Genomic DNA, 46,191 nt, shown 5'->3' on the forward strand with positions numbered 1-46,191 from the left:
TGACTGGACTAAAGATTTAGGGAAGTATGAATCAAATGCAAGAGCATTAGAAATTCTAAATGAAATATTTATAAAAATCGAAGAAAACAATGGTGCTTCTGTGACATTCGCTATGCCTGAAAAGTAAGTATCAACTTGTTCAATTATAGAGCGCTATAATGGAATAAAAGTTGTACCAGAAACAGGTCATTTAGTGGAATAAGACAGTGCGTTTATAGTATAGGTTGGAGGATAGCGTGGATATTTTATTTTGGCTTTTAGGCGGTTATATTTTATTACTCATTCATATTTGGTTTCATGAACTGGGTCACTATACTGTAGGACGCTTTTTAGTAAGAATACCAAAAGAAAATATACAAATAAGATTATTTCAATATCCAGCACATGTTGCGTTAAGAGATCAAGATAAAAACTGGATAAAGCCTAATGATGAGGAAGGGAATTTTGTACGTACATATCTTACCTATGATCCAGGCGGTAAAAGATCATTTTTGTTCGTTATGGGCGGATTCATTTTACAATCATTTGTTTTCCTTTGCATTGCTTTTGCCATTAACTATTCTTTTGATAATGTCACGCTCGCTAATTTTATCATTGGAGGCTCTTTTGTTTTTAATATCGTTTATATTTTCGGAGATTTAATGGTATTTTTGTGGAAACGAATCCCTGTTGGAGATATAAGTTCGGCCTTTCAATTTGCTCCGATTAAGTCCGTACTTTTTATTATTAGCCTACTGTTAAGTTACGGTGCATCATATGTTTATATTGGTTTTTATTAATACTGGAACTGGAACTACAATAATTCTATATAATATCAGTTCATTCAATCTACCGCAAACGTGCGACGTGGCGCGTTTGTTGAGGAATAGAATTGACATGTTACTTTTTAAAAGGTAACAAAAAAGTAACGAAAAAAGCGTTTATTGATGAAAGTAAACGAATGTACATTCCTTTTTGTTGTGGGGAAATATATACTCACACAATATGATAAAGACATTGTGAATGCAGGCGAATATGGTTGAGATAAGGGCGGCATGATGTAAGAGATTTGTGTCGTTTGAAACCTATCTATATTTGGTACGCCGCAAGGACAGTATTCCTACGGAGACTGAGCTAGAGATTTAGTTCTGCTGAGGAAATGGAAAACAGGGCAGTGATTTTTGGAGCGTCTAAAACATCACGAGAAAGATCACGAAATCATGAAAAAATATCATAAATACGCCCTTGGGCGCACCGCAAGGCGAGTTATGCGAAGCTTTGCATAAGGCGGACTTTTATTGACGCTGCTTTCAAACATTGTACTGAACGATCTAGTCCAATGGGTCGCCGATCAATGGGAGTTCTTCCCATTATCTAAACCATATCAATCCAAAGTGGGCGAAAGAAACGCTAAGAGAGCAGGGGAAAAGCTGGAGATCACATCAAAGGCTTACCTATTGCTGACCACTAAGGATGAAAAGATCGAGGTTAAGAAAAAATCTTTACGGATGCTTGTTCGGCTTGAACTCGACACGGCACGGAATCATTTGCTAACTACATTTTTGTATTTGGAGCTTTCAGAGTGCGAAGAGCATATACTGGCAGACGAAGTCACTCAACTTGATCCCAACGAGAGGCGAAAGTTATGGAATTAATGGCTTCTTATGAACAAAGAGGGACGGAGAAAGGAAAGCAAGAAGGAAAACAAGATGCCATTTTAACTTTTTTGGACGCAAGGTTTGGATCAACGACGGATTCAGTACAAGAACAGGTGTGTTCGATCGAGGATGTAGAATTGTTAGATGAATTATCACGCAAAGTATTTTCAGCAAAATCTTATGAAGATGCGCAAGAGATTATTGCTGAAATGGTGAAAATGGAAAACGAATGATTTGCTAAAGTATACTACACCAATACTTATGTGTGTTGGTGTAGCTTACTTAATCATATACCAAGAATACACTGATGGGATGTGCGCATGGTCAAGGTCCAACAAAAAGATTTCCGGTTTGTACACTAAGACGTCCTGTTTATAATATATGGTAATTGTTTGCAAGACTAGTACTTCTTTTGTAAGCATGAATACGCAGGTACTTTTTAAACAGTCGAGATTATGAATAATCATGAATGAAATTATATATTTTGCGTTGACGAGAGAAAATCCGATGTGTATGATGATAACTGTTGAATTTTGGAGTTCATCATAGACATGGAGGGTTCGATACTTAAACATGACATGGTCAGGTCAAAATGAGGATTCGTTAATTGTGAATTATGTTTGTTAAATGAAGGTTAATCCCCAAAAACGGCTTTCTTTTAATAAAATGGTTTAAAAACCACAACATCCCGTTTCAAAATCATTTGAATCACTACTGTATGTAGTGTTGAAAAAGAGAACATTATCTTTTTGGGTGAGAACCAATGAATATATCTATAAAAGACGGTGAAATTATGGATTTTCAAAAAACAGCGCTGCTCTTAATTGATCTACAAAAAGAAAGTAAATTTGGTATCGAAGGCGTTGAAGACGTCATCAAAAAATCCCAAAAATTAATTAATGTCTGTCGAGAGCAAGATATCCCAGTAATTTACTCACGCCACATGAATCGTTCCGATCGCTTTGGTATTTCCAAAGGGGAACCACTGGATGATAAAGGAAAGCCTGTATATTATTCGACAGATTCGCACAACTTTCAAATTTTTGATGAAATCGCTCCAAAGAAAGAGGAGATTGTCATTGATAAATTCCGTTGGAGTGCGTTTCATGAAACGAGTTTAGATTTGATCTTGAGAAGTTTGGATGTTAAACATCTCATTATTGCTGGGTTTGTCACTGATGGATGTGTGATGACATCTGCGTTTGACGGATTTTTCAAGGATTATCAAATTAACCTCGTGAAAGATATATGTGCCGCAACAAACGAAGGCGCACACATGGCGTCGATCTTAATCATGGCCAATTGGATTTACGGTATCAACATATTCGAATCTGAGGATTTGATCAAAAACATTCATAACGAAGATCATCAAGCATGGAAATCACTAGAACCGGACTCCATGCAATTTACACCTGAAACGATGCGCGAAATGTTTTATAAACTCGGAGGTGTTCACGAATGAAAAGCTTTTTTTTATACGCGTTGATCAGTATCGTTCCTGCCTCGATATTAGCAGCATGCGGAGATGAGACCCCTGAAGCAGACGAACAGGCCGAGGAAATTAACCAAGAAAATGGAAAAGACATGGAAGATGAGACGATTACTTTCGGACTAACGACCTGGACGAGTACAGAAGCGCCGACAGAAATCGTTCGGCTTATTCTTGAAGAAGCCGGTTATGACGTTGAATATGAACGAGTAGATCAACCATATATTTTTCAAGGTTTGTCCCAACAAGATATAGACTTCTTTATGGATGCATGGCTCCCATATACGGAAGAAGACCTTTGGGCAGAACATGAGGACAATTTGCAAAAGGTAGCGACCAGCTACGAAGGTGCACCTCTTGGGTTTGCTGTTCCGTCCTATGTAGAAGAAGATTCGATTGAAGATTTAGAGGGAAATGCTGAGAAATTTAATGAAGAAATAATTGGCATCGATCCGGGAGCCGGACTCGTTTCTGCTGCAGAAGATGCCGTGGAAGGGTATGAGATAGGGGGCGAATACGATCTAATGACTTCCAGTGAAGAAGCAATGGTCAGTGAACTTGATTCCAAAATTGAAGCTGAAGAGCCGGTGATTGTGACCGGGTGGCGGCCACATTCGATGTTTGTGAATTATGATGTGAAGCTGTTGGATGACCCGGACGAATATTTTAAAACCGACAATGTTTACGTCATTTCTTATAACGAAATTGAGGAAGAGCACCCTAGAGCTTATGAGATTTTATCGCAATGGGAAATGGACATTGACGACTTAGAAGAAATAATGCACGCGTATGAAGAAGAGGGTAAGCCATTCGAGGAATCTGCCTCGGAATGGATCGATGAAAATCGTGATCAGGTGGAGGCAATGTTAAATCAATAAATAAACACGCTTTACAGCTATTACAGGGAATACCTGAATCGAGTGCTGAAAGACACACGTGTGGTTCTTAGGGGGGAAGGGGATAGTAATATCCCTGATCTACCCGACAAAAAATGTGCCAAAATGGAAATACAGATGTATGAAAGGCTTGTTTTTACAGTAAAGGAATGATTTGTTTTGTCTCCATAAGATTGAGGGCCCAGTGGTTTTTATTCAATTGATCATGAGTGCTGAAAAAGCTGCCCGTTTTTTGCCCGTTTTATTTTGAATTTCATTGAAATGATCTGCAAAAGAAATTGAAAAAACCCTTATATATCAAGGGTTTTGTGTGGTGAATGATTTTATCTGAAAGTCAAAATTAATCCGCATGGAGATGGAAGGGTCGATCGGCTAGGAACGTGAAAATAAGCCTCTCGCTTTCGGGCGGGAGGCTTTTTGATTGTGGGGAGGGGTGTTCACTGCCTACTATCGGCAAATGAAGCCCTAACGTAACATGGCGAAGGCCGTTAGGTTGTCAATACCGTTAAATGACGACCTAATGTGATATAGAGGAAGTCGTTAGGTCGTCAACCCCGGCAAATGACGACCTAACTTGATAAGGCGGAAGTCGTTAGGTCGTCAACAGCGCTAAATGAAGCCCTAACGTGCTATGGCAAAAAGCGTTAGGTCGCCATCGGTGTTGTATATCTTCGCGGGTAAAACTTTTAAACGAAACTGGCGCCGAAATGATTTATTTCGGCGCCAATCAAAGAGAACGTGTCAGGCTTTTTGGTTTCCTTCTGCGGGAATTGCGTTATTTTCTAGAATCCTTGCCATGTGAAGCAGGTTATATCCCATCGTTTTCACCTGTCCCGCGGTAAATTCGTTCTTAATGCCTTCTTCTTCGATAAAGGAAGGGCCGGGCCCGGCCTCGCCTGTCCAATACGTTACTGGTGACGGAGGCATCGTAAAGCCCATATAATTCAAACCAAAAATAAGTGAAGCTGCAGCATTTTTTGCACCGTCTTCATTACCTGTGACGACAACGCCGCCTACTTTATTATAAAAAATAGACTGTCCGCTTTCATTTGTGAGCTCTCCACTGCCAAATATTCGTTCCATAAGCTTTTTCGCTATACTGCTCTGTTCGCCCATCCAAAGCGGCGTACCGACTACAACGATATTCGCATCGCTGATTTTAGCGAGGATCTCCGGCCATTGATCCCCGCCCCCTTCATCATACGTAACCCCGTAGGGCACATGGTAGTCAGCCATACGCACAGTCTCGCATTCTATCCTGTGCGATGTGAGGATACTTGACACTTCGTCCATTAAAGCCTGGGTATTTGAAACGTCCTCGCCTGTTTTTAAAGAACAATTCAAGAATAACGCCTTAAAATTGTTCATATCGGTTATCTTTCCTCCCTCTTTTTATTCTTGGTTGTTTAATAACCGTGATTAAGAAAAAATAAACCTATATAAGGCAAGGGTTTTTCAATAAGACTTTCATTCTACAGCTCCGGTATCTTCGATGGTGAAATCAACATTGACATCAACATCCACGTCAGGATACGTCTCATCTTTCCACCTTTTAATATCCAGTCCTCTGATATTTTGGCCTACTCGCTCACTAATGCCAATAGGGTCGATCTCGTTCTCCTGGAAAAATTGAATGGTTTCACCCATCTGACTTTCGAGTTTCCGGGCAGCGATATCCTCCAGTTGCTGAATGTTCTCCGGTGTGGATACATCGACATTAGTAACTTCTCTGAGCCCACCCTCCATTTTCACTTCCACACTCACATGAATCTCATCGTCCGTTTGCGTAACAGTCCAATTTGGTTTGGATGAAATCCGCTGAATGACCACGTTTTGATCATCATCGAGGTCGATATTAAAGGTCCCTTCATCGGTATCCGTAACGAGATATTGAAATATGCGTGTATCCTCGATATCCAGGTGATCGATGTACGTGTCCCCCTGGAATAAGGATATGCCCGTAATCACTACGCGCCCTTCCTGTTGGTCTATTCTCGTAACATAAGGGTCAGCCCCGTCTGCGTAATACTGGTACATAAAATCATGTAGCGATGAAGGGGGGAGATATTGTTCCTGGTTGTGTTCAATCAAGTCAAGCAGATACCTATAGACGGACTGTTGAAACGGATAGTCCCCGTCCAGAATATCCTGTGTGGACGCCTGAGTGGTCGCTATCTCCATGTCTTGTTCGATCATCGGATTTCGCTGCACAGTGTCCAAAAGGTCGAAAATCCCTTCCTGAGTAGCCAAATCTTCGTTAAATAAGAGCACGCGGACCCGGCTAACCTCCATGGAGCGGGAAGCTTCCGCTTGCAACTGATTTTGGAAATCTTTCAGATTTTCTCTGGAAACCGTAAATGTCTCGTTATCGGAGAGCATTTCTTGTGCCGGTCGAAAGACGGTCGTCACGGCCGTTGCCTGGATTTCTCCATCTTCATCATCGTACCCTATGGCTTGCAGATATTGGTTTTCCTCAATATATTCAGGTTGAGGAAAACACCCTGAAACGAGGAGGAGAGAAAGAGCGATGATACACACACCTCTGTTCATGAGCGATCCCTCCTTTTGACGATGATCATCCGTAAGATATATAAAATGGGCAAGTAGACAAAAAATGTATAAAAGCCCAAACCGGATGCAAAGGACAAAACGTCTTCGATCGCTCGATACGTAGTGAAGAAAAACGCACTGCCAAAAATCAGCAGCGAAAGCCCGCGTACGGTATGTTTTTGCGAAATGTTTATCGACTGTTTGGCTACACGGCTGGCGGCCCATAACCATAAAGCCATATTCGGCAACACGACGAAACTCCACGCCGCCATCCCGAAATACTCCATGTTCCATAATGTCAACGTCGGCCATAGAATCGTGGCCAAATGGTGTTCATGAAAATAGAGAATAGGAAGGATGAAACTCACCAGATACGTGATCATACTGAATGTCACCCCGTATTGGGCCCATTTATGCGATCGCGGTGCGTCTTTGAGAAAGGGATAAGCCATCAAAAGAATCTCAAAACCTAAATATTGAAACGTCATCTCTTTTGTCGCTAACCATAGATCCATCGGGGCATGGTCCCCGATGGGAAATAAGCTTCCCAGTTGCATCTGCCCATAAGGAAGGTGGGGAAAAGCCAGGAACGTTACAGTTATAAAGACCGCCAACACGCTGGCACCGAGAATTTTTCGCAGGCCGCCCATCGTAAAGACATAAACCAGAGCACCAAGGACCAGGAAAAACACCCAGGGAGAGATTTCAGGAAATAACCAGACACGGAGTATTTGCGTATAGACGACAAGCGTTACCAGCGCGAATAAACTGTAGTAGAAGAGGAAATAGAGACTGACAAAGGCCCCTATCCACTTCCCGAATACCTTCTGGTGAATATCAACGATGGTATGATGGGTCGGGAGCAGCTTGTAGATGAGCCAGATGACGACATGAATCAGCAACGCCGAGAGTATGACAGCGATCCAGCCATCATGTCCGGCGAAAGAGATCAAGGATAATTGAAAGGAAAAAATGCCGACGCCAATTTGCGTGGTCGTCACGATAAAAAAAGCAAAAAACGGCGACACTTGTCTTGTTACCGGGGGTTGCAATCGCATAGCCATACTCCCTATTCCTCGATATCTTTGGAGGTCTTTTTCCTGGGTTTGGGATCAAAACGCTTCCTTTGTAATGGCCGAAGCACCTTTGGGCGCAGTTGTTGCTGGCGCGTCGGGAGTTTGATGAGCGTATCTCTAAGATCCCTGATACGCAACGGATAGATGGGGGCCAGGTAGGGATGGCCTAAAGATGTCAGCTTGAATAAATGATTGAGAAAAAATAATGAACAGACAGCGACGCCAAATAAACCGAGCCACTGCGCAAAAACCAGGAAAGGAAAACGAATCAATCGAATGGTATTTCCCATCTGGTATATGGGCGCCGTGAAGGAGGCAAGAGCTGTAATGCCGATGATAATTAAAAGCACACTGCTGGCTAAAGACGCTTCAACGACGGCCGTTCCGATGACAATCCCGCCGACGATTCCAATGGTTTGTCCGATACGATTTGGCAGTCTGGCCCCGGCTTCCCGCAACAGCTCGACAGTGACCTCGAGGAGTAGCACTTCGACAATGGGGGGATAGGGAACTTCGATTCTTGTTGCCACGAGCGTGTCCAACAATTCATCAGGGACCAATTCGTGATGATAGGAGGTTACAGCGACATAAAAAGCTGTGGCATGGACAGAGAATAAGAGGGCAACGATGCGAATCAATCGCAAGGCTAGGCCAATGGGCCACATCATGTAATGATCATCCGGAGACGAAAAATACTCCAGAAAGTTGGCCGGGGCCAGATACGTTTGTGGAGATCCATCCATGGTGAAGGCAACTTTTCCTTCTGCCAATCCCGACGCTACCCGATCCGGCCTTGACGTTTCCAACAATTGCGGAAAAAAAGAATGCGGGTAGTCAGTAATCAAAAGGGCCATTTGCGAGGTGTCGACGACTTCATCGTAGTCCGCATCGCGGATACGCTGGGTTAGGGTTTGCAGGAGTTGCGGATCCGTGATGCCGTCGATCGAAAGAATCGCCAACCGATTTCTGCTTAGGCGACCGACTTTGAATTCATCGATGACCAACTCAGGAATCGCCAACCGTTTGCGAATGAGATTCAGATTGACATCGATCGATTCGATAAACGCTTCCTGGGGTCCGACGACGGTGAATTCAGTTTCAGGAACTTCAAGGGAACGTTTTTCATGCAAAGCTGCAGGAAGGCTGAGCACGCGATCATCATCTTTTATTTGGATGATGATATGACCGCTCATGATGTCTTGTTCGATATCCGGGACATGATGAATGATTTGGGCGTCCTCAATAGGGATCACCTGCTGGAGGTCAGCAATGGTCATTTGGTCATTTTTCTTGAGGTAAGGCAGAATTTCATCATGGACATGATGATCTTCCACCAATGAATTGATGTAATGGACCGAAAAGGGACTCTGGTCAGATGCTTGAAAGGACAAAAAATCCGCCGATTTTTGGCAAACAGCAAGGAGTTCCTGCAGGGATTTTTGTTTCCTGTGGCTGATTTTCTTCCTTTCAAAATGCTTAAACATATGCCGTTCACCTACCTAAAAGATCTAGGTGTTAAGTTGTGCCAAAAACTGAGATTTTATTCCGCATCATTGGTCATCCTTTTTTCCGGGTTTTAACTTCGCTAATTTCCGTATTCCGTGATAAAATTTTATAAGGAAAGCTTGGGAAGGCTCATCGTGAGCCTAAGGATGGTGGTGTCAGTTATATGGCCAGTAAGCAATTGTATATTTATCATACGAATGATTTGCACAGTCAGCTGCAACAATGGCCGAAAATCGTGGACTATTTGGAGAAGCAAGAGCGACATCACCAATCGCGTGGCGAAGAGGCGTTGTTCTTTGATCTCGGCGACCACGCGGATCGCGTCCACTCGATCACGGAAGCGACATCAGGGAGAGGGAACATTGATCTGTTGAACGCGTCTCCCATTCAATACGCGACGATAGGCAATAATGAAGGGGTTACTTTTCCGAAAGAAACTTTGGAGCAACTATATACCTCGGCAAACTTTGATGTTTTTTTGAGCAATTTGTATAACGAAGGAGGCAAACGCCCTTCCTGGGCAAAAAAAGCCGGCACGATGCCGGTATCTTCCGATGGTCCTGTGATCGGCATGATGGGTTTAACCACCCCTTTTTTCCCGTTTTACAACGAGCTTGGGTGGAATATTCAAGACCCTTTCGACATTCTGGATGAAGAATTACCGCTCTTACGTCAATCGGCCGATATCGTTATCCTTCTTTCGCATCTCGGTCTTTTTCGTGATGAACAAATCGCTTCGGCTTATGATGTGGATGTTATCCTCGGGGCGCATACCCATCATCGTCTCGATCCGGCGCCGTGGATGAATGGGACGCTGATTACGCAAACGGGCAAACTGGGAACTCACGTCGGTGAAGTGGCATTGACCTATGATACAGAAAGTAGAAAAGTATTGAACGGTCACGGGGGGCTCGTCTCCATGGAAGGCGCCGTACCAGAGTCTGCGCGAGTAGGAAACAAACTGGCAAATCTGCAGCAGGAAGCAAATCGGGCGTTAACCGAAGTCGTTGCCTCCCGGGAGGAACCCCTCGCCATCTCTTGGACAGAGCCGTCATCGTTTTCGACATTCCTCGTTCAGCAGTTAAGACAGTGGTGTCAGACAGATATAGCCATGATCCATTCCGGCTTATTGTTGGCATCATTGCGGGAAGGGAAAATTACCAAAGGTGATTTACATGAGCTTTGTCCGCACCCGGTCAATCCCTGTGTCGTGCAATTAAAGGGGCATCAATTGAAACAGGCCATCCATCAGTCTTTTACGGAAAAAATGATCCATCTGCCGTTAAAAGGCTACGGATTTCGCGGCTATAAACTAGGGCGGCTCGTTTTCGCCGGACTGGATGTCGATGTTGAACAGGGGGAGACAGGAACGTTTCGCGTGAACAACATTTATTTTCAGGGACAGGAGATTGATGAACACGGTGATTACGAGGTGGCGACGGCGGATATGTTAACATTTGGGAGTTTATATCCCGAGATTGCTTCCAGTCAGCATAAACGTTATATCATGCCGGAATTCATTCGTGACATCATCGCTTGGGGCCTAAAAAAGGAGTCTGGCAAAAATTAAATAAACGTTTGTTTAATCCGCCCTTACAAAATGACCTTCATTTCATACACTAGTACCCAGAAAGGATGGATGTATGAATGTTGGAAATGTCACCGGTGGATATAGACGGCGTGCCGTTTCAGGCGGTCACGATGAAACTGCCGAAGACCAATTTTATGGCGGTTACCAATGATGTAGGGTATATTATGTGCGGCGCTTTAGACGTTCAGCTCTTAAACGAAAAGTTAGCCGATCGTGAAATCGTCGCCGGACGCGCGGTTGGTGTACGAACAGTGGAACAACTGCTTGGCGCTCCGTTGGAGTTAGTGACGCTTGCGGCTGAAGCGCGCGGGATTCAGCCGGGGATGACCGGCCGCGAGGCTTTGCTGAAGATGTAAGCCAAGACTAATAAAGAAAACTTGGCTTATCGCCAAGCCTTTAAGGCGATAAGCCTTAGTTGCACTTATGCAGGATAAGAAAGTGGTTTATACTTTCTTACCTGCTAAAAATGCTTCTGTGTTCGCACAGAAGCTTTGTCTTAAGGAGGAGATGGCGATGAGCAGCAGTGAACAGCAATATCTTGATCTTCTGTCTGATATTCTGGATACCGGTGATGAAAAGTCCGATCGGACAGGCACAGGAACATTATCAACGTTTGGGAACCAGATGAAATTTAACTTAAAAGAAGGCTTTCCGTTATTAACGACCAAGCATGTCCCTTTCAGATTAATAAAAAGCGAATTGTTATGGTTTATGAAAGGCGACACCAACATTCGCTACTTACTCACGCACAATAATAATATTTGGAATGAATGGGCTTTTCAGCGCTTTGTACACAGTGAGGATTACGATGGTCCGGACATGACGGATTTTGGGCGGCGCGCACTGGAAGACGACGCCTTTCGTGAGCGCTATGAACAAGAGATGGCCAAGTTCAAACAACGGATCCTTAACGACGAAGCTTTCGCCGCCCAGTACGGGGAACTGGGAAGCATTTACGGTCAGCAGTGGCGGGCGTGGAAAACGTCCAGGGGAGAGGCGATCGATCAACTGGGACAAGTGATTGAAATGATTAAACATAACCCTGATTCACGGCGTTTACTCGTTTCTGCCTGGAACCCGGAAGACGTTCCCGCAATGGCGCTTCCACCCTGCCACACATTGTTTCAATTTTATGTTGCGAACGGAAAGCTTTCTTGTCAGCTTTACCAGCGCAGCGCGGATATGTTCCTCGGGGTACCCTTTAATATCGCAAGCTACGCGTTGCTCACACAGTTAATCGCGCGGGAATGCGACCTTGATGTCGGAACACTCGTGCACACGTTGGGAGACGCCCATATTTACCAAAATCACATCGAGCAGGCGCGCACTCAGCTTACACGCGAACCGCTGACTTTGCCTGCGATTTCCATTCATCATCCGGGACGATCGATTTTTGATGTGGAAGTAGACGATATCACACTTGAGGGATATCACCCTCATCCGGCGATTCGTGCCCCGATTGCTGTATAGGAGGGAGCCTATTGTTATCAATGATGGTCGCGTACGACCGCAACCGCGGAATTGGGAAAAATAACGCCATGCCCTGGCACTTGCCGGCGGATCTTGCCTTTTTGAAAAAAAATACGGTCGGCAAGACGATCGTGATGGGGCGATCGACATTTGAAGCGATTGGAAAGCCATTGCCAGAGCGGCGCAACATCGTTTTGACCAGGCAGGAAAGCTTTAAGGTTGAAGGGGCGGAGGTTGTCCATTCGATCGAGGAAGTCATGAATGCAAAGCGTTTAGATGAAGAATGGGTGGTGCTCGGCGGAAGTGATGTTTATGAACAAGTTTTCCCATATGCTGAGCGGCTTTATATCACCTATATCGCTGAAACATTTGACGCCGATCGCTTTTTCCCTACGTTTGATTTGGAAGAATGGGAGCTCGTGTGGAAAGAAAAAGGCATTCGAAATGAAAAAAATCCATTTGATTACTGGTTTCAGATTTACGAGCGTCGCTAAAAAATAAGCTTAACCTGTCCTCCCTTGCATATGTATATAGCAAGGGAGGGGTAAGAATGGCTTTGAAACGAGTACACAACAGGAGAAAACAGCGCAGGGGTGGCGGGCCACTCCCTTTTCGCTATGTTCTGCTCATTTCCAGTGTTATATTTATTTTTTTAACCATACAGGGATTGTATTTCGTTGATCAACATGTGCGTCCTGCCTTGATGACGATTGCCACGATCGAGACGCAGCGAATTTCCAATCAAGCTATTCATCAAGCTGTATCCGGAGACTTGACCGAACAGGATCATTTGGATGACCTTGTGTTGATGGAAAGAACCGAGGATGGGGATATTTCTTCGTTGGCCTTTGATGCCGCGGTGTATAATCAAGTGCTGGAGGAAGCGATTGATCGTATCCATTCGTTTCTGGATGAAGTGGAAGCAGGCATGACCAATGGAGATGTCCCCGCGGAATTGGAAGAAGAGTTGGAGGACGCGGATGCTGATGGTACTGAAGATGGGGCGATTTACAACATCCCCCTCGGAATGGCTACGAACAACGCCCTTTTGGCTCAGCTGGGACCCCAAGTACCGGTGAGTTTTTCTGCGGTCGGAGACCCTCATGTCGACATGGAAGAACGAGTGGAAAATGTAGGGATCAATAATACATGGTTACGGATTAGTCTTTCTATTGAAATGGATATTCGGGTTGTGATTCCTTTTGGTACCGAAGAAGATACAATGACCACGACTGTTCCCGTGGGAATGGTATTCGTGCCCGGAGATGTACCGGACTATTATGGGGAAGGGGGCGGCATGCCGATTCCGGCCATTACGCCGAGTGGAGATGAAGAAGGCGTGGAGATGCAGGACCCGGATGCCGAAATCGAAGAGATGCCGGGAGATGAAGAAGATGCGACAAACTGATGTCGCGGATGCTCGAGAAATGTCCAAAGTCTCTTGATTATTATTATTTTATTTACGCATATTTTTGACATTTGGACATATTTTAATTATAATTTTATTAAAATTTATTGTTAGGGGGTCATTTGATGCAGGAAAGAGAAAAATGGGCGACGCGCTATGGATTCATGCTTGCGGCCGTCGCTTCAGCGGTCGGTTTGGGTAATATTTGGCGTTTTCCTTATATTACCGGTGAATTAGGTGGCGGCGCTTTTTTAGTGGTGTACATTGTTTGTATACTCATCATTGGTTTGCCGACAATGATTGCTGAATTTTCCATCGGTAAGCGTGGTCAGCTCGATGCGGTAGGATCATTCCAAAAAACGACTAGGTCAAAACCGTGGGTCATTGGTGGCTGGCTCGGCGTTATCACTTCATTCTTAATCGTATCTTTCTATGCGGTCATTACAGGTTGGGTCTTATATTACATGTTCAGTTACTTAGTCGGCACCGTTCAGGAAGTGGAACCCGGAGGAATTGGAGAGTTTTTCGAAGGGTTCATCGGCCATGATTTTCTCCCGGTTATTTGGCAAGTGGTCGTCATGGCCATTATTGTGGGCATCCTGTACTTCGGTGTACAAAAAGGCATTGAGCTTTCCAATAAAATCTTCATGCCGGCACTCGCGGTCATTCTGATCATTTTGGCAGGCTATAGTTTATCTCTGGGCGGCGCTGCCGAAGGGTTATCGTTTTTGTTTATTCCTGACTGGAGTGCATTTGCCAATCCTGATTTATATCTCGCGGCCGTCGGTCAGGCATTCTTTACGCTTTCCCTGGGTATGGGGATTATGGTCACGTATGGCGGTTACTTGTCAAACCAAACCGGGCATCGCTTGCCGGGAATGGCAACAGGTATTGTGATTATGGATACCCTTTTCGCAATTGTGGTAGGGATTGTTATTTTTGCTGCCATATTTGCGATTGGCGGAATAGAAGTAGACCAGGGGCCGACCTTGATCTTCGCTGTCTTGCCTGAAGTATTCAATCAAATGGCAGGCGCAGGGGGGACATTCTTTGCGGTCGTGTTCTTCTTCCTTGTCTTTATTGCAGGGTTGTCATCAGCTATTTCACTCGCTGAAGTTAGTATTTCTTTCGCGATTCGCCGATTTAATTTAAATCGGAAAAAAGCAGCCATCATCGTTGGAGCAGTCATCACTGCGGTTGGGGTGCCATCAGCTTTAAGCCAGGGCGGTCCCTTGGGTGATGTTCTCATTGCCGGGGAAACGATCCTTGACTTTGTCGACATCTTAACAGATAGTTACTTCTTGCCGATCGGTGGTTTGATTGTTGTGCTCTTTGTCGGTTGGGGCTGGAAAAGACAAGAAGCATTCGAAACAGCAGACTTTAAAAATCAAGGGCTTGGCAAGTTATGGTTGTTCCTGATTCGCTTTGTGGCCCCCATCATGATCATCATTATCTTACTCGCTAATTACCTTGGCATTGGCGTATAGTACAATTGAAGGCCCCGCGGGGCCTTTTTATTACTTCTGTCTATCTTTTTTCTCCCACGAATTAAGGGAAGGATACGGATCGAACGACCATTCCGAGTAGCCGTTATCCCGGTAAAGGCCGTAATGAAGATGCGGAGGGAACTTGCCTTCCGTTCCGGGTTTTCCGTAGCCGGAACTACCGACCTTGCCAATCTCCATCCCGGGCTCCACAATCGCCCCCTCTTCAATACCATCCGCGAAACTGCTCAGGTGCGCGTAATAGTGATAGACATTTTCTGGATCGCGAATGCCGACACGCCATCCTCCGTAAGTGTTCCATCCTTTTAACTCAACGACACCGTATTTGGTGGCTAGTACAGGCGTACTGTGACCGGCGAATATATCCGTGCCTTCATGAATTCTGCGTCCGCCCCATCCCCGTGTGTCTCCCCAGGTGCTATTGTAGCTGTAGTTGTATTCCAAAGGGACGGGAAAAGCCGAATCATCCAGGGCAATCGTTTGATATGCCTTGAAAAGTTTGGCGTGTCCGCTGATGATCCGGACCGCTTGATCACGTTGATAATGGTCCCACAGTCCGATGCGGATATTTTCATCATCATAGCCATAAGTAGAAATCTGCCTTGCCATCGTGTACAATACATCCCGATCATCCTGGCGATTTGCTTTTCCATCGTCATCCCCATCGAGCCCCACGCCTCCGAAAATGCTTATGCGCTCCGCGTCATTATCTTCAAGATCAGGGTTTAACGCACCTACCCAATCACGAGGCGAATAATAAATGTCAATGAGTCGGTCGTTTTCATCCCGATCATCGCGGGCAACATTTAATCCGCGTTCATGGGCATCGATGGCTGCAAGCCAATACCAGGGGACATGCGTGATGCCATCCATTTCTTTATAAAGTATCATGCGTTCGTTATCATCGTCGCTTTGCTGGTCATCATCAGCCGCATTCATGTCGGAGGTAAACGTCAGTGAAAGGCTGAGGACGAGTAAAAAGAGGGGGAAAGCTTTAACTTTCATGTCATGACTCCTCTCTGTGTCGGTGATAGCTTTTCTTAATATGTGGCAGAAACAGATAAATATGAGCATCAAACTTGTTTTTTATAAGCAATTTCACCAATTACAAAATTTGGACCGGGTTGCGACAACATGTTAAAGTAAATGTTAAAGGGGTGTGAACGCATGGTAACCAAAAATGAAGAACATATACGTAAACCTGACTGGCTCAAAATAAAATTAAATACGAACGAATCCTATCGAGGCCTTAAGAAGATGATGCGCGAGAAAAATTTACATACCGTCTGTGAAGAAGCACGCTGTCCGAATATTCACGAATGCTGGGCGGTGAGAAAAACCGCGACATTCATGATCCTCGGGGACGTTTGTACACGGGGCTGTCGGTTTTGCGCAGTGAAGACGGGACTTCCGAATGAACTCGATTGGGGAGAGCCGGAACGTGTGGCCGAATCCGTTGAACAAATGGGCTTGAAACATGTGGTGATTACGGCTGTCGCCCGTGATGATCTTAAAGACGGCGGTTCAAGAGTGTACGCGGAAACCGTTCGCGCTGTTCGCCGTCGTAATCCGTGGACGACGATTGAAGTTTTGCCTTCGGATATGATGGGGTTGCATGATAACTTGTATACGCTCATGGAAGCACGTCCGAATATATTGAACCACAATGTCGAAACGGTCCGCCGTTTAACGAAGAAGGTCCGTGCCCGGGCGACATACGATCGTTCTCTGGAGTTTCTTCGTTACTCGAAAGAGTTACACCCGGATATTCCGACGAAATCAAGCCTTATGATTGGACTTGGGGAAACACCGGAAGAAATCGAAGAGGTAATGGACGACCTGCGCGCTCATGATGTGGACATTATGACCATTGGCCAGTATTTGCAACCGACGAAAAAGCACTTGAACGTAGAAAAATATTATACGCCGGAGGAATTCGAACGCTTTAAGGAAATCGCCATGCAGAAAGGCTTTCGCCATTGTGAGGCGGGGCCGCTCGTACGCTCTTCGTATCATGCCGATGAGCAGGTGAATAAAGCGCAGGTTTGGAAGGAAGCAGCGAAGTATCAGGATGATCAGACACCTGTGTAATGGGGGGACGTAAATGGTTCAAACCCATAACCAGCAATTTGAGCTCCTGGAAGAATCCAGGGAAGGCTGGGATGAAGAAGCATTTTTAAAGCGATACAGTGAAATCCTTAATAAGTACGACTATATTGTCGGAGACTGGGGCCATGAACAACTACGCCTGCGCGGGTTTTTTCATGACGATCATAAAAAGGCGACCTTTGATTCAAAAGCGAGCACGATTTATGACTACCTGTACGAATACTGCAATTTCGGCTGCCCGTATTTTATTTTAAAAAATGTGAAATGAAGCCATCAGAGTGAAGCCTCTGGTGGTTTTTTGGTTTTGGCGGAGGTGATTGCAGCGTGGAGAGACGTGAAGTAATCCCTCAAAGGGAGGTCGAGTTGCTCTGAGAGGGATCAGAAGCGCGAAGTAATCCCTCAAAAGGGGGCCGAGTTGCTCCGAGAGGGATCAGAAGCGCGAAGTAATCCCTCAAAGGGAGGCCGAGCTGCTCCGAGAGGGATCAGAAGCGCAAAGTAATCCCTCAAAAGGAGATTGATCCGCTCTGAGAGGAACAAGAGGCACGAAGTAACCCCTCAAAGGAAGGTTGATCCGCCCTGAGAGGAACAAGAGACGCAAAGTTATCCCTCAAAAGCAAGCTGGCCGCTGGAAGCGATTGATTCTGATATGATGCTCGCTGCTTCCTATTTGAGCCCGATCCGGCACGGGATGGAGATGCTTTTCGGAGCGACGGTTTACGCCTGGGAGTGGCAAGCATTTCTATTACCGGGAGCGGTATTGTTCTGTATGGCGGCAACATTCATGAGCATCGGGATTCATTTGATGGAGAGGCGATGATGACGAGGAAATGTAATTTGAGCGGTTGAGGCTTGAACAGAGGATGAAATCGGCAAAAAGTGCTCCAACGGGAGCGGTTGGAGCATGAACAGAGGGTGAAAAAGGGGCAAAGTGAAATTTCCGCCCGGGTGATTGGGCGGTGTAAGAGGTATCGCATGCCGTTTCTGATCCCTCTCGGGCGGTGTTCCCCGGCTTAAGAGGTATCACATGTCCTTTCTGATCCCTCTCGGGGAGGCGCCACCGGCTTTAGAGGTATCACAACGCGCTTCTGATCCCTCTCGAGGAGGCGCCACCGGCTTTAGAGGTATCACAACGCGCTTCTGATCCCTCTCGGGACAGCCCCACCAGTTTCAGAGGTATCACATAGCGCTTCTTCTTAGCTGAAAGCCCATTCCAGAGATTGATCCATGATCGTGAACTTGTAATTTTTATTATTGCTGTCGGCAGTAGAGGAGCTATATACAAGTAATCGACACACGCACCTCCTTGCTCATTAAAGCGCAGTTCGGTATGCTGTACATAGATGACAAAAGGCATACGTTGCGTAGAAGGAGTGACTGTTGTGAAAGTGCCGACGAAGCCATGGACCTTATTGTATAGAATCAGACAGGAAACGCTTCCTGCTGCGCATGATGAACTGGATAAATGGAAAGAAAAAGCAAGTGAAATCCCGAATGAAGAATTACGGGAACAAGCGCTGGCGAGCATAGAGGCAAAGACGTTTCACTGTGAGGGCGGCACCGTCTACGGGTTGCTCGCCGAGGAGGGTCGCCAAGCGGATGTGATCCGTTTTATCGTCGCTTATCAAACGATCAGCGATTACCTGGATAACCTTTGTGACCGCAGCACTTCTTTGGATGAAAGAGATTTTCGTTCACTGCATCGTTCTATGTACCATGCCTTGACGCCCGGAGAAGAGCCGGACAATTATTATGAATATCGGGAGGAGCAGGATGACGGGGGCTATTTGGCTTCGCTCGTCACTACCTGTCAGGATGTCCTGAAAGATTTGCCGGGCTTTGCGGATGCCCAGGAGGCCATGCGACGGTTATCCGCTTATTATTGCGACTTACAGGTGTACAAGCATATTGATAAAAGTCAGCGCGAGGACAGGCTGGAAAGCTGGTTTGCCCAACACAAGCAGGATCTGCCGCCCATGACCTGGTATGAGTTCTCCGCTTGTTCAGGGTCGACACTGGGGATTTTTTGCCTGGCCGCCTATACCTCGCGTCGGAAGATGATGGCCGACGAAGTGAGCGAGATGAAAAATGCCTATTTCCCCTGGGTTCAGGGTCTTCACATTATGCTTGACTACTTCATCGATCAAGTGGAGGATCGGGAAGAGGAAGATTTGAATTTCGTTTTTTACTACGAAAATGAAGAAGAAATGGTGCAACGCTTTCGGCATATTAAAGAAAGTGCGGAAGCGAGTATTCAGACGCTCCCGGACTGGAAATTTCATCAACTGATTAACAAAGGCCTGATCGCCCTTTATCTCTCGGACAAAAAAGTACAGGAGGATAAGGAGTTGAAAGGAACAGCGAAACGGTTTATTCGTTTCGGCGGCCTGCCTACCGCTTTCTTTTACCTGAACAGGAGCAAATGGGCACGGCAACCGTCATAAAACACTCCCGCTAGAGCGGGAGTGTTTTCGTGTCATTCTCGTCCTTTATCGTTGTCCTCATCTTCGCTGGAGTGAGGTTTATGAGCTTGTGGGAAATAACGTCCGCCCCCGGCGTGTAACTCGCGGTTTTCGTATGTGAACGCCGTGACCCTGTGTTGGTCATGCTGCCATGGCGTTGATTTCTGGCCGGTGGTTTCCTCGAAAGGTGATCCATATGCGCCTTCCGCAAATTCCTCACCGATCAATTCATTTTGCTGTGATTCGACAGATTCAAAATCGCTATAGTTCTCGCGACGATTTCTTTTCGGCATTCATGCTCACTTCCTCGCAAACGATTTGCTTATACTATCGTCTGCGAAGAAGTGATTTATTCATCGGTGCCACGTGCAAGCCCGGGGAGAAAGGAAGGCTTATGCTGCAGATGATGACGGGTGTTTATGGAGCGAACGGTTCGTGTCTTCGCCCGCATGACAATGGATTCTGTCTCTGCCATATCGTCACCGATAAAATGAACCCCATTAAGCAATTCACCCTTGGAGACGCCTGTGGCCGCGAAGATCGCATCGTCGCCCTGAACGAGATCACGAAGCTGCAAAGGGGCATTCGGGTCTTCGATCCCCATATCTTTACAGCGACTTGTTTCCATCTCATCCCTCGGCAGGAGGCGAGCTTGCATATCTCCGCCGAGCGCTTTCACAGCAGCTGCAGAAATCACACCTTCAGCCGCGCCCCCGGTACCTACAAACAGGTCCACGCCGGTGCCCGTGGTTGCGCTCGCCAGGCAAGCACTTACATCCCCGTCGCCGAAAAGTTGGACGCGTGCCCCTTTCGCTCTTATCCGCTCCACCAGCTCTTCATGTCGTGCCCGTTCCTGAATAATAACGGTTACATCCTGCACGCGTTTGTTCATCATTCTGGCCACGACTTCAATGGATTTTTCGATCGGATCATCCAAACGCACAAGCCCTGCGGCTTCCGGGCCGACCACGATTTTTTCCATGTACATGTCCGGAGCATGAAGGAGGGTCCCCTTGTCGCCGATCGCGATTACCGACATCGCGTTCGAGTGTCCTTTGGCAACGATGTTCGTCCCTTCTAACGGATCGACGGCAATGTCCACTTCCGGTCCTTCGCCATTCCCTACGTTTTCACCGATGTAAAGCATGGGCGCTTCGTCCATTTCCCCTTCGCCGATAACGACCGTTCCGTTACAATGGATCGATTGAAACATCGTCTGCATCGCGGTCGTCGCCGCGTCATCCGCTTCATTTTTTTGCCCGCGACCGAGCCACTGCGCACAGGCAAGAGCAGCCGCTTCCGTCACGCGTACCAATTCCAGTGCCAATTCTCTTTCCATGTGAGGTCCTCCATCTCATTATCTTGTACCATCGTAACACAACACACTCCCCAATACCTTTTAACTCGTCCCGGCCTCACGTATAATAGGCTGAAGAGGTGAGTCTATATGTACTTTGTTGACCGATCTTTGCTTGAAAACAGACTTCAATATATGGAACATTTACTGTATTCTTTCCACGAACAAAAAGAGTGGACCGAGCCAGTGCAAAAATTAGCCCTGGAACGTTTGGCTCATCAGTGGCTGGAGGCGATGATCGACGTGGGAAATCAAATGATCGACGGGTTTATCATGCGTGATCCCGGAGGCTATAGCGATATCATTGATATTCTGGAAGATGAAAAAGTGATCGCAAAAGAAACGGCCCAATCGTTACAAGCCGTGCTTTTATGGCGAAAAACGCTCGTGCGGGATTATCTGAACGTAGACCATGAGGCGCTGGGCAAAACGTTACGTACCCATCACGAAGCGATGGCCGTTTTTCCGGATGCCGTCCGGACCTATCTTGAAGAAGAACTTGGGCCGGTATCAGCTTTTGGTCCGGAGGAAAGGTGAAGGCATGTTAGCATCGTATCACGGCTATATATTGGATCTGGACGGCACGATTTATAAGGGAAACGAAGCGATTGCAGAAAGCGTTCATTTTGTGCATGCCCTCGCGGAGCGGCGAATTCCGCATGTCTTCTTGACGAATAACTCTTCGCGAACACCGGCGGAAATCGCGGAAAAATTAAAGCGCATGGACGTGCCCGCAAGCGCCGGGCAGGTCTATACGAGCAGTATGGCCATGGCGGCTTACGTGCGTGAGCATTGGGGCGTTCAACGTCCGCCTGTTCGCGCATATGTGATTGGGTCACGGGGTCTTGTCCACGCTTTGGAAGAGATCGGCGTTGTTTTTACGGATGAAGATCCTGATGCTGTTATCGTTGGTATTGACCGTTCATTTACATATGAAAAGTTGGTGAAAGCCCAGCGGGCGCTTCTTAACGGCGCCGCGCTCCTCGCCACGAATGCAGATCGGACCATCCCCTCTGAAAACGGGTACATGCCGGGAAACGGATCGATCGTAGCCGCGATTGCAACGGCAGCCCATGTGACACCGACGTTCATTGGGAAACCGGAGCGCTGGATCGTGGAACAATCTTTATCCCTATTGGGGACGCCAAAGGCAGAGACACTTCTTGTCGGCGATAATTATGATACCGACATTCTCGCTGGCATCAATGCCGGCGTTCCCACGCTTCATGTGGATACCGGGGTAACACCTGCTGCTGAACTTACCAAAAAGGATCATCAGCCGACCCATTCACTCACGAACCTGGATGTGAAACTTCTCGGTTTATGATACTAATCCTCCGCAACGCCTTCGTTGGAATGAGCGAGACGGCTGGATGCTGCCGCAGCGATCGCCCCCACGATATCATCAAGAAAGGTGTGGCATCTCGTTTGCCCGTGATTGTTGAGTTCGGAGATAATACCCGGTTTTATTTTATCGACATAGCCGAAATTCGTCAGTCCAATCGACCCATAGACATTGACGATCGCCAGGGCGATAATTTCATCTATCCCGTATAACCCTTCGTCTGCCGCAACAATTTCCTGCAACGGAGAGCTTAGTCTTTTTTCTTCGGCGAGGCGGTCTAGTTCAATGCCGGTCAATAAAGCGTTTTGGACCTCTCGTTTGGCGAGGACACACATAACGTTGTAGCGGCATGTCTCCGCGTTTAAGTTCGGTACGTAGGGCGCTTGCAAGTCATAGACGAGCTTTGTGAGATCCTCAACGGTCACGCCCCTCTCTTCTAACGTCTGGACAGCCAGTTCGGTTGATATTTTTTCCATTTTATTCGGTCTCTCTCCTTCCGGTCTCTCTATTATCTTATTCATAACAACATGAAAAGAAACGGAACCCCTTCATGTCATCTTACTTTTTTAAAACTAAAGACGCAATGACTAGAACGACTCCCTCTGCCATACATATGTAGGAAATGGGGGTGCCCGCGTTGTTTGAAAAAAATATTTACGAGCAGTATGGACTTTACTGTGACGAGAAATTTTCGTTCGGTCAATATGAAGGATTTCGTTCCGGTGAGCACACCTATGTGCTGATGCCTTCGCTGCGGCGCCAGGACCATTTACGGGTGCAAATGGCCTGGGCGACAGAGCTGCAAAGCATGGGGATTCCCCAGATCGCAGAGCTTGTGCCCGACGTAAACGAAAAAGCGGTGACAAAGGTTGACGGCATGCAACAACTTCTATTTCGCTTGCCGCAATGGTCGCCACGAGAGGGAGCGGAAGCGACGTCGGAGGGAGAGACCCTGGCGCTGATTCATGCCTTCAGTCGCGGTTGGGTACCGGAAGTGGGCGAACTCCATCTCTACGGACGTTGGCTTTCCTTATGGGAGGCCCGAATGGAGCAGCTGGAGGCGTTTCAGCAAACGATCGCGCACAGGCTGCAAAAAACAGCCTTCGATGAACAATTTTTATATACATTTCCTTATTATCTTGGGCGTGCGGAAACAGCGATGCAATGGCTCGTCGAGGAGGGCCGTGAGCAGTTACTTCCTCCTTATGAGGCAACAATCACTCATACGCGCTTTACACCAAGGGCCTGGATGGTTGCCGATGAACACCGGACTCAGGTTAAAATGCCGTTATCGTTTGTTTATGACCATCCCGCCCGGGATATTGGCGAACAGCTGAGGTATTGGTATGAAAAAGACGACGAGGCTGAAGCCGCTGATTTCCTGCAAAAATATACGCATGGCCAACCGCTTCCTTCGCAAACGTGGGCACTCGTAGGGGCGCGGCTTTTATTTCCGTTATCCTACATCGAACTTGTCGAAGAACATTATATGAATGAAGGCGTGAGTGACGCGCGTTCGTCGGTATCCGAGGAACCATTGGAGATGGCGCTTGCAGGGGAAGAGCGTTATATGAAGCATATATCTCAATGTTTACGCGCCGAACTCCCGGAGGTAGCAAACGCACACTGGTTCACGAGAGAACGCTTAGCGAAATTTTTTTCAATGTAAGCGTTTAAATCAAGAAATCACCCCTTGTTATTTCTTCGAGAAAAGTCTATAATGTCCTTAATGAAAAGACATTTGTATTTCTCAGATGAACAAATGAAGCAGCTAAAGGGGTGGAGAGACCATGAGTGATAAAATCGGAATCGGTCTATTGGGACTTGGAACAGTGGGGAGCGGGATTATCCATATACTGGAACATCATAAAAAAGAATTGATGGCCAAAACGGGCGCCGCTGATGTGGATATTCGCAGGGTGCTCGTTCGTGATTTGGAGAAACAACGCGATGGCCATGTAAATAGAGACCTTTATACAACGCGAGCCGAGGAGGTCCTGGAGGATCCGAACATTGACCTTGTCGTTGAAGTGATGGGCGGGGTTGAGGAAGCACGGCAGTATATCGAGAAAGCACTAAAGAATCGCAAACATATTGTCACCGCAAATAAAGATCTTATGGCCTTGCATGGAGATGAGCTGTTGGCGCTTGCGGACCGGCAAAATTGTGAACTTCTTTATGAAGCAAGCGTTGCCGGAGGTATCCCGATTTTACGCTCGTTAACGGAAGGGTTGGCCTCTGACCGGATTACGAAAATGATTGGCATTGTAAACGGTACGACCAATTACATGCTCACGAAAATGACCCAGGAAGAGCTAAGCTATGATGAAGCGTTGCAGCAAGCCCAGGAGCTGGGGTTTGCCGAGAGTGATCCTACGGCGGACGTGGAAGGGTTGGATGCGGCCCGTAAGATGGTTATTTTGGCACGTCTCGGTTTTTACGCTTCGGTTCAACTGGATGAAGTTCACCTTAAAGGGATGACAGCTGTTACCGCCGAGGATATCGCTTTCGGTCAACAATTGGGCTATACGTTAAAATTGATCGGTCTTGCCGAGCGAAATGAAGAAGGAGTCGAAGTGTCCGTGGAGCCTGTGTTTATCCCTGACAGTCATCCACTCGCTTCTGTTCACGATGAATACAATGCTGTTTATGTGTATGGAGAAGCCGTCGGAGAAACGATGTTCTACGGTCCGGGAGCAGGCTCCCTTCCGACGGCTACGGCGGTTGTATCTGACGTCGTAAGCGTGATCCGCCAGATTCGTTTGGGGACGGCGAAGGCAGAAGTTAACCTTTCAGCTGATGAAGAAACCGTTTTGAAAAAAGATGAAGACATCTACGCCAAATATTTTATCCGTCTCCATGCACACGACGTCGCGGGCGCTTTCAAAAAGATCACGTCTGTCTTTACGTCGAACAAGGTGAGCTTTGAGAAGCTTATCCAACTGCCTCTGGATTCCACGGATTTAGCAGAAGTCGCCATGGTCACGCATGAAACAAGTCGCTCCAGTCTCGAAAAAATCAGCGATGATCTAGCAAGCCTGGATGTCGTAGAAACGGTAAAAAGCCGTTACCGTGTAGAAGGAGGCGAAGTCGATGTCCCCGAACAAAGGGATCTTGCACTCGTATAAAGATTATCTGCCGGTGACATCGGCGACACCGCAGCTTACCCTTCATGAAGGAGGGACGCCCCTGATTCATCTTCCGTCCTTGTCGGAAGCGTGGGGCGTGAATCTATATGTAAAGACAGAAGGCGTCAATCCCACCGGTTCATTTAAGGACCGCGGGATGGTGATGGCGGTTGCAAAAGCAAAAGAAGCGGGTAGCAAGGCGATTATCTGCGCCTCGACGGGAAATACATCGGCCTCAGCGGCGGCTTACGGCAGCCGCGCGGGCTTGCGCACGATCGTCGTGATTCCGGAAGGGAAAGTGGCACTCGGGAAGTTGGCGCAGGCAAGCATGTACGGGGCGGAAGCCTTTGAAATTGAAGGCAACTTTGATGAAGCCTTAAACATGGTTCGCGAAGTCAGTGAAAAAGAAGATGTCACACTCGTGAATTCCGTGAACCCTTATCGTATGGAGGGGCAAAAAACGGGGGCCTTTGAGATTTGTGACGTTCTCGGTCAGGCGCCGGATGTTCTCTGTATCCCCGTTGGCAACGCGGGAAATATCACGGCTTACGGGAAAGGTTTCAAGGAGTACGATGATGCCCGCGGTACCGGGCAGCCGCGCCTGTTTGGCTTTGAGGCGGATGGTGCTGCCGCGATTGCTCGGAATGAAATCGTTCCGCAACCGGATACGTTGGCAACCGCGATCCGTATCGGGAATCCTGCCAGTTGGACGGGAGCTATCGAAGCTGTCGAGCAAGCGGGCGGTGGATTTGATGCTGTAAGCGATGAAGACATTGTTGCCAGCTACCGAGGTCTGGCCAGGACGGAGGGCGTTTTCGCCGAGCCCGCTTCCTGTGCTTCACTTGCAGGTTTGCGAAAGAAACTGGCGACGGGAGAGATTGAACAGGGAAGCACGGTCGTCTGTGTGCTCACGGGTAACGGTCTTAAGGACCCGGCGACGGCCCTTGATACGAGCGATATTTCACCCGTTCGCATTTCAAACGATATTGATGTATTTCGCTCTCAATTACACCAGGAAGAGGGGGTGGGCGTCCGTGGCTGAACAACGAATGATCATTCATGTACCGGCAAGTTCGGCAAACCTGGGACCGGGGTTTGATTCGGTCGGCTTGGCGGTGGACCGTTATCTGACGCTGGAGGTCTATGAAGCGAACGCCTGGCATTTTACCACTTCTTCTCCCCATCTGGAAGGGATTCCTTCGGGAAAAAAGAACATGGTCTATGAAGTCGCCCGGGCCATGGCGGCAACGAAGCAGAAAGCGTTACCCCCCTGCCATGTGCATATGAGCTCTGACATTCCGCTCGCGCGTGGCCTCGGAAGCAGCGCTGCGGCGATCATCGCAGCGATTGAGCTCGCTGACCAATTGGTGGCCCTGGGCTTGACAAAGGAAGAAAAATTACGGTTCGCGAGCATACTGGAAGGGCATCCGGACAATGTCGGCGCTTGCCTTTACGGGGGGCTAACCATTGGCATGCATAGCGATGATAAAACGCGTGTCGTCACTCGTCAGCTCCCGGAAGTTGATCTCGTATTAATGATTCCGAGCGATGAATTGCTCACATCGAAAGCGAGAGAGGTGTTGCCGGAGACACTGTCCTACCGGGAGGCCGTGAAAGCAGGGGCGAGCGGCAATGTTCTGGTTGCTGCCCTGTTATCCGGGAACTGGCCTTTGGTCGGGGAAATGATGGGCGTTGACCGCTATCATCATCCTTATAGGAGTGCATTGATTCCCGGTCTTTCCGAAGCCCTTCATGATGTCAGGGGGTATGGCGTCTATGGAGCCGCGTTAAGCGGGGCAGGTCCGACGGTTCTTTGTCTCACACCGTTAGGCCGGGGCCAGGAGATTGCGGCCGCGATCCAGAACGATTATCCGGAGTATCATGTGGAAGCAGCCAAGCCGGCCGTGCAGGGTGTCGAAGCTCATGATGCTATCGAAGCGTCTGTCGCTTCTTTTTGAAAAATAAAAACGTCAATAATGGCGACCTAATACAGGTAAGTTCCTCCGGATTAAGTCATCAAAAGCGGTTTATGACGACCCTACGCATATGTTTGCCTTGAGTTAGGTCGTCGATATTGGTTTATGGCGACCTAACGCCTGTGGTTGATTGCGATTAGGTCATCAAAGGTGTTGCACTAATGCAGTACGGCTGAAATAAGAGGCTACACTGAAAATACGGACAAATCCACTAGGTGATCGGTAAAAACTGTCCGAATAGAACATTCATTCGGCCAAAAGAAGGGGCTGATCAGCAAAAAGTGTCCGAAATAGGGATTTATTCGGACACACCGGCTAGGCAAGCGGTAAAAATTGTCCGTAAAAACTGAACAGAAAAAAGCTCCGAACCATTATGTTCGGAGCTTTTAATACAGGAGTTAAAAAACCTGTTCAATTTCCGTTATACCCGGCACCTCTTCAGTCAGTGCCCGCTCGATGCCTGCTTTTAATGTAATCGTTGAGGACGGGCAAGTCCCGCACGCGCCCATCAAACGTAATTTTACAATGCCGTCTTCGACTTCGACCAGTTCAACGTCGCCACCATCACGAAGAAGGAACGGCCGGAGCTTTTCGATTACTTCCTGTACCTGTCCGGTGATGTCTACAGTCTCTGTCATCGTAAACACTCCTTTCTCTTTACACTCCATTATAGTACCCTGATCACTAAAAATCCATGATTCACGCTTATCTTTAGCAAAAAGGATGTTTGAAAAGTCATTTCATTGTACAATTAGTATAGGGAGGAGGCGTTGATATGTCAATTACCATTAACGTTTACGGTGCAGAGAAAAAATGCGCAAGTTGCGTGAATCAGCCGTCGGCGCTGGAGACAAAAGAATGGCTGGAAGCATTGCTGAATAGGAAATATCAAAATCAAAAGCTGAGTTTCGATTATATCGATATCGAAGATCCGAAAAAAGGACACGAGGCCCTTTCCAACGATATTATCGAAAACGACCGGCTTTATCCACTTGTAACCATTAATGGCGATGTGGTTGCCGAGGGGCCTCCGCAAATCAAGACCATCTACGCCAAGATGGACGATTTAACGGGATAACGATAAAAGCAGCTCCCTTTCGTTGCGAGGAGCTGTTTTTTTCAAACACCGGAGTGGTACTTGTACATCCATAAGACACCGCTTTTCAGGAGGCGGGCTACGCGTCCGGTAACGGCTCCTTTTTCTCCCATCATCGTTCCGAACCCTTTTTTCTTGCCGAGTGATCCGAGCGTTCCTTTCAGTTTCATTTCCGGCATCGTGTCCGGGAGTTCCTCTCCCTTCCATTGCATCTTCAATATATCCACAATTTGCTCTCCCTGTTTTTCGGCGAGTTGCGCGCTCGGTGCATGGGGGAGACTTGCACAGTCCCCGACCACAAAAGCATCCGGGTGTCCGGGGATATGGTGATGTTCAGTGAGGATGATATGTTCGCTATCATCGTGTTCGACATCCAAATGGCGAGCGACACTTGCGGGTTGAACGCCTGCTGTCCAGATAACGGCATCGGACTTGATGCGATCGTCGTGGTTGTAAAGGGCGCCGTCGGCCACTCGGGTGATGTTGGAATTGCTGATGATATCGACGTCGTGTTTCTCGAACCAGGAGGTCACATAAGAGCTCAGTCTTCTCGGGAACATCGGTAAAATCGTTTCCCCGCGATCGAATAATTGCACAGATAGATCATGACGGCTTTCCCGAAGCTCTGCCGCCAGCTCCACGCCTGATAACCCGGCACCGACCACGGAGACACTGGACCGGGGAGGAAGGTTACTGATCGCTTCATATGTACGCCTCGTGTTCTCCATGCTTTGGATACTGAAGGTGTACTCTTTCGCGCCGGGAACACCGTGATATTTGTCTTCTGCTCCCAGCCCGATCACCAGTTTATCGTAGGCCAATGTCTCATTGCTTGCCTGATCAGTGGAGAGGGTGATGATTTTTTCATCAAGATCAATGCCATGGGCTGTTCCGAAATGGTGTCGGACATGTTTGGGAAAAGGTGCACGGATATCATGATCCGATTCTGTACCGGCAGCCAAAGCATAATATTCGGTTTTAAGACAATGGTACGGCAATTTGTCGACAAGAATGATTTCATAATCGTCGGGTAAGTCTTTGGGACCTAATTGCTGCATGACTTTCATTCCGCCATAGCCGCCGCCCAATATGACAAGTTTTTGCATATATGAGTGCCCCTTTGATGATAATGGGTGCGGAGGGGGTAGCTTTATAAAATATACCCAAATGCCCTCGCGGTTATCATGAATGGTTGTTATCGTAAAACACACTTCTTAAATTATAACGATTTTGTAAATAGAAGACAACACATACTAGAGGTGAGAAGTGGGAGGTGGGAGAAGAGACAAGCGGTTCTGTTGACGCAAGGAGCCAAAGACGCTACCATAAATGAGTGCAGCGTATCATACAAGCGTGATGGGAGTTTGTAACATGGAAGGTGAAAAAAATGTTTCCAATCGTCGAGTTCTGTGTGAGTAACTTGGCTAGCGGAACCCATCCTGTGCTGGAAGAATTGGAAAAGGACCCGGGCCTTGAAGTTGTCGAGTATGGCTGCCTCGGATTTTGCACAACTTGTGCCGATAACGACTATGCCCTTGTAGACGGTGAAGTTGTTACAGGTGCAGATAACGATGAGTTGCTCGCCAATATTTATTCTTTCATGGAAGAAAATGGCATGATATAGAGGAAAAGCACGTATGTTCCGGACAGACGTGCTTTTTTTGGCAGATTCCCCTGGTCCGGAAGTCAGACATCGGAAGTTCATAGGCATTTTCCGGCCTCTGGCCTCCGAACTCTGACCTCTGGAATAACACATACATTTAAGGCCCTCCGTATCTTTTAGCCCGGCGATCGGCCTTGACTTCATGGACGACAAAGATCGCGTGAACGGCTGCCGGAATCCAGAATAATAAGAGGAGAAAGAGATTAAGGATGGCTTGAAAGGGCTTGCCGACGACTAATAAAGCAACAGGCGGTAAAATAACACCTAATAAATAGAGCACGATAAACACCCCAGCTAATGATATAACCATATCTTATTCATGATTATTCCCGCTTATTCAGGATGGGCAAACCACAGTTTCGCGCAATTTTCGAGTATTTCCCGGGAAATAAGACAATAGAGCTTCATTGACGATCACTGTTTTTGCGCTATACTGTCAACAAGGAGGTAGTCATTATGGAGTTACCTTTTGAAAACACTTGGCCGTACGAGCGGATTCAGGATGATATTTATTTTAACGAATGCCCGCATTGTGGCGCTGAAAATGTGCTGACATATATGAAAAAGAAACAAATGAACAACGCAGTTGACGGGATAAAAACCCCTTTAATCATGCCCTGCTGCAATTATAAGATAACGATCGCATATGCTGATGACGATTATTTGTGGGCAACGGAACGTTTGCGAAAGTGAGGCATTCAGAAGTGAAGTTTACGAAAATGCATGGTCTTGGAAATAGTTATATATATGTTGACAGCTTCCGGGAATCATTGCCGAATGAGGAAAAGCTTCCTGCTTTGGCTGTCAAAGTCGCAGACCCTCACACCGGAATTGGCTCCGATGGGCTGATTCTCATATTGCCGTCTGAGATCGCAGATGTTCGTATGCGTGTATTTAATAACGACGGCTCGGAAGCAAAAAATTGCGGGAATGGTCTGCGTTGTGTAGCAAAATACGTTTATGAACATCGGTACGTTCAGAAAGAAGAATTCTCGATTGAAACCCTTGGGGGCATCGTCACTGCCAACGTTCATCCAAGTCGTACGGGAGAAGTCCATGAAGTTACCGTGGACATGGGGCTCCCGAAGCTCAAGCGAAAGGAAATGCCGATGCGCGGCGAGGGCGCCGCCCTTGATGAGCCTGTGATCGCTTCAACCGAACACGTCAATGGCACAGATTACACCTTTACGGCCGTTTCCATGGGAAATCCCCATGCCGTATTTTTCGTGGAGAATGTTGCTGAGGCTTCAGTAGAAACGGATGGACCAGTCGTGGAAAACGCTGATCTTTTTCCGGATGGAACGAATGTGGAATTTATTTCCATTATGAGCGAGACGGAAATGAACTTTGCGGTATGGGAGCGAGGCAGCGGTGTGACGCGTGCGTGTGGCACAGGCGCATGCGCAGCGGTCGTGGCGGCTGTATTGAACGGCAAAGCAAGTAAGGACAAAGATATCACCGTTCACTTGCCGGGCGGCGATTTACTGATTCGCTGGTCTTCAAGAGATGACCACGTGTGGATGAAAGGGCAGGCGGTCACCGTGTGCGAGGGCACTTACATGGATCATTGAGGATTTAAACAAACATTTGTTTAAGCCCGTTCCTGGTTGACGGAAATCGCTTTCAGTGGTATCTTTTAAGCAAGATGAACTGTTAAAACCTTATCCTCGTCCAATGCCCGGAGAGGTTCTAAGGTTAACAGCCAGTTTACTTCCGCGGAGTAAACTGGCTTTTTTTAGTTATTTTTTAGGGAGAGGTGGATGATTTATGGATTTTACATTGTCGGAAGAACAGAAAATGGTACAGAAAACAGTTCGTAACTTTGTTGACGATGAAATTATGCCCTACATCGGCGAGTGGGACGCGCGCGGTCATTTTGAACACAGTGTCCTGGATAAGATGGCTGAGCTTGGGCTTATGGGCATCTGCATTCCGGAGAAATACGGCGGAAGCGGCATGGATTACAATACGCTTGCCATCGTTTGCGAAGAGCTGGAGCGTGGTGATACCGCTTTTCGGACCGCAACGTCCGTCCACACCGGTTTGAACAGCATGACGATTTTGCAATGGGGCACGGAAGAGCAGAAACAAAAATACCTAACCCCTCTTGCTTCCGGGGAAAAAGTGGGCGCATTCGGACTCACGGAACCGAACGCAGGCTCCGATGTGGCCGCCATGAACAGTACGGCGGAAAAATACGGCGATTATTATATTCTGAATGGGTCCAAAACATGGATCTCATTGTGCGACATTGCTGATTATTTTCTCGTCTTTGCCTATACCGGCGACCGCTCCGGCAAACATGGCAATATTTCCGCCTTTATTGTTGAACGGGAGTGGGCTGGATTTAGCTCACAGGCGATCAAAGGCAAACTCGGCATTCGTGCGGGCAACACCGGTGAAATTTTCTTCGATGATATGAAAGTGCCGAAAGAAAATCTCCTCGGTGAAGAAGGAGAAGGCTTTAAGATCGCCATGTCCGCCCTTGATAACGGCCGCTTCACGGTCGCAGCAGGGGCTTGCGGCCTGATTATGGCCTCCCTGGAAGCCTCGGTCGCCTATTGCCATGAGCGCAAAACATTTGGCAAAGAAATCGGCAAGCACCAACTTGTCCAGCAAATGATTGCCAATATGGAAGCGGGCCTGCAGATGAGCCGTTTGCTCGTGTACAAAGCCGGCGAATTGAAAAACAAGGGTGTGCGCAATACCAGGGAAACGTCGCTGGCGAAATGGCAAGCCTGTAATTTTGCCAATGAAGCGGCCAATGATGCGGTGCAAGTTCACGGAGCGTACGGTTACTCGAATGAATACCCGGTGGAGCGTTACTTGCGAAACTCGAAGGCGCCGGTCATCTACGAGGGAACCAGGGAGATTCATACGATTATGCAGGCGAGCTACGCGCTCGGAATGACCGAGGATAAGCCATTAAGAAAAATGTTGCCGGCGTGGCCTTTTGAGGAATAGGTTTCTGTAGAAATGGAGGATAAAAATGGAAAATGCTTTAAAAGGAATAAAAGTGCTCGATCTTTCCCGCGTTTTGGCCGGCCCTTTGGGGACTATGCTTCTGGCCGACATGGGCGCCGACGTCTTGCGCGTGGAGCAACCCGGCGGCAGCGATGATATTCGCCATTGGTACCCATTCGTGGAAGGGGAGAGCACCTATTATATGGCCGCAAACCGGAATAAACGCTCGATGACGTTGAATTTAAAGACGGACCAGGGACGCTCCCTTTTTGAGGAACTTGTCAAAACCGCCGATGTTGTCGTGGAGAATTTTAAGACGGGGACACTGGACCGTCTCGGGCTTGGCTACGAGCGTTTGCAGACTATTAAACCGGATATTATCCTTTGCTCCATCACCGGTTACGGACAAACCGGCCCTATGCATAAACACCCCGGTTATGACCCGGTCATCCAGGCCGTCAGTGGTTTAATGGATGTGACCGGTGAAAAGGATGGAGAAGCCACACGGGTGGGCATACCCGTTTCTGACATTATGAGTTCCCATTACGTCGCCATTAGTATTTTGGGAGCCTTGCGGGTACGCGACCAGGAGCAAAAGGGGCAACATATCGATCTTTCCCTTTTGGATGTGCAAGTCAGCTCTATGGCAAACGTGGCTAGCAGTTATCTGTTAAAAGATCATGTCACAAAAAGAATCGGCAACGCCCACGGAAATATTACACCCTATGAAACATTTAAATGCGCTGATGATCCAATCATGATCGCGGCCGGCAATGACCGGATGTTCGCGCAAGTGGCGCATGTGTTGGGGCATCCGGAATGGGCGGAAGATGAGCGCTTTAAGACGAATCATGATCGTATCGAAAACCGTGACGAGCTCCGGTCATTGCTCGAATCCGTATTCGTTCAAAAAACCGCCGCGGAGTGGGAAGAACAGCTTACTGATCACGGGGTGCCGTGCGGTGCCGTGAACGACATCCAACAAGTGTTTGACCACCCCCAGGTGCAGCACCGTGAAATGGTGAAGACGGGTCAACATGAAAAATTAGGAGAAGTGGCATTCGTCCGGAATCCCATCCGCACCAACGGGGAAACGTTACCCATTGATAGTGCCCCGCCCATACTGGGGGCAAACACGGAGGAAATATTGACAGAAACCTTCGGTTTTGGTGAAGAACGTTTACAGGCACTCAAAAAAGAAGGTATCATTTAAGGTAGTTGAAGGAAATACGATCGGAGGCCGAAAATGATAACAGTTGAAAAGAAATGGACGAAAAAAAGCCATGACCGCGTGCTTGTCGTCGGTATAGATGCCGATCGTGATCAACTTCCGGGCGAGCTGGAAAAAGGCAACAAAACGTTCTTCACTGCATTGAACCGTGACTGGGAGAACGAAAGGATAGCGACCGAAAACGGAAAAATAACAACGCTGACTCTCATGGACGAAGGGGAAGACCTGCGGGGAGTAATCTTCGTCGGTCTTGGCAAAAGTGAAGAGCGCACGTTTCCGTCCTTGAAGGAAGCGTTTGGCGCTGCCATTAAAACCGTAAATGAGCAGAAAGAAACGAAGGTCGGCGTCTTGCTGGATACCTTTTGCAATGATTCGTTTTCTGTGTATACGGTAACCCAAGCCTTTGCTGATGCATCCTTAACCGCTTCCTATCGTTTTGATGTTTACAAAACAAAAACAGATGAGCCGCTGAACTATGATTACACCCTCTACACTGAGGAGGGGGAATCCCAGGCGATAAGAGAAGGCATTCATCATGGCCGTGCGCTTGGCCAGGGCGTTAATCTTGCGCGCACACTCGTCAATCTCCCTGCGAATGATTTAACCCCCGGTGCATTGGTCAATGAAGCAGAGGCGCTAGCGAACCGATATGATGACTTATCAGCGGAAATCCTCGACAAAGAGGAGCTGGAATCCCTGGGGATGCACGCGCTTCTGGCCGTGAACCGGGGATCGGACCAGTCGGCACACATGATCGTTTTGCGGTATCAAGGAGAGGAAACCTGGCATTCGCCATTGACCCTCGTCGGCAAAGGGATAACGTATGATTCCGGCGGCTATTCCATAAAGCCGGGGCATGGAATGAAAACGATGAAATCGGATATGGGCGGCGCGGGTGCTGTGCTCGGCGCCTTCGAAACGATCGGACGCATGCAACCGGAGAAAAACGTGATGGCTGTCATTCCCGTCACCGAAAACCTTATCAACGGATCAGCGATGAAACCGGGGGATGTGTTAAGCACATTTGATGGTCAGACGATTGAGGTAACCAATACAGATGCGGAAGGGCGATTGATCCTCGCGGATGGCGTTGCCTATGCCCGGCATCTGGGTGCGAGTCAAATCGTTGATGTATCAACACTTACCGGTTCATGCGTTGTGGCACTGGGTGATGTCATAACAGGAACGGTAGCCAACGACGACACGTTTTATAACGTGTTCTCGAAAAGCGCCGAAAAAGCAGGGGAACCCGTTTGGCGTTTTCCTACGCATCCGCGTTTCGAAGAAATGGTGCGTTCAAGTCATGTGGCCGATTTGGAAAATTCCCCCGGGCGCGAAGGAGGGGCGATTACCGCCGGACTTTTTATCAAGGCATTTGTTCACGATACCCCGTGGATCCATGCGGATGTCGCCGGCACTGCCTATCTCGAGCGCGAAACGCCGCATGGCCCTAAAGGGGGAACGGGTGTAATGGTACGTACGCTCGCGATGCTTGCGCACGAATAATATCTGTAAGGGAGTTATTTTCCATGGCCACTCAACATACGTGTTTTATAGCCGGGCATGCTAAACTTCCGCAAGGAATGGCGGCGAAAAGTGTCTTTGATTCGCTCACGATTACGGCGGAAGTGGACCGCAAATATGGGGTGATTCTCGAAGCTTCATGTACGCTGGCGACCGATCATGGTCGCCAATATATTCATGATCTTTTAAAAGGGATCAGTCTGCGGACTGAGTTGGCGGAAGCGGAAGCATTAATCGCCCGCCAGTATAAAGGAAAAGCGACCAACGCGTTGATTGCCGCCGTCCAGGATTTGTATCGCCAATACGAAGCCATGTTGGAAGGGAATGAGGAAGTATGAACGCACGTTATCAAAAAACGATGACCGGCGGGGAAGCAGTGGTCGAATGCATGCGCATTGAGGGTGTCGAGCGCGTGTTTACCGTGCCCGGCGAGAGTTTCCTTGCCGTGCTGGACGCTTTGGAGCATCAGGCATCGATCCGGCTCCTATCGAATCGGCACGAAGGCGGAGCCGGTTTTATGGCGGAAGGTTATGCAAAAGTGAGCGGAAAGCCAGGCGTTCTCATGGCGACACGGGGTGTGGGCGCGGCCAACGCCTCTATCGCGATACATACCGCTTATCAGGACTCCACGCCCCTCGTCGTTTTTCTCGGACAGGTTAAAAGAGGATTTCGTGGCCGCGAAGGATTCCAGGAAGTAGATTTCGCGCGCAATTTTAATGAAATGGTCAAATGGACGACAGAAATCAGTGATGCGGAACGGGTGCCGGAATTGGTGCAAAAAGCGTTTCGCGTCGCACAAAGCGGACGCCCGGGGCCTGTGCTCGTCTCTTTGCCCGAAGATATGCTGCGGGATGAGGCGTTGATGACATTTGGCCCTGCGGCTCATAAAGCAAGGCCTGTCCCTTCTTCTGTAGAAGCTGCTCAATTCCAGGCATTATTGGAGCGGGCAGAGCGTCCTGTGGTGATCGCGGGAGGCGGGGTGCTTTTAGCAGGGGCCGAGAAGGCTTTGCTTGATTTTGCTGAGAAGTTTGACATTCCGGTCATCGCCGGCTTTCGCAGGCAGGACTTTATGGACAATCATCATCCGGCATACGTGGGACACATGGGTTTAGGGGCGCCCCGATCGCTCGTGAACCATTTTCAGGAGGCGGATCTGGTGATTGCCCTGGGAACGAGATTGTCGGAGGCAACATCCCAGGATTATACGCTTCTGAATTGGGACCAGGCGCTCGTTCACGTTGATATTGATCCCAATACGCTCGGTAAGGTCTATCCTCCCGACCTCGGCATCGTTGCCGATTTAAAAATGGCATTGCAAACCTTTACGGAAAAGCCCATTCATCGTAAATGGACAGAGTGGCTGCAGACATGCAAGCAATCCTTTGATCACTTGGTGGAGAAGCCGGGAGATGATTCGATCTATAGCGCGGTGGTTGAATCTCTTTATGAGCGCTTACCTGCAGATGCTCTTCTCACCAATGATGCCGGCAATTATGCCACGTGGGTGAATGCCCGTTTTCGCTTGAAACGGCCACACTCGTTCATCGGTCCGACGAATGGGGCGATGGGATATGGACTGCCGGCTGCCATCGGTGCCAAAAACGCCGTGCCGGACCGCCTGGTCGTTGCCCTCTGCGGCGATGGCGGAGTGCTGATGACTTTCCAGGAAATTGAAACGTCCATACGTGCTGAATGTCCGGTCATCTGTGTGGTATTCAACAATAACATGTACGGGACGATCCGCATGCACCAGGAAATGCATTATCCGGAAAAAGTGATCGGAACCGATCTGGGCAGCATTGATTTTGCCAAGCTGGCCGAGGCGATGGGGGCTACCGGTTTGCACGCGGAAGATACGGAGGAATTCAGGACAGCTTTAGAAGCCGCCCTGCAATCAAGGCAGACGACCGTCATAGATGTAAAATGCGATGAAGAACCGTATGTTGCCTACCAAAAAACGATCGCAGACATGCGCGAGGTGTTTTAGTCATAGTTTAGGATAAATCGAAGGAGGCATTATCCATTGAAAATCGCTGTTCTTGGTGCTGGTCTAATGGGAAAAGAAGTGGCAAGAGATCTCGTCAAAAGTCCCGGGGTTGAAGCCGTTGCACTGACCGATATTGATATAAAACAAGTAGAACGCGCGAGTGCACAACTTGACTCTTCCCGTTTGGGCGGGTATCAACTGGATGCCAACAACTTTGCTGCATTATCTACTTTTATTGCCGATTATGATGTCGTCGTTAACGCCCTTTTTTACTCTTTTAATGTCACGGTAGCCAATGCAGCCATCGAAGCGGGTGTCCATTGTGTGGATTTGGGTGGACACATCGGCCATGTAACGGAACAAGTGCTCAAAAAGGATAAGGATGCCAAACAAAAAGGCGTGACGCTTATTCCCGATCTCGGGGTTGCGCCGGGGATGATCAATATTTTATCCGGACATGGTGTGAGCAAACTCGACCGGGCCCAATCGATTAAGTTATTCGTCGGCGGCATTCCTCTACGGCCGGAACCGCCACTGGAATATAATCATGTCTTTTCCATGGAAGGGGTCTTTGATCATTATACCGACCCTGCAACGATCATCCGTAACGGGAATAAGCAGTGTGTCGCCTCTTTGTCGGAAACAGAACCTATCTATTTTGATCAGTTCGGACCATTGGAGGCTTTCCACACTTCCGGCGGGACATCGACGTTGATTGGCTCTTACCCGAACTTGAACACATTGGAATATAAGACGATTCGTTACCCCGGCCATGCCGAAAAATTTAAGCTCCTTGTCGATTTGAACCTGACGGAAAGAGACTATGCCATCGATATAAATGGCCAGGAAGTCCGGCCTCGCGATGTTTTGCTGAAAGTGCTCGATCCCATCGTGGATTTGAAAGATAAAGAGGATGCTGTCCTCCTGCGTGTTATCGTGGAAGGCAGCAACGAAGGAAAGGCAAAGACATACACATATGAAATGACCACGTTCAAGGATCGCGACAGTCATATAACAGCAATGGCAAAAGCCACAGCCAATACGATTTCAGTGGTGGCACAAATGGTGGCAGCAGGGGAAATAACGAAACGAGGCGTCTATCCACCTGAGCAAATCGTGCCCGGAGACACTTATATAGAGGCGATGGCCAGGCGAGGGGTGCATATTATGGAATCTGTAATGGATTAGGCAGAGTTATTCGAAGTGATTTCAATACCATTTTGAATGATTTCTTCTACAATTCCAACGGTGATAGGGCGGTGGGAGTGGGGGGTTACAAGGTAAAGTCAAAGTAAAACGATTTTTAAGGGAATAAAAATCGCCTTTCTAAGACGAGCCCGAGGGAGATCACATCGCCCTCTCGGATTGGTTCGATCCCCGTCGTTCGAGGGATGACAACGTGATTCTTGGTCCCTCTCGGAGTGAGATACCCTGCCTTTGGGGTATAACAACACGATTCAAGTGTCATAAAGATCGGAGCGATCTCCGGTCCCTCGGACATCCGCGAATATATTTGGACTTTGACGGAACCGTGGCGCAGGGCGGCTTACTTCGTTTGCTCTGATTTCATCCCGGAGATGACGTATACTTCTCGGTCTGAATCGTAATTAAGTGCAAACGTCTCCTCAAAATAGGCTCTGTTTCCCGCGCCATCTTCAACGGAAGATGTTTTCATATGGACGATGGCCCCATCATTTTTAGCAGCGACCTCCACGCTATCGATGTCTCGGTGTAATAATGAATCAACCTCTATATAATCGTTAAAATCGTCGGGTTCCATTAAATGGGGGCGATGAAATTGGTTATAGATCTCCAGTGCCATGTCTTCGCTGTAATAATCCTGGAGGTCTTCCACCATATGCGCTCCGGTTTCTGTATCGATGTCGCCTTCATTATCACTCAAAAAATGCTGTGTCCACTCTTGTATGGCTTTTAGCGACTGAACAAGATCGTCCTTTTCTCCTGTGAAAACATCTTCGACAAGTGGTCTCGGTTTTTGGATCTGTGCTTCTTCCCCCGCTTGGTTGTCTGACTGGGCGGTGGCAGGTAAAGCCAGCACCGTAAACAGGAAAAGAATACAAAGAGATATGCTTTTCTCCATTTGCACAACCCCCTCTATATACATAGAATGCCAATCGGGAAGGCGTTTTATCCAAAAAAAACCGGGGCCTACCCCCGGCTTATTGCTTGATTAAATTCAGTTCAGCTAAATACTCTTCATAAGTGAGTTTTTTGTCGATGACTTTCTCAGGCGTGAATTCGATGATGCGATTGGCGATCGTTTGAATGAACTGGTGGTCATGGGATGAGAATAGAACGGAACCGTTAAAATCACTCAAGGCATTGTTGAGCGCGGTAATGGACTCGAGGTCCAAATGGTTCGTCGGTTCATCCAAAATCAACACATTGGCGCCGCTCAGCATCATTTTTGACAGCATGCAGCGCACTTTTTCGCCCCCGGAAAGAACCGGTGCCTTTTTCAGCGCTTCTTCGCCGCTGAACAGCATTCTTCCCAGGAAGCTGCGGATGAACGTTTCATTTTCATCATCGGAATATTGACGCAACCAGTCAACGAGATTTAAGTCAACGCCTTCAAAATAAGGGGAATTGTCTTTTGGAAAATAAGACTGGCTTGTGGTGACCCCCCATTTGTTGTAGCCTTCATCCGGCTCAAGTTCCCCGGCGAGAATGCGGAATAGTGTTGTTTTTGCCAGTTCCTGGTCACCGACAAACGCTACTTTTTCATTGGGTTCGAGTGTGAAGCTGACGTTGTCCAAAACTTTGTTTCCGTCAATCTTTTTGGAGAGCCCTTCGACGGTCAACAAATCATTGCCGATTTCCCGGTCGGGTTTAAAGGCAACATATGGCGTACGTCGTGATGACGGTTTAATGTCATCCAGCTGAATTTTTTCCAATGTTTTCTTTCTTGATGTCGCTTGCTTGGATTTGGATTTATTCGCGCTGAAACGTTCGATAAACGCTTTTAAGTCCTTGATCTTTTCTTCTTTTTTCTTGTTTTGTTCTTTGGCCATTTGGCGCGCCAGCTGGCTCGATTCATACCAGAAGTCGTAATTTCCGACATAGAGCTCGATTTTGCCGTAATCGATGTCGGCGATATGCGTACAGACGCTGTTTAGGAAATGGCGGTCGTGGGAAACGACGATGACCGTGTTCTCGAAATTGATCAAGAATTCCTGGAGCCATTGGATCGCCTTAATGTCCAGATCGTTCGTCGGCTCATCGAGCAGAAGGATGTCGGGATTTCCGAACAAGGCTTGCGCGAGCAGTACCTTGACCTTATCGGAACCGGCGATTTCCGACATCTTTTTGTGATGCAGATCATCTGTGACGCCGAGGCCATTCAGCAAGGAGGCGGCTTCATTGTCGGCATCATAACCGTTCAATTCCGCAAACTCCCCTTCAAGTTCAGCGGCGCGCATGCCATCTTCATCGGAGAAATCCGGTTTCATATAGATAGCGTTCTTTTCCTGCATGACTTCATAAAGGCGAGCGTGGCCCATGATCACCGTATCGAGCACTCCGTATTCTTCATACGCGTAGTGATCCTGCTTGAGAACGGCGAGCCGCTGGTTTTTGCCGATATGCACTTCTCCGGTCTGAGCTTCAATCTCTCCGGAAAGAATCTTCAAAAATGTCGATTTGCCGGAACCGTTTGCGCCGATTAATCCGTAACAATTACCGGGATTGAACTGGATATTGACTTCTTCAAAAAGTTTTTTATCACCGAAACGTAAAGCGATATTTTCGCAACTGATCAAAAGATATCGACCCTTTCTTATATGAAAATAACCAAAAAATGGTTGCGTGTTTTATGAGTAAACAGTCTGTTTTCCATCATAACACGTTTTTGGCTTTAATACACGTTCCTGAATGTGAACGGTGCACGGTTTCGTCAAAGTCCTAATATGACGTGGAGGAGATATCACTAGGTGGCAGATCTTTTGGTTTGGTGGCGCCATTGGCTGTAAGGATCGGTTGGATTATGGCTTCCCAGCTAATTGTTCGGGTCCACTTTCCAGGATAACTGTAATTTTTAACGCTTGCTTGCCCAGTCGATTTGTCCGTATAAGCGGCCTCTTTCGGATATTTTTTGGCCGATCGATGCTGGTTGTGTCCGAATGAGCCTCCTATTCGGACAATTTTAGATGACTACCCCCTTCTTATGTCCGAATGAATGCTCTATTCGTACAGTCTTCCCCGCTCATCCAGTGGATTTGTCCGAATGGACGACACGACAAGAAACACATATATAGGCTGGTGTTCATAAAATATTTGCATCAGATAACCTAAAGGATGTGTCTCTTTGGCTAATCATGAAAGGTATTACGTACGTGGAAATACTGCTGATGGACTTATTGATTACTTCCCGTCCAATCTCAATGGGGAAAAAGTGATTGCGCTGGAACATCCGTCCGAAACATTGAAAACGGCAGTCATGAAACAATTAATCAACAAGCTTGAAAAGAACGACCCGTTAGAAATTCTTTTAAGCCCCCATGGGTACGATTATCTGGATGGATTGATCATACGTGAAAAAGCCATCACTTTTGTTACTGACACGGTTCAGACCAAGGGTACATTAGAAGAAGCATTTGATCTGGGCACGTACGTGCCGGCTTCTTTGTCAAATGATTTCTTGGAGGCAGACAATAAGTATCAAGATAAAAAACAATCTGCATACAGCGATTTTGCAACAGGACTTCGCATCCATGACGACCTGGAGGATATTTATATCGCGGAAATGGATGTTGCAAAAGCGGAAACACTCACAGAGACATTCATTGTCAAGTTGCTTCAGGATGTTCAGAAAAAAGGGCGGACAGCACATGAATACCACCGTTTATTCGGTACAAATACTTCTGACGGCATTGTAAATGAAGTTCCGCATTTAAAGGGGAAATTTTCAAATGTTTATTATATTAAAGGGCGGGCAGGGACCGGCAAATCCACGTTCATGAAAAAAATTGGGGAGGCATGCAAGCAGCATGGTTTCGACGTTGAATTTTACCACTGCAGCTTTGATCCTGGAAGCATCGATATGCTGATTGTGCGCGATCTTGATTTTTGTATGTTTGACAGCACTGACCCCCATGAGTTTTTTCCTGACAGGGAGACAGAGGTAATAGTGGATCTTTATAAAGAGGCGGTAACCCCCGGAACAGATGAGAAGTATGCAGATGAAATCAATCAGGTCAATGGCGCTTATAAAGCTTATATGAAAAAAGGATTAAAGCATCTTGTTGCTGCGGGAACTTATCTGGAAATAATGGAAGATCAGTTTACATTTGATGAAACACAAGTAAGCGCGATCACAGAAGATTTGATGGCGTATATACAGTCTTAATCAGCATAAGGGAGGCCCTTTTGTAACTGGTTATAACGGTGTTATCAATACCAGTATTGTGGGGGCCTCCTCCAATACTGCGGTGTCCGCACTGTCCAATAGTTGTTCGCGGCGGCTATTGTTTGAAAATGAATCGCGATGACTTGTGATACGGCTATTAAACTGTCCGCATTTCTGGCATATACCGGACGTAACATTTGTCTGATCTCTTCGGAAGTCTGTGTAACCTCCACCCCATGTTGTGAGAGCTTAACTGCTAATTCAAATCCTTCTTCTGGCGTTTTTGTTTGCAACGTTTGCAGCTGATCATTCGACAAGCCGTTCACTTCCTTTGTATATTTTATATTTATATACATATGCGCTTGCAAACCGGCTAGAAGAAAATACATAAAAATAAGAAAAAACCCTCTGGATATAATAAAAACAAAAACCCCCGGCACATTTCACGCCGGGGGCAACATATTCCTTAGTACGTTTTCACGGTATTATAAAATGTATCTCTTTCCACGGGGGTTTTGTTTGCACCTTTAATCATGTGTACGAGTTCTTTTCGCGTGATTCCCTGTTCAGTCAATGCGCCGACAGAATGGGAGATCCGCTCTTCGATCAGCGTGCCGTGAATATCGCTGGAGCCGAACGTGAGCGCCATTTGCGTCAGTTGCGGGCCGATGTTAATCCAGTAAGCTTTAATGTGCGGGAAGTTGTCGAGCATCAGCCTGGAAATCGCGATCGTGCGCATATCATCAAATGAGGACGTGCGTCGTTCCAGTCCCGCTTTCTTTTTACGTGGCTGCATGGCCAGCGGGATAAAGACCATAAAGCCGTTGGTGCGATCTTGCAGCTGGCGGACGCGGTCCATATGGATTAAGCGCTCTTCGTACGTATCGATGGAGCCGTAAAGCATTGTTGCATGTGTTTTTAATCCCAGGTCATGGGCGATTTCATGGGCTTCCAGCCATTCGTCGGTACTTGCTTTTTCAGGGCTCATCTTCGCCCGGTAGCGCTCGGTGAGAATTTCGGCGCCCCCTCCGGGGAGCGTGTCAAGTCCGGCGTCGATCAATTCTTGCAGGACTTCCCGCATGGAAAGGCCGGCATGGCGGGCGAAGAATTCAATTTCCGCTGCCGTGTATGCTTTAACGGTTGCACTTGGATAATTCTTTTTCAGCGCGCGAACCGTATTTAAGTAATAGTCAAAAGGTACATCTGTGTTATGTCCGCCGACGATATGGAATTCACGTATGTTATCATTCCAGCGGTCGCTGACATATTTAAGCAACTCGGCCTCATCCATCGTATAAGCGCCTTCTTCGCCGGGCTTGCGCTTGAAACCGCAGAACGCACAGTTTGCTTCACACACATTCGTGGGATTAATATACATGTTTTCTATAAAATAAACGCTGTCGCCGTTTTTTCGCTCGTTGACTTCATTGGCCATCTGCGCGACGGTGAGCAAGTCGGCGGAGTTGTATAATGTCAGGCCATCTTCAATCGTCAGACGTTCTCCGTTCTGCACTTTTTCACGGATGGCTTGCAGCTCGGCATCTTGTATTAACGTAGCCATTTTAGTCCTCCTTAGATAGCTCGCGTAAATCTTATGTTGCCTTCTCCTATTATACATCCGAACAGGCCGCAGGGGAAGCAATCCATGAATATTCCACGTTTTTTAATTGAGAAATTGGGAATATGGACGTAAACGCTTTGCCTCCATGTTTATTTTAGGTTAAAATAGACAAATAAAGACAAAACGCAAAGGTAATGGAAAAAGTAGCAGGGAAGGTGAGTACGTGATGAATAATCTCGGTGTTATCGAGAGCCACAAGGAAGAAGATATAGAGCAGTTACGCACCAAAATGGTGGATGCAGCGAGTACATATGGGATGGAACATCCACTCGTACTGTATTACAGCCGCCAAATTGATCGGAAGCATACAGCTCTGTTGAAGAAATGAACGGTTTCCATATGCAGGAGGCAAGCGTCAGGGCATGTCTCCTGTATCATTTTTCAGGACGCTGGACTTTTAAACCGTTGTCATTTATGCTATCATTTAAATACTTCAACGTCGCTGTCTGACGTATGAAGCACATACATGAATGACACTTTCTTTAGCCTTTTAAAGTCGGAAGGAGGCAAATGAAGATGATCGAAATTACCGATGCCGCGATCACGAGGGTTAAAGCCATGAAGGAAGAAGAAGGCGATCCTTCCTTGATGTTAAGAGTCGGAGTCAAGGGCGGTGGCTGCAGTGGCCTATCATATGGGCTCGGATTCGATACGGACCAGAATGAAGATGATACCGTTATCGACAAGTCGGGCTTGGGCGTTCTCATTGATGGGGAGAGCAGGCCGGTTATTAACGGTCTCGTCATTGACTATAAAGAAAACATGATGGGTGGCGGATTTACCATGGATAATCCGAACGCTCTTTTATCGTGTGGGTGTGGGGCATCATTCCGAACGAAGGAAAATGTCGGCACCCCGGAAAATTGTTAAAACGAAAAAAGTCCGTATGCGGCACAAACCGTCATACGGACTTTTTTATCTCACTTCTCACTTCCCACCTCTCACCTCTAGAACATGTGCGTGCTATGCCCGGGTTGTAGGCGAGCGGAAGGATCCATATAGGACTTGGCATTACTTACAGCCGTCGGTGCTTCGCCAAATCCGGTGGCTATGAGCTTCACTTTGCCATCGAAGGAGGTAATATCTCCGACAGCATAGATCCCCTTGATGTTCGTTTCCATGCGGGAATTGACGATAACGGAGTTCTTTGTCGTATCGAGCCCCCACGTTTTAATGGGACCGAGGGAAGAGATGAACCCATAGTTCACGATCACGTTGTCGACGTCGACCACTTTTTG

At 47.6% G+C, this 46,191-nt stretch carries 49 protein-coding genes; 33 read left to right on the forward strand and 16 right to left on the reverse strand.

All coding sequences use genetic code 11. The annotated features are described in order from the left end of the window. Positions 1-236: 236 nt before the first annotated feature. The 5 genes from BLS58_RS14685 (at position 237) to BLS58_RS14705 (ending at position 4,004) form a co-directional block, all read left to right on the forward strand. Positions 237-779: a hypothetical protein gene (locus tag BLS58_RS14685; protein WP_090399553.1), complete on the forward strand. Its 543-nt coding sequence runs from the start codon at positions 237-239 to the stop codon at positions 777-779. A 498-nt stretch (positions 780-1,277) separates the two neighbouring features. Further along, positions 1,278-1,634, forward strand: coding sequence for a hypothetical protein (locus BLS58_RS18085; RefSeq protein ID WP_090399554.1), 357 nt, complete (start codon positions 1,278-1,280; stop codon positions 1,632-1,634). Then, on the forward strand, positions 1,625-1,870 hold the full coding sequence (locus BLS58_RS14695) for a DUF4351 domain-containing protein (protein WP_090399555.1): 246 nt from the start codon (positions 1,625-1,627) through the stop codon (positions 1,868-1,870). The genes BLS58_RS18085 and BLS58_RS14695 overlap by 10 nt, the downstream gene beginning before the upstream one ends. Positions 1,871-2,400: 530 nt before the next feature. After that, positions 2,401-3,099, forward strand: coding sequence for a cysteine hydrolase family protein (locus BLS58_RS14700; protein WP_245723196.1), 699 nt, complete (start codon positions 2,401-2,403; stop codon positions 3,097-3,099). Beyond that, a complete protein-coding gene (locus BLS58_RS14705) occupies positions 3,096-4,004 on the forward strand; it encodes a glycine betaine ABC transporter substrate-binding protein (protein WP_090399556.1) in 909 nt (302 codons plus the stop codon). The genes BLS58_RS14700 and BLS58_RS14705 overlap by 4 nt, the downstream gene beginning before the upstream one ends. Positions 4,005-4,763: 759 nt before the next feature. On the opposite strand, the gene BLS58_RS14710 is transcribed toward BLS58_RS14705, so the two are convergent. From BLS58_RS14710 to BLS58_RS14725, 4 genes are all read right to left on the reverse strand, one after another. Beyond that, positions 4,764-5,390, reverse strand: a complete 627-nt coding sequence (locus BLS58_RS14710) for a flavodoxin family protein (RefSeq protein WP_090399557.1) — start codon at positions 5,388-5,390, stop codon at positions 4,764-4,766. Positions 5,391-5,489: 99 nt separating this feature from the next. After that, entirely contained in the window at positions 5,490-6,572 is a 1,083-nt protein-coding gene (locus BLS58_RS14715) for a Ger(x)C family spore germination protein (protein WP_176764781.1), read from the reverse strand. Beyond that, on the reverse strand, positions 6,569-7,636 hold the full coding sequence (locus BLS58_RS14720; RefSeq protein ID WP_090399559.1) for a GerAB/ArcD/ProY family transporter: 1,068 nt from the start codon (positions 7,634-7,636) through the stop codon (positions 6,569-6,571). The genes BLS58_RS14715 and BLS58_RS14720 overlap by 4 nt, the downstream gene beginning before the upstream one ends. 5 nt (positions 7,637-7,641) lie before the next feature. After that, positions 7,642-9,132, reverse strand: a complete 1,491-nt coding sequence (locus tag BLS58_RS14725; RefSeq protein ID WP_090399560.1) for a spore germination protein — start codon at positions 9,130-9,132, stop codon at positions 7,642-7,644. A 185-nt stretch (positions 9,133-9,317) separates the two neighbouring features. Between BLS58_RS14725 and BLS58_RS14730 the strand changes: the two genes are divergently transcribed. From BLS58_RS14730 to BLS58_RS14755, 6 genes are all read left to right on the forward strand, one after another. Next, positions 9,318-10,724, forward strand: coding sequence for a bifunctional metallophosphatase/5'-nucleotidase (locus BLS58_RS14730; protein WP_090399561.1), 1,407 nt, complete (start codon positions 9,318-9,320; stop codon positions 10,722-10,724). A 77-nt stretch (positions 10,725-10,801) separates the two neighbouring features. Then, on the forward strand, positions 10,802-11,101 hold the full coding sequence (locus BLS58_RS14735) for a YunC family protein (protein WP_090399562.1): 300 nt from the start codon (positions 10,802-10,804) through the stop codon (positions 11,099-11,101). Positions 11,102-11,258: 157 nt separating this feature from the next. Further along, positions 11,259-12,215, forward strand: a complete 957-nt coding sequence (locus BLS58_RS14740) for a thymidylate synthase (protein ID WP_090399563.1) — start codon at positions 11,259-11,261, stop codon at positions 12,213-12,215. Between the two features lie 11 nt (positions 12,216-12,226). Continuing rightward, entirely contained in the window at positions 12,227-12,709 is a 483-nt protein-coding gene (locus BLS58_RS14745) for a dihydrofolate reductase (RefSeq protein WP_090399564.1), read from the forward strand. A 56-nt stretch (positions 12,710-12,765) separates the two neighbouring features. Further along, complete coding sequence (gene yunB / locus BLS58_RS14750; RefSeq protein ID WP_090399565.1) at positions 12,766-13,623, forward strand: sporulation protein YunB; 858 nt, start codon at positions 12,766-12,768, stop codon at positions 13,621-13,623. Positions 13,624-13,748: 125 nt separating this feature from the next. Continuing rightward, positions 13,749-15,110 (forward strand): sodium-dependent transporter, encoded by a 1,362-nt coding sequence (locus tag BLS58_RS14755; protein ID WP_090399566.1) that lies wholly within the window; start codon positions 13,749-13,751, stop codon positions 15,108-15,110. Positions 15,111-15,140: 30 nt separating this feature from the next. Here BLS58_RS14755 and BLS58_RS14760 read toward each other — a convergent pair whose 3' ends face one another. Then, the gene (locus BLS58_RS14760; RefSeq protein ID WP_090399567.1) at positions 15,141-16,133 is read right to left on the reverse strand and encodes a M23 family metallopeptidase; all 993 of its coding nucleotides are present in this window, start codon (positions 16,131-16,133) and stop codon (positions 15,141-15,143) included. Positions 16,134-16,295: 162 nt separating this feature from the next. Here BLS58_RS14760 and lipA point away from each other — a divergent pair, with 162 nt between their 5' ends. The 3 genes from lipA to BLS58_RS14775 all read left to right on the forward strand — a co-directional run bounded on the left by lipA (position 16,296) and on the right by BLS58_RS14775 (position 19,678). Beyond that, a complete protein-coding gene (gene lipA / locus BLS58_RS14765) occupies positions 16,296-17,219 on the forward strand; it encodes a lipoyl synthase (protein WP_090399568.1) in 924 nt (307 codons plus the stop codon). Between the two features lie 13 nt (positions 17,220-17,232). Then, a complete protein-coding gene (locus BLS58_RS14770) occupies positions 17,233-17,505 on the forward strand; it encodes a YutD family protein (RefSeq protein ID WP_090399569.1) in 273 nt (90 codons plus the stop codon). A gap of 1,111 nt (positions 17,506-18,616) precedes the next feature. Then, entirely contained in the window at positions 18,617-19,678 is a 1,062-nt protein-coding gene (locus BLS58_RS14775) for a tetraprenyl-beta-curcumene synthase family protein (protein ID WP_090399570.1), read from the forward strand. 32 nt (positions 19,679-19,710) lie between these two features. Here the strand turns inward: BLS58_RS14775 and BLS58_RS14780 are convergent, their stop codons facing one another. Next, a complete protein-coding gene (locus BLS58_RS14780; RefSeq protein ID WP_090399572.1) occupies positions 19,711-19,989 on the reverse strand; it encodes a hypothetical protein in 279 nt (92 codons plus the stop codon). Between the two features lie 56 nt (positions 19,990-20,045). Continuing rightward, positions 20,046-21,035 (reverse strand): class II fructose-bisphosphatase, encoded by a 990-nt coding sequence (gene glpX / locus BLS58_RS14785; RefSeq protein WP_090399573.1) that lies wholly within the window; start codon positions 21,033-21,035, stop codon positions 20,046-20,048. A 108-nt stretch (positions 21,036-21,143) separates the two neighbouring features. Here glpX and BLS58_RS14790 point away from each other — a divergent pair, with 108 nt between their 5' ends. Then, the gene (locus BLS58_RS14790; protein WP_090399574.1) at positions 21,144-21,590 is read left to right on the forward strand and encodes a DUF86 domain-containing protein; all 447 of its coding nucleotides are present in this window, start codon (positions 21,144-21,146) and stop codon (positions 21,588-21,590) included. 4 nt (positions 21,591-21,594) lie between these two features. Further along, complete coding sequence (locus tag BLS58_RS14795; RefSeq protein WP_090399576.1) at positions 21,595-22,380, forward strand: TIGR01457 family HAD-type hydrolase; 786 nt, start codon at positions 21,595-21,597, stop codon at positions 22,378-22,380. Between the two features lie 2 nt (positions 22,381-22,382). Here BLS58_RS14795 and BLS58_RS14800 read toward each other — a convergent pair whose 3' ends face one another. Further along, positions 22,383-22,874, reverse strand: coding sequence for a phosphatidylglycerophosphatase A family protein (locus BLS58_RS14800; protein ID WP_245723197.1), 492 nt, complete (start codon positions 22,872-22,874; stop codon positions 22,383-22,385). Between the two features lie 161 nt (positions 22,875-23,035). Between BLS58_RS14800 and yutH the strand changes: the two genes are divergently transcribed. The 4 genes from yutH to thrB all read left to right on the forward strand — a co-directional run bounded on the left by yutH (position 23,036) and on the right by thrB (position 27,484). Next, entirely contained in the window at positions 23,036-24,067 is a 1,032-nt protein-coding gene (gene yutH, locus BLS58_RS14805; protein WP_176764783.1) for a spore coat putative kinase YutH, read from the forward strand. A gap of 121 nt (positions 24,068-24,188) precedes the next feature. Further along, the gene (locus BLS58_RS14810; protein WP_090399580.1) at positions 24,189-25,526 is read left to right on the forward strand and encodes a homoserine dehydrogenase; all 1,338 of its coding nucleotides are present in this window, start codon (positions 24,189-24,191) and stop codon (positions 25,524-25,526) included. Further along, a complete protein-coding gene (thrC, locus tag BLS58_RS14815) occupies positions 25,492-26,568 on the forward strand; it encodes a threonine synthase (protein ID WP_090399582.1) in 1,077 nt (358 codons plus the stop codon). Before BLS58_RS14810 ends, thrC begins: the two co-directional genes overlap by 35 nt. Next, on the forward strand, positions 26,561-27,484 hold the full coding sequence (gene thrB / locus BLS58_RS14820) for a homoserine kinase (RefSeq protein WP_245723198.1): 924 nt from the start codon (positions 26,561-26,563) through the stop codon (positions 27,482-27,484). The genes thrC and thrB overlap by 8 nt, the downstream gene beginning before the upstream one ends. Positions 27,485-27,900: 416 nt before the next feature. On the opposite strand, the gene BLS58_RS14825 is transcribed toward thrB, so the two are convergent. Beyond that, positions 27,901-28,170 carry a NifU family protein gene (locus tag BLS58_RS14825; RefSeq protein WP_245723199.1) on the reverse strand — a complete coding sequence of 90 codons (270 nt, stop codon included), beginning with the start codon at positions 28,168-28,170 and terminating at the stop codon, positions 27,901-27,903. Positions 28,171-28,277: 107 nt separating this feature from the next. On the opposite strand from BLS58_RS14825, the gene BLS58_RS14830 reads away from it, so the two are divergent. After that, positions 28,278-28,580 (forward strand): DUF1462 family protein, encoded by a 303-nt coding sequence (locus BLS58_RS14830; RefSeq protein ID WP_090399586.1) that lies wholly within the window; start codon positions 28,278-28,280, stop codon positions 28,578-28,580. 41 nt (positions 28,581-28,621) lie between these two features. On the opposite strand, the gene BLS58_RS14835 is transcribed toward BLS58_RS14830, so the two are convergent. Then, positions 28,622-29,704: an NAD(P)/FAD-dependent oxidoreductase gene (locus BLS58_RS14835; protein ID WP_090399588.1), complete on the reverse strand. Its 1,083-nt coding sequence runs from the start codon at positions 29,702-29,704 to the stop codon at positions 28,622-28,624. 281 nt (positions 29,705-29,985) lie between these two features. Here BLS58_RS14835 and BLS58_RS14840 point away from each other — a divergent pair, with 281 nt between their 5' ends. After that, complete coding sequence (locus tag BLS58_RS14840; RefSeq protein ID WP_090399590.1) at positions 29,986-30,222, forward strand: YuzB family protein; 237 nt, start codon at positions 29,986-29,988, stop codon at positions 30,220-30,222. 136 nt (positions 30,223-30,358) lie between these two features. Here the strand turns inward: BLS58_RS14840 and BLS58_RS14845 are convergent, their stop codons facing one another. Next, positions 30,359-30,541, reverse strand: a complete 183-nt coding sequence (locus BLS58_RS14845; RefSeq protein ID WP_143018929.1) for a YqaE/Pmp3 family membrane protein — start codon at positions 30,539-30,541, stop codon at positions 30,359-30,361. Positions 30,542-30,717: 176 nt separating this feature from the next. Between BLS58_RS14845 and BLS58_RS14850 the strand changes: the two genes are divergently transcribed. The 8 genes from BLS58_RS14850 (at position 30,718) to BLS58_RS14885 (ending at position 39,155) form a co-directional block, all read left to right on the forward strand. After that, positions 30,718-30,954: a hypothetical protein gene (locus tag BLS58_RS14850; protein WP_090399593.1), complete on the forward strand. Its 237-nt coding sequence runs from the start codon at positions 30,718-30,720 to the stop codon at positions 30,952-30,954. 26 nt (positions 30,955-30,980) lie between these two features. Then, entirely contained in the window at positions 30,981-31,832 is an 852-nt protein-coding gene (gene dapF, locus BLS58_RS14855) for a diaminopimelate epimerase (RefSeq protein ID WP_218126249.1), read from the forward strand. Positions 31,833-32,028: 196 nt separating this feature from the next. After that, positions 32,029-33,225 carry an acyl-CoA dehydrogenase family protein gene (locus BLS58_RS14860; RefSeq protein ID WP_090399597.1) on the forward strand — a complete coding sequence of 399 codons (1,197 nt, stop codon included), beginning with the start codon at positions 32,029-32,031 and terminating at the stop codon, positions 33,223-33,225. A gap of 25 nt (positions 33,226-33,250) precedes the next feature. Next, on the forward strand, positions 33,251-34,438 hold the full coding sequence (locus BLS58_RS14865; RefSeq protein WP_090399598.1) for a CaiB/BaiF CoA transferase family protein: 1,188 nt from the start codon (positions 33,251-33,253) through the stop codon (positions 34,436-34,438). Positions 34,439-34,471: 33 nt separating this feature from the next. After that, positions 34,472-35,962: a leucyl aminopeptidase gene (locus BLS58_RS14870; protein WP_090399600.1), complete on the forward strand. Its 1,491-nt coding sequence runs from the start codon at positions 34,472-34,474 to the stop codon at positions 35,960-35,962. A 23-nt stretch (positions 35,963-35,985) separates the two neighbouring features. After that, positions 35,986-36,318, forward strand: a complete 333-nt coding sequence (locus BLS58_RS14875; protein ID WP_090399602.1) for a DUF3870 domain-containing protein — start codon at positions 35,986-35,988, stop codon at positions 36,316-36,318. Further along, positions 36,315-37,967, forward strand: coding sequence for a thiamine pyrophosphate-dependent enzyme (locus BLS58_RS14880; protein ID WP_090399604.1), 1,653 nt, complete (start codon positions 36,315-36,317; stop codon positions 37,965-37,967). Before BLS58_RS14875 ends, BLS58_RS14880 begins: the two co-directional genes overlap by 4 nt. A gap of 36 nt (positions 37,968-38,003) precedes the next feature. After that, positions 38,004-39,155 carry a saccharopine dehydrogenase family protein gene (locus BLS58_RS14885; RefSeq protein WP_090399606.1) on the forward strand — a complete coding sequence of 384 codons (1,152 nt, stop codon included), beginning with the start codon at positions 38,004-38,006 and terminating at the stop codon, positions 39,153-39,155. A gap of 358 nt (positions 39,156-39,513) precedes the next feature. Here BLS58_RS14885 and BLS58_RS14890 read toward each other — a convergent pair whose 3' ends face one another. Both BLS58_RS14890 and BLS58_RS14895 read right to left on the reverse strand, forming a co-directional pair. Next, positions 39,514-40,068: a hypothetical protein gene (locus BLS58_RS14890; RefSeq protein WP_090399608.1), complete on the reverse strand. Its 555-nt coding sequence runs from the start codon at positions 40,066-40,068 to the stop codon at positions 39,514-39,516. A gap of 79 nt (positions 40,069-40,147) precedes the next feature. Beyond that, positions 40,148-41,746: an ABC-F family ATP-binding cassette domain-containing protein gene (locus BLS58_RS14895; RefSeq protein ID WP_090399609.1), complete on the reverse strand. Its 1,599-nt coding sequence runs from the start codon at positions 41,744-41,746 to the stop codon at positions 40,148-40,150. A gap of 545 nt (positions 41,747-42,291) precedes the next feature. Between BLS58_RS14895 and BLS58_RS14900 the strand changes: the two genes are divergently transcribed. Next, positions 42,292-43,332: a hypothetical protein gene (locus BLS58_RS14900; RefSeq protein ID WP_090399611.1), complete on the forward strand. Its 1,041-nt coding sequence runs from the start codon at positions 42,292-42,294 to the stop codon at positions 43,330-43,332. Between the two features lie 44 nt (positions 43,333-43,376). On the opposite strand, the gene BLS58_RS14905 is transcribed toward BLS58_RS14900, so the two are convergent. Both BLS58_RS14905 and mqnE read right to left on the reverse strand, forming a co-directional pair. Further along, complete coding sequence (locus tag BLS58_RS14905; RefSeq protein WP_090399621.1) at positions 43,377-43,649, reverse strand: hexameric tyrosine-coordinated heme protein; 273 nt, start codon at positions 43,647-43,649, stop codon at positions 43,377-43,379. Between the two features lie 149 nt (positions 43,650-43,798). After that, positions 43,799-44,893: an aminofutalosine synthase MqnE gene (gene mqnE, locus BLS58_RS14910; protein WP_090399612.1), complete on the reverse strand. Its 1,095-nt coding sequence runs from the start codon at positions 44,891-44,893 to the stop codon at positions 43,799-43,801. 226 nt (positions 44,894-45,119) lie between these two features. Between mqnE and BLS58_RS14915 the strand changes: the two genes are divergently transcribed. Continuing rightward, entirely contained in the window at positions 45,120-45,281 is a 162-nt protein-coding gene (locus BLS58_RS14915) for an aspartyl-phosphate phosphatase Spo0E family protein (protein ID WP_090399614.1), read from the forward strand. A gap of 188 nt (positions 45,282-45,469) precedes the next feature. After that, positions 45,470-45,823 (forward strand): HesB/IscA family protein, encoded by a 354-nt coding sequence (locus tag BLS58_RS14920; protein ID WP_090399616.1) that lies wholly within the window; start codon positions 45,470-45,472, stop codon positions 45,821-45,823. 77 nt (positions 45,824-45,900) lie between these two features. On the opposite strand, the gene BLS58_RS14925 is transcribed toward BLS58_RS14920, so the two are convergent. Further along, positions 45,901-46,191, reverse strand: a 291-nt coding sequence (locus BLS58_RS14925) for an NAD(P)/FAD-dependent oxidoreductase (RefSeq protein ID WP_143018930.1), incomplete at its 5' end; no start/stop codon positions are given.

It is taken from the genome of Natribacillus halophilus, from assembly GCF_900100185.1.
Lineage (GTDB): Bacteria > Bacillota > Bacilli > Bacillales > Marinococcaceae > Natribacillus > Natribacillus halophilus.

Bases quoted from the DNA above. Each gene is read 5' to 3' on its own strand.
- BLS58_RS14695 (WP_090399555.1), top strand. From the start codon at position 1,625: ATGGAATTAATGGCTTCTTATGAACAAAGAGGGACGGAGAAAGGAAAG.
- BLS58_RS14700 (WP_245723196.1), top strand. From the start codon at position 2,401: ATGAATATATCTATAAAAGACGGTGAAATTATGGATTTTCAAAAAACA.
- BLS58_RS14705 (WP_090399556.1), top strand. From the start codon at position 3,096: ATGAAAAGCTTTTTTTTATACGCGTTGATCAGTATCGTTCCTGCCTCG.
- BLS58_RS14710 (WP_090399557.1), bottom strand. From the start codon at position 5,390: ATGAACAATTTTAAGGCGTTATTCTTGAATTGTTCTTTAAAAACAGGC.
- BLS58_RS14715 (WP_176764781.1), bottom strand. From the start codon at position 6,572: ATGAACAGAGGTGTGTGTATCATCGCTCTTTCTCTCCTCCTCGTTTCA.
- BLS58_RS14720 (WP_090399559.1), bottom strand. From the start codon at position 7,636: ATGGCTATGCGATTGCAACCCCCGGTAACAAGACAAGTGTCGCCGTTT.
- BLS58_RS14725 (WP_090399560.1), bottom strand. From the start codon at position 9,132: ATGTTTAAGCATTTTGAAAGGAAGAAAATCAGCCACAGGAAACAAAAA.
- BLS58_RS14730 (WP_090399561.1), top strand. From the start codon at position 9,318: ATGGCCAGTAAGCAATTGTATATTTATCATACGAATGATTTGCACAGT.
- BLS58_RS14735 (WP_090399562.1), top strand. From the start codon at position 10,802: ATGTTGGAAATGTCACCGGTGGATATAGACGGCGTGCCGTTTCAGGCG.
- BLS58_RS14740 (WP_090399563.1), top strand. From the start codon at position 11,259: ATGAGCAGCAGTGAACAGCAATATCTTGATCTTCTGTCTGATATTCTG.
- yunB (WP_090399565.1), top strand. From the start codon at position 12,766: ATGGCTTTGAAACGAGTACACAACAGGAGAAAACAGCGCAGGGGTGGC.
- BLS58_RS14755 (WP_090399566.1), top strand. From the start codon at position 13,749: ATGCAGGAAAGAGAAAAATGGGCGACGCGCTATGGATTCATGCTTGCG.
- BLS58_RS14760 (WP_090399567.1), bottom strand. From the start codon at position 16,133: ATGAAAGTTAAAGCTTTCCCCCTCTTTTTACTCGTCCTCAGCCTTTCA.
- lipA (WP_090399568.1), top strand. From the start codon at position 16,296: ATGGTAACCAAAAATGAAGAACATATACGTAAACCTGACTGGCTCAAA.
- BLS58_RS14770 (WP_090399569.1), top strand. From the start codon at position 17,233: ATGGTTCAAACCCATAACCAGCAATTTGAGCTCCTGGAAGAATCCAGG.
- BLS58_RS14780 (WP_090399572.1), bottom strand. From the start codon at position 19,989: ATGCCGAAAAGAAATCGTCGCGAGAACTATAGCGATTTTGAATCTGTC.
- glpX (WP_090399573.1), bottom strand. From the start codon at position 21,035: ATGGAAAGAGAATTGGCACTGGAATTGGTACGCGTGACGGAAGCGGCT.
- BLS58_RS14790 (WP_090399574.1), top strand. From the start codon at position 21,144: ATGTACTTTGTTGACCGATCTTTGCTTGAAAACAGACTTCAATATATG.
- BLS58_RS14795 (WP_090399576.1), top strand. From the start codon at position 21,595: ATGTTAGCATCGTATCACGGCTATATATTGGATCTGGACGGCACGATT.
- BLS58_RS14800 (WP_245723197.1), bottom strand. From the start codon at position 22,874: ATGGAAAAAATATCAACCGAACTGGCTGTCCAGACGTTAGAAGAGAGG.
- BLS58_RS14810 (WP_090399580.1), top strand. From the start codon at position 24,189: ATGAGTGATAAAATCGGAATCGGTCTATTGGGACTTGGAACAGTGGGG.
- thrC (WP_090399582.1), top strand. From the start codon at position 25,492: ATGTCCCCGAACAAAGGGATCTTGCACTCGTATAAAGATTATCTGCCG.
- BLS58_RS14825 (WP_245723199.1), bottom strand. From the start codon at position 28,170: ATGGAGTGTAAAGAGAAAGGAGTGTTTACGATGACAGAGACTGTAGAC.
- BLS58_RS14830 (WP_090399586.1), top strand. From the start codon at position 28,278: ATGTCAATTACCATTAACGTTTACGGTGCAGAGAAAAAATGCGCAAGT.
- BLS58_RS14835 (WP_090399588.1), bottom strand. From the start codon at position 29,704: ATGCAAAAACTTGTCATATTGGGCGGCGGCTATGGCGGAATGAAAGTC.
- BLS58_RS14840 (WP_090399590.1), top strand. From the start codon at position 29,986: ATGTTTCCAATCGTCGAGTTCTGTGTGAGTAACTTGGCTAGCGGAACC.
- BLS58_RS14850 (WP_090399593.1), top strand. From the start codon at position 30,718: ATGGAGTTACCTTTTGAAAACACTTGGCCGTACGAGCGGATTCAGGAT.
- dapF (WP_218126249.1), top strand. From the start codon at position 30,981: ATGCATGGTCTTGGAAATAGTTATATATATGTTGACAGCTTCCGGGAA.
- BLS58_RS14860 (WP_090399597.1), top strand. From the start codon at position 32,029: ATGGATTTTACATTGTCGGAAGAACAGAAAATGGTACAGAAAACAGTT.
- BLS58_RS14865 (WP_090399598.1), top strand. From the start codon at position 33,251: ATGGAAAATGCTTTAAAAGGAATAAAAGTGCTCGATCTTTCCCGCGTT.
- BLS58_RS14870 (WP_090399600.1), top strand. From the start codon at position 34,472: ATGATAACAGTTGAAAAGAAATGGACGAAAAAAAGCCATGACCGCGTG.
- BLS58_RS14875 (WP_090399602.1), top strand. From the start codon at position 35,986: ATGGCCACTCAACATACGTGTTTTATAGCCGGGCATGCTAAACTTCCG.
- BLS58_RS14880 (WP_090399604.1), top strand. From the start codon at position 36,315: ATGAACGCACGTTATCAAAAAACGATGACCGGCGGGGAAGCAGTGGTC.
- BLS58_RS14890 (WP_090399608.1), bottom strand. From the start codon at position 40,068: ATGGAGAAAAGCATATCTCTTTGTATTCTTTTCCTGTTTACGGTGCTG.
- mqnE (WP_090399612.1), bottom strand. From the start codon at position 44,893: ATGGCTACGTTAATACAAGATGCCGAGCTGCAAGCCATCCGTGAAAAA.
- BLS58_RS14915 (WP_090399614.1), top strand. From the start codon at position 45,120: ATGAATAATCTCGGTGTTATCGAGAGCCACAAGGAAGAAGATATAGAG.
- BLS58_RS14920 (WP_090399616.1), top strand. From the start codon at position 45,470: ATGATCGAAATTACCGATGCCGCGATCACGAGGGTTAAAGCCATGAAG.